General features: G+C 37.7%; 46 protein-coding genes, 2 tRNA genes, 1 riboswitch and 1 other annotated feature (1 of these 50 cut by a window edge). Of the genes, 21 read left to right on the top strand and 27 right to left on the bottom strand.

Features of this window, described 5'->3' with window-relative positions; translation table 11 throughout:
* The 4 genes from F1560_RS17145 to F1560_RS17130 form a co-directional block, all read right to left on the bottom strand.
* The coding region (locus tag F1560_RS17145) for a nucleoside hydrolase (RefSeq protein WP_187773759.1) at nucleotides 1-447 on the bottom strand (447 nt) is incomplete at its 3' end.
* Between the two features lie 243 nt (nucleotides 448-690).
* A riboswitch (purine riboswitch) is annotated at nucleotides 691-792 on the bottom strand.
* A gap of 421 nt (nucleotides 793-1,213) precedes the next feature.
* On the bottom strand, nucleotides 1,214-1,408 hold the full coding sequence (locus F1560_RS17140) for a DUF951 domain-containing protein (protein ID WP_149475870.1): 195 nt from the start codon (nucleotides 1,406-1,408) through the stop codon (nucleotides 1,214-1,216).
* A gap of 38 nt (nucleotides 1,409-1,446) precedes the next feature.
* A complete protein-coding gene (locus F1560_RS17135) occupies nucleotides 1,447-2,346 on the bottom strand; it encodes a mechanosensitive ion channel family protein (RefSeq protein ID WP_149475869.1) in 900 nt (299 codons plus the stop codon).
* A gap of 25 nt (nucleotides 2,347-2,371) precedes the next feature.
* The gene (locus F1560_RS17130; RefSeq protein WP_149475868.1) at nucleotides 2,372-3,394 is read right to left on the bottom strand and encodes a YkvI family membrane protein; all 1,023 of its coding nucleotides are present in this window, start codon (nucleotides 3,392-3,394) and stop codon (nucleotides 2,372-2,374) included.
* Between the two features lie 89 nt (nucleotides 3,395-3,483).
* Between F1560_RS17130 and yyaC the strand changes: the two genes are divergently transcribed.
* Nucleotides 3,484-4,107 carry a spore protease YyaC gene (gene yyaC / locus F1560_RS17125; protein ID WP_149475867.1) on the top strand — a complete coding sequence of 208 codons (624 nt, stop codon included), beginning with the start codon at nucleotides 3,484-3,486 and terminating at the stop codon, nucleotides 4,105-4,107.
* Nucleotides 4,108-4,273: 166 nt separating this feature from the next.
* Here the strand turns inward: yyaC and F1560_RS17120 are convergent, their stop codons facing one another.
* The 14 genes from F1560_RS17120 to rpmH form a co-directional block, all read right to left on the bottom strand.
* Nucleotides 4,274-4,978: a DUF554 domain-containing protein gene (locus F1560_RS17120; RefSeq protein WP_149475866.1), complete on the bottom strand. Its 705-nt coding sequence runs from the start codon at nucleotides 4,976-4,978 to the stop codon at nucleotides 4,274-4,276.
* Nucleotides 4,979-5,098: 120 nt separating this feature from the next.
* Nucleotides 5,099-5,491, bottom strand: coding sequence for an SRPBCC domain-containing protein (locus F1560_RS17115; protein ID WP_149475865.1), 393 nt, complete (start codon nucleotides 5,489-5,491; stop codon nucleotides 5,099-5,101).
* Nucleotides 5,492-5,780: 289 nt separating this feature from the next.
* Complete coding sequence (locus F1560_RS17110) at nucleotides 5,781-6,620, bottom strand: ParB/RepB/Spo0J family partition protein (RefSeq protein ID WP_149475864.1); 840 nt, start codon at nucleotides 6,618-6,620, stop codon at nucleotides 5,781-5,783.
* A complete protein-coding gene (locus tag F1560_RS17105) occupies nucleotides 6,601-7,374 on the bottom strand; it encodes a ParA family protein (protein WP_095314007.1) in 774 nt (257 codons plus the stop codon). Before F1560_RS17105 ends, F1560_RS17110 begins: the two co-directional genes overlap by 20 nt.
* Nucleotides 7,375-7,558: 184 nt before the next feature.
* A complete protein-coding gene (noc, locus tag F1560_RS17100) occupies nucleotides 7,559-8,416 on the bottom strand; it encodes a nucleoid occlusion protein (protein ID WP_149475863.1) in 858 nt (285 codons plus the stop codon).
* Between the two features lie 313 nt (nucleotides 8,417-8,729).
* Nucleotides 8,730-9,446, bottom strand: coding sequence for a 16S rRNA (guanine(527)-N(7))-methyltransferase RsmG (rsmG, locus tag F1560_RS17095; RefSeq protein ID WP_149475862.1), 717 nt, complete (start codon nucleotides 9,444-9,446; stop codon nucleotides 8,730-8,732).
* Nucleotides 9,447-9,522: 76 nt separating this feature from the next.
* Nucleotides 9,523-11,409, bottom strand: a complete 1,887-nt coding sequence (gene mnmG / locus F1560_RS17090; RefSeq protein WP_149475861.1) for a tRNA uridine-5-carboxymethylaminomethyl(34) synthesis enzyme MnmG — start codon at nucleotides 11,407-11,409, stop codon at nucleotides 9,523-9,525.
* 322 nt (nucleotides 11,410-11,731) lie between these two features.
* Nucleotides 11,732-13,108 carry a tRNA uridine-5-carboxymethylaminomethyl(34) synthesis GTPase MnmE gene (mnmE, locus tag F1560_RS17085; protein ID WP_149475860.1) on the bottom strand — a complete coding sequence of 459 codons (1,377 nt, stop codon included), beginning with the start codon at nucleotides 13,106-13,108 and terminating at the stop codon, nucleotides 11,732-11,734.
* A 271-nt stretch (nucleotides 13,109-13,379) separates the two neighbouring features.
* Complete coding sequence (locus tag F1560_RS17080) at nucleotides 13,380-14,012, bottom strand: hypothetical protein (protein ID WP_149475859.1); 633 nt, start codon at nucleotides 14,010-14,012, stop codon at nucleotides 13,380-13,382.
* Between the two features lie 29 nt (nucleotides 14,013-14,041).
* Complete coding sequence (locus tag F1560_RS17075; RefSeq protein ID WP_149475858.1) at nucleotides 14,042-14,911, bottom strand: DUF7587 domain-containing protein; 870 nt, start codon at nucleotides 14,909-14,911, stop codon at nucleotides 14,042-14,044.
* Nucleotides 14,912-15,238: 327 nt separating this feature from the next.
* The gene (jag, locus tag F1560_RS17070) at nucleotides 15,239-15,853 is read right to left on the bottom strand and encodes an RNA-binding cell elongation regulator Jag/EloR (RefSeq protein WP_149475857.1); all 615 of its coding nucleotides are present in this window, start codon (nucleotides 15,851-15,853) and stop codon (nucleotides 15,239-15,241) included.
* Nucleotides 15,854-15,867: 14 nt separating this feature from the next.
* The gene (gene yidC / locus F1560_RS17065; RefSeq protein WP_149475856.1) at nucleotides 15,868-16,626 is read right to left on the bottom strand and encodes a membrane protein insertase YidC; all 759 of its coding nucleotides are present in this window, start codon (nucleotides 16,624-16,626) and stop codon (nucleotides 15,868-15,870) included.
* 90 nt (nucleotides 16,627-16,716) lie between these two features.
* Nucleotides 16,717-17,058, bottom strand: coding sequence for a ribonuclease P protein component (gene rnpA, locus F1560_RS17060; protein ID WP_149475855.1), 342 nt, complete (start codon nucleotides 17,056-17,058; stop codon nucleotides 16,717-16,719).
* 132 nt (nucleotides 17,059-17,190) lie between these two features.
* Nucleotides 17,191-17,325, bottom strand: a complete 135-nt coding sequence (rpmH, locus tag F1560_RS17055; RefSeq protein ID WP_149475854.1) for a 50S ribosomal protein L34 — start codon at nucleotides 17,323-17,325, stop codon at nucleotides 17,191-17,193.
* Nucleotides 17,326-17,998: 673 nt separating this feature from the next.
* On the opposite strand from rpmH, the gene dnaA reads away from it, so the two are divergent.
* The 8 genes from dnaA to F1560_RS17015 all read left to right on the top strand — a co-directional run bounded on the left by dnaA (nucleotide 17,999) and on the right by F1560_RS17015 (nucleotide 29,124).
* Nucleotides 17,999-19,342 carry a chromosomal replication initiator protein DnaA gene (dnaA, locus tag F1560_RS17050; protein WP_149475853.1) on the top strand — a complete coding sequence of 448 codons (1,344 nt, stop codon included), beginning with the start codon at nucleotides 17,999-18,001 and terminating at the stop codon, nucleotides 19,340-19,342.
* A 210-nt stretch (nucleotides 19,343-19,552) separates the two neighbouring features.
* Nucleotides 19,553-20,689, top strand: a complete 1,137-nt coding sequence (dnaN, locus tag F1560_RS17045; protein WP_149475852.1) for a DNA polymerase III subunit beta — start codon at nucleotides 19,553-19,555, stop codon at nucleotides 20,687-20,689.
* 460 nt (nucleotides 20,690-21,149) lie between these two features.
* Nucleotides 21,150-21,365, top strand: coding sequence for a S4 domain-containing protein YaaA (yaaA, locus tag F1560_RS17040; protein ID WP_149475851.1), 216 nt, complete (start codon nucleotides 21,150-21,152; stop codon nucleotides 21,363-21,365).
* 116 nt (nucleotides 21,366-21,481) lie between these two features.
* A complete protein-coding gene (gene recF / locus F1560_RS17035; RefSeq protein WP_149475850.1) occupies nucleotides 21,482-22,594 on the top strand; it encodes a DNA replication/repair protein RecF in 1,113 nt (370 codons plus the stop codon).
* Nucleotides 22,595-22,620: 26 nt separating this feature from the next.
* Nucleotides 22,621-22,902 (top strand): extracellular matrix regulator RemB, encoded by a 282-nt coding sequence (remB, locus tag F1560_RS17030; protein WP_149475849.1) that lies wholly within the window; start codon nucleotides 22,621-22,623, stop codon nucleotides 22,900-22,902.
* 203 nt (nucleotides 22,903-23,105) lie between these two features.
* Nucleotides 23,106-25,031: a DNA topoisomerase (ATP-hydrolyzing) subunit B gene (gyrB, locus tag F1560_RS17025; RefSeq protein ID WP_149475848.1), complete on the top strand. Its 1,926-nt coding sequence runs from the start codon at nucleotides 23,106-23,108 to the stop codon at nucleotides 25,029-25,031.
* Nucleotides 25,032-25,281: 250 nt separating this feature from the next.
* A complete protein-coding gene (gene gyrA, locus F1560_RS17020; protein ID WP_149475847.1) occupies nucleotides 25,282-27,807 on the top strand; it encodes a DNA gyrase subunit A in 2,526 nt (841 codons plus the stop codon).
* Between the two features lie 171 nt (nucleotides 27,808-27,978).
* Complete coding sequence (locus F1560_RS17015; protein WP_245347774.1) at nucleotides 27,979-29,124, top strand: HD-GYP domain-containing protein; 1,146 nt, start codon at nucleotides 27,979-27,981, stop codon at nucleotides 29,122-29,124.
* Nucleotides 29,125-29,163: 39 nt separating this feature from the next.
* Here F1560_RS17015 and F1560_RS17010 read toward each other — a convergent pair whose 3' ends face one another.
* The gene (locus tag F1560_RS17010) at nucleotides 29,164-30,120 is read right to left on the bottom strand and encodes a YaaC family protein (RefSeq protein ID WP_149475846.1); all 957 of its coding nucleotides are present in this window, start codon (nucleotides 30,118-30,120) and stop codon (nucleotides 29,164-29,166) included.
* A 310-nt stretch (nucleotides 30,121-30,430) separates the two neighbouring features.
* Here F1560_RS17010 and guaB point away from each other — a divergent pair, with 310 nt between their 5' ends.
* The 4 genes from guaB (at nucleotide 30,431) to F1560_RS16990 (ending at nucleotide 35,470) form a co-directional block, all read left to right on the top strand.
* On the top strand, nucleotides 30,431-31,903 hold the full coding sequence (gene guaB / locus F1560_RS17005) for an IMP dehydrogenase (protein WP_149475845.1): 1,473 nt from the start codon (nucleotides 30,431-30,433) through the stop codon (nucleotides 31,901-31,903).
* A 151-nt stretch (nucleotides 31,904-32,054) separates the two neighbouring features.
* A complete protein-coding gene (locus tag F1560_RS17000; protein WP_245347773.1) occupies nucleotides 32,055-33,392 on the top strand; it encodes a serine hydrolase in 1,338 nt (445 codons plus the stop codon).
* A gap of 222 nt (nucleotides 33,393-33,614) precedes the next feature.
* Nucleotides 33,615-33,839 (top strand) — a binding site (T-box leader).
* Nucleotides 33,840-33,899: 60 nt separating this feature from the next.
* Nucleotides 33,900-35,174 (top strand): serine--tRNA ligase, encoded by a 1,275-nt coding sequence (gene serS / locus F1560_RS16995; RefSeq protein ID WP_149475844.1) that lies wholly within the window; start codon nucleotides 33,900-33,902, stop codon nucleotides 35,172-35,174.
* Nucleotides 35,175-35,377: 203 nt separating this feature from the next.
* Nucleotides 35,378-35,470: transfer RNA gene (locus tag F1560_RS16990), tRNA-Ser, on the top strand.
* Between the two features lie 65 nt (nucleotides 35,471-35,535).
* Here F1560_RS16990 and F1560_RS16985 read toward each other — a convergent pair.
* On the bottom strand, nucleotides 35,536-36,270 hold the full coding sequence (locus F1560_RS16985) for a GTP pyrophosphokinase (protein ID WP_149475843.1): 735 nt from the start codon (nucleotides 36,268-36,270) through the stop codon (nucleotides 35,536-35,538).
* 362 nt (nucleotides 36,271-36,632) lie between these two features.
* Between F1560_RS16985 and proC the strand changes: the two genes are divergently transcribed.
* Together proC and F1560_RS16975 are read left to right on the top strand one after the other, a co-directional pair.
* The gene (proC, locus tag F1560_RS16980) at nucleotides 36,633-37,445 is read left to right on the top strand and encodes a pyrroline-5-carboxylate reductase (RefSeq protein ID WP_149475842.1); all 813 of its coding nucleotides are present in this window, start codon (nucleotides 36,633-36,635) and stop codon (nucleotides 37,443-37,445) included.
* A 14-nt stretch (nucleotides 37,446-37,459) separates the two neighbouring features.
* The gene (locus tag F1560_RS16975; protein WP_149475841.1) at nucleotides 37,460-37,744 is read left to right on the top strand and encodes a TIGR04104 family putative zinc finger protein; all 285 of its coding nucleotides are present in this window, start codon (nucleotides 37,460-37,462) and stop codon (nucleotides 37,742-37,744) included.
* Between the two features lie 45 nt (nucleotides 37,745-37,789).
* Here F1560_RS16975 and F1560_RS16970 read toward each other — a convergent pair whose 3' ends face one another.
* From F1560_RS16970 to F1560_RS16955, 4 genes are all read right to left on the bottom strand, one after another.
* Nucleotides 37,790-38,653 carry an IS3 family transposase gene (locus F1560_RS16970; RefSeq protein ID WP_149475840.1) on the bottom strand — a complete coding sequence of 288 codons (864 nt, stop codon included), beginning with the start codon at nucleotides 38,651-38,653 and terminating at the stop codon, nucleotides 37,790-37,792.
* Nucleotides 38,617-39,180: a helix-turn-helix domain-containing protein gene (locus F1560_RS16965; protein ID WP_149475839.1), complete on the bottom strand. Its 564-nt coding sequence runs from the start codon at nucleotides 39,178-39,180 to the stop codon at nucleotides 38,617-38,619. Before F1560_RS16965 ends, F1560_RS16970 begins: the two co-directional genes overlap by 37 nt.
* 73 nt (nucleotides 39,181-39,253) lie before the next feature.
* Nucleotides 39,254-39,937 (bottom strand): deoxynucleoside kinase, encoded by a 684-nt coding sequence (locus F1560_RS16960; RefSeq protein ID WP_149475838.1) that lies wholly within the window; start codon nucleotides 39,935-39,937, stop codon nucleotides 39,254-39,256.
* Nucleotides 39,937-40,593, bottom strand: a complete 657-nt coding sequence (locus tag F1560_RS16955; RefSeq protein WP_149475837.1) for a deoxynucleoside kinase — start codon at nucleotides 40,591-40,593, stop codon at nucleotides 39,937-39,939. Before F1560_RS16955 ends, F1560_RS16960 begins: the two co-directional genes overlap by 1 nt.
* Before the next feature lie 146 nt (nucleotides 40,594-40,739).
* On the opposite strand from F1560_RS16955, the gene F1560_RS16950 reads away from it, so the two are divergent.
* The 4 genes from F1560_RS16950 (at nucleotide 40,740) to F1560_RS16935 (ending at nucleotide 44,736) form a co-directional block, all read left to right on the top strand.
* Nucleotides 40,740-40,815, top strand: a tRNA-Arg gene (locus F1560_RS16950).
* Between the two features lie 108 nt (nucleotides 40,816-40,923).
* Nucleotides 40,924-42,150, top strand: coding sequence for a dicarboxylate/amino acid:cation symporter (locus tag F1560_RS16945; protein ID WP_149475836.1), 1,227 nt, complete (start codon nucleotides 40,924-40,926; stop codon nucleotides 42,148-42,150).
* Nucleotides 42,151-42,395: 245 nt separating this feature from the next.
* On the top strand, nucleotides 42,396-44,108 hold the full coding sequence (gene acsA / locus F1560_RS16940; protein WP_149475835.1) for an acetate--CoA ligase: 1,713 nt from the start codon (nucleotides 42,396-42,398) through the stop codon (nucleotides 44,106-44,108).
* 97 nt (nucleotides 44,109-44,205) lie between these two features.
* The gene (locus F1560_RS16935) at nucleotides 44,206-44,736 is read left to right on the top strand and encodes a hypothetical protein (RefSeq protein WP_149475834.1); all 531 of its coding nucleotides are present in this window, start codon (nucleotides 44,206-44,208) and stop codon (nucleotides 44,734-44,736) included.
* An 86-nt stretch (nucleotides 44,737-44,822) separates the two neighbouring features.
* On the opposite strand, the gene hmpA is transcribed toward F1560_RS16935, so the two are convergent.
* Nucleotides 44,823-46,052 carry an NO-inducible flavohemoprotein gene (gene hmpA, locus F1560_RS16930; protein WP_149475833.1) on the bottom strand — a complete coding sequence of 410 codons (1,230 nt, stop codon included), beginning with the start codon at nucleotides 46,050-46,052 and terminating at the stop codon, nucleotides 44,823-44,825.
* A gap of 140 nt (nucleotides 46,053-46,192) precedes the next feature.
* Here hmpA and F1560_RS16925 point away from each other — a divergent pair, with 140 nt between their 5' ends.
* Together F1560_RS16925 and F1560_RS16920 are read left to right on the top strand one after the other, a co-directional pair.
* Nucleotides 46,193-46,630: an Rrf2 family transcriptional regulator gene (locus F1560_RS16925; RefSeq protein ID WP_149475832.1), complete on the top strand. Its 438-nt coding sequence runs from the start codon at nucleotides 46,193-46,195 to the stop codon at nucleotides 46,628-46,630.
* A gap of 66 nt (nucleotides 46,631-46,696) precedes the next feature.
* Complete coding sequence (locus F1560_RS16920) at nucleotides 46,697-47,212, top strand: type 1 glutamine amidotransferase domain-containing protein (RefSeq protein WP_149475831.1); 516 nt, start codon at nucleotides 46,697-46,699, stop codon at nucleotides 47,210-47,212.
* Between the two features lie 75 nt (nucleotides 47,213-47,287).
* Here F1560_RS16920 and F1560_RS16915 read toward each other — a convergent pair whose 3' ends face one another.
* Entirely contained in the window at nucleotides 47,288-48,577 is a 1,290-nt protein-coding gene (locus tag F1560_RS16915) for a glycoside hydrolase family 18 protein (RefSeq protein WP_149475830.1), read from the bottom strand.
* Nucleotides 48,578-48,641: 64 nt separating this feature from the next.
* A protein-coding gene (locus F1560_RS16910; RefSeq protein WP_149475829.1) for a cysteine hydrolase family protein crosses the window boundary here: on the bottom strand, nucleotides 48,642-49,107 show its 3' portion. 68 nt of this gene lie beyond the right edge of the window; 466 of the gene's 534 nt are visible here — the last part of the coding sequence; the start codon falls outside the window, past its right edge — the gene reads right to left on this strand; its stop codon occupies nucleotides 48,642-48,644.

Here is a 49,107-nt window from a genome sequence, read left to right as displayed (position 1 = left end):
AAGTCGTTCAATTTTCTCTTCTATTTCAGGATCTTCATCTAATGCACGGGCAAGATCGGTAAGCGGCCCTGTAAATAATAAGGTTGTTTTTTCTTCAGTTGCACGAATCGTCTCTATTAAATGAAGATGTGCAGGCTTGTCCGCCACTGGTGTTACAACTTTTCCAGACTCATTTAAAATTGGTAGTGCATCTACATAAAAAGCGTGCATTCGCCAATCTTTTGGAAAAGGGTTTTTTGCGCGTGAATTTGACTCAGCTACGTCAAGGCCGCCGCTTCCAAAGCGATCAATAATTTTTCGGCTCGCAAACATTGCTGGTTCTAAATAACAATCTGCTGGAATGACTGAAACACCTGTAAGTTCAACAGTGTCCATTTTTAGTAATAAAAATAGCGAAACAAGATCATCAACTCCGCCATCATGATTAAAGTAAATTTTCTTTTTCATTATTTTCTCGATCCCTTCATGATAGATTTTTATAATTTGCTTGGGATTCACCCAAATATTTTCTTGCTGGAACACTCGAATAATATCGCACTTTGTTTCACACTAAAAGCCACCAAAGTTTTCCTAACGTGCCATCTCTCATGATAGCTTATAGACATTTTATAAATATAAAAAATGCTCCGATAGCTACCGGAGCATTGACTAGGGCATGTGTAAATACAAAAGGAAGAATTGATCATTTCTTCCTTTTAACACTTGCCTCGTAGTCAAGCCCTTTACGGCGGCTTGGTAGAAACTTTTGGGCCATATCCCCAATATTATACGACATTATTCTACATTTAATTTGCATTTACAATAATAATATTAATTTATAGTTCCGTCAATTAAATCACGAACATTTCATATTAATTTATAGGATATCATCCGTCTTTTAAAGCGTTTACACTATTATTCTTTTAGATTTCGTAATACTATCTGGATATTCAATCGTAAAACCCAATTTCTCTAAAAAATAATTTGACTCTTTTCAACCACTAAATTCTAATGAGGGTAATTCACCATTTTGACAGGAGTGGTCTTTTACTTATTCATTATTTTATACTTTCTTATCTTTAAAAAGAAGCTTCTCATAAGTTCAATGAACTTATGAGAAGCCTCAATTAAAATCCTCAATGTTAGCATTTCACTTTCATCTTACTAACAAACCTTATAGATCAAGGGGGTCGGTTAGAAATTACATCATGCCGCCCATATATCCACCAAGCCCTTAATTCTCCGCTCTCTCCAACACCCTTTTCAACTTCTTAACAAATTCTCTCCTCGGAATCATGACACTATGATCACAGCCAAGGCATTTAATCCGGATATCCATCCCCATACGAATAATTTTCCAACGATTCTCTCCGCATGGATGGGGTTTCTTCATCTCTACTACATCATTCAAGTTAAATTCTTTCTCCATTTTTGGATCTCCTTTTTTACATCCATTATATCCAAATTTTAATGGCTTTGCCCTCTATTTTCACGTTTTAAGGCTTCTTTTTCTTCCTTTGAATATAAAACAACACGCGGTGATGGAAGTTCAATGCCAGATTTATATAATTTATCTTGAAGCTCCTTCCGAATATTCCGCTCGCCTGCCCACTGAAAACCAGGTAATGTATCGGCAATAACCCGGATAACAAAATGGGAGACCTCTAAATTTTGTACCCCAATAATTTCTGGTGTTCCAACAAGGAAATCATATTTCTCCGGTAAGGTTACTGCAACTTCTTCTATAATCTTTTCAACATCAGCCACATCGCTTTCATATGGAATATTAATATCTACAATCGATAAACCATTATGAACCGAATAATTGACCACCTGTGTTAAATTTCCATTCGGAATGATATTCATTTCCCCCGTCCAGCTCAATACCTTCGTTGTCCGCAGACCAATTTCCTCTACCGTACCCTCTATACCAGCAACAGCCACATAGTCACCAACAGAAAATTGATCTTCAAAAATAATGAAGAAGCCTGAAATAATATCTCGCACAAGGTTCTGTGCACCGAAACCAATTGCTAAACCAAGAACACCGGCACCGGCAAGCAATGGACCAATATCAATATCAAACACACCTAAAATCATAACAATGGCCATAAAGTATACAACATATGCAACAACATTTTTTATTAGCTTCTTTAACGTGTTTTCTCGTCTTTCCGATATACGAATCGGTCCTGTTTGACGATTGACAAATAATTTGTCTACTAGTTTTCTCGTTACTTTAACGATGATCAATGCTAATAAAACAATTAATATTATCTGCAGTGCAGAAGATAACAAAATCCTCCATAGATCTGGACCTGTTATATATTCCCATGCATTTGTTACTTGATCGTTAATTTCTTCCATGTTAAAACCTCCAACTCCAAGCATTCTATCTAACCTTCTCCATTCGTTTCCATATTGGATATAATAATAGTCTTGTCAGTATATACAAATTGAGAATTCCATATAGTGGATAAATCACACGTATTAAAGTAGAGAAACCAAAGGTAGTTAGTGGGATCATAATGACTAATGTAACCATTACAATAAGGAATAACGGCTTTTGAAAATACTGCTGGAGTCGTGTAGCAATTCCAAGTATGCCAGCAGCTGCCGTTGTGAAAATCGCAAACCAAAGCATAACCGACATGAATATCAGTATTTCCATCGGATAATGCTTCAATATCGCAAATAAAGGAATCTCATACAACAAAATCTCTTCTGCAATTTGAATCAGACTATTATTATAAATAAAAGAAATCACACCTAATATCAAGCCGCTGCCAACACAAGCGAAAATAATCTCCCTTCTAGACCGAACCTTGTTTCCAATTGCCCCAAGCACGGCCACAAGCGGAAGTATATTCAGTGCGGTAAATGGAAAAGCAGCCATCCAATTCCGTTGTTCATGCCAGTGTGAAAACAGCGCTAGTTCCTGGTCGATTGTAAACATAATCAGAACAGCGAGCATACCAACAAGCATAATCGGTAAGATGAACTGATTCACCTGCAGTAGCCCATTCACGCCTTTTAAAAATAATAACATGAGTGCGACTACAATAATACCTATACCCCACCAGTAGGAGTAATTAAACGCCTGTCCGGTTGCACCACTTCCAGCAATCATGACAATTGTTGTTGTAAATAAGTATAATAAAATCATAACATCAAATACACCCGTTAACCTAGCACCAACTATCTCCTCTAATACAGGCAAATAGTGCGATGATTTTAATCGATAGCTAATTTCCATAATCACCACACAGCAAATCGAAAAGAAAACACTAAACAAAACAATAGCTAGACTGCTTTCATGGCCAAAAAACTGCCATAACTCTGCCCCAGATGCATAACCAGCACCAATTGTTGTTCCAATGATTAGAAACATCCATTTCAAACCAGCAAAAGCCATCTAATATTCCCCCAATATTTTAACATTCGTATGTATAGAACGGCGAAATAATCCGTATACTATACCAATATGTTTGTGGAGGATAAGCTATGTATCTTAAGAATCGATTTGAGCAACCGATTGAGAATTTCCGTATGCCCTATACGGATTCCGAACTCCCCCTATTAATGTGTGAGAAAATACTATCCTGGTTTCCAGATGCTCCTCGAGAATTTATCATCCTATGTATTGGAACAGATCGATCGACTGGAGATGCACTTGGTCCATTAACCGGAACCTTTCTTCAGGAAACAAAACCGAAGCACCTGCATGTCTATGGGACAGTACACGATCCTGTTCATGCTGTAAACATGCAAGAAGCGATTACCATTGTGAAAGAGAATCATCAAGACCCTTATATTATTGCAATAGATGCTTGTCTCGGAAGGAATTCATCGATTGGTCATATCATTACGGAAAAAGCCCCTTTAAAGCCAGGAGCGGCTTTAAATAAGGCTCTACCAGCTATTGGTGATATGAATATTACGGGGGTCGTTAATATTAGTGGATTTATGGAGCATTCTATTTTACAAAATACGAGATTATCTGTTGTTATTGATATGGCAAAACAAATAACGGATATTTTAGGCAAAATCGATCAGCGGCTTACGTATAATTATTCGCCTGCCGTTGTTATTTCAAAAAAACATCCGATAAAGAAATGGACAGTCTAATTTTTTGAAGATGGTATAGCTCATTATTTTTTAGTTACAATGTTTAAGTCCGAGCTAGCGAGGGGCATCCTCCAAACGATTTTTACAGTATAAACTAAACTACTGGCAACGGAAGTATAGATGGGATCCGCCGCCAGTAGTAAATAATCTATGTATGCATTAATCTCTAAAAGAGCGAGTAAATATAATAAATAACTCCTACCGTCAAAATCGCTGGTAATAAATTACCGATGCGAATTTTTGTGATTTTTAATAAGTTTAAACCAATAGCTACGATTAGTAAGCCGCCAACAGCTGTAACTTCTACAATCAATCCATTTAAAAATTCTTCAGGTAACCATCTCTCAATTTGTGTTGCCACTAGCGCAAGCGCACCCTGGTAGAAGAGAACTGGAATGACGGACAATATCACTCCAAACCCTAATGTCGTTGTCAATACAAGCGCAGTAAAACCATCGATTACACCCTTCGTGATAAGAATCCCATGGTCTCCTCGAATTCCGCTATCCAATGCACCAATGATCGCCATTGCTCCAATACAGAATATTAATGTCGCTGTAATAAAGCCTTGTGCAATACTTGTATCACTATCTTTATTCGTAAATTTACTACCAATCCAAAACCCGAGTCGATTTAATCCCTCTTCCAAATGAATAAATTCACCAATAATTGCACCAGAAAGTAAACTTAATAGGACTATAATAATTTGATCGCCTGCAAACGCCATTTGCAAGCCTATCAATACAACAGCAAGTCCAATACCATGCATAACCGTTTCTTTATATCGTTCCGGTATCTTCGTAAAAAACAATCCAAGGATACAGCCTATAAGTATGAGTGCTCCATTCACTAATGTACCAAATAAAACCATCTCTTTTTCTTCACCATCTTCTATATGTTATGCAACTCAACTTTTATACTAATAAAATAGCTTCCGTTCAAAAAGTGAGCCCGTTTTAAATTCTTTCAGACTAGATAATTTACTTGTTATTCAACAATTTGGTATTTCCTTTCCTTCAACAAGAGCTTTCAAATTCTCTAGTGATGCATCATAGCCTCCTAAATTTGTTGTAACTCTTATTCCATTGCTCTCCTTTACTAGAACAAACGATATAACTGTTTTTTGTGAGTCAAGCTGAAAGGAAAACTCTTGATATGGAATGACTTTCTTAATTGTTAATGTCATAGGAAGCTTATCAGTTAGATTATTATGAGCATTTGGCATTAATGTAAAAAATATTTTTTCTCCAACATTCAAATTTGGTATTTTCCAAGGTGATCCCGGTGCATACCACTGTAGAAGTTTTTTCTCATCCGTAATGGCGTTCCAAATGTTTTCTTTATCCCCATAAATAATAACTGAGCTTTTACCCGTATTATTCATTATTCAGCTCTCCCTCCACTTAATTATCTTTATTACTCGTTCGATTGTTAAATAACATGAATTACGTTTTCATACCACTTTATTGTCAAATATAAATTAAAAAAATCACCAAAAGTCAACCGGTTCAGCATATCTCCAGCCTTACCTATTAAGCTTATTTCTTTAATCTCACGCTATGAAAGTTGATTTTATAAAAAGGAACATAAATGTTTCACGTGGAACATTTCTATTACCTCTCCTAAAATAAAACGAAAGACTGACGTACATACGGTCAGTCTTTCTAAGTGCCCTATTTATTTAAATATTCAATGAGTCGATTTAAATCATCATCCGTATAAAATTCGATTTCGATCTTCCCTTTACGTTTCCCTTTTTGAATATTAACCGCTGTACCTAATCGTTCCCTCAATACCGTCTCTTGCTCTTCTAGAAAAACATCTTTTTTTGGTCTTTCTTTTTTCGCTGGCTGTTTTTCATTCAACTGGATAATTAATTTCTCAACCTGACGAACATTCAGTTTTTCATGACGAATTTTATTCACCAATGGAAATAATTTATCCTTGTCTTTTAAGCCTAAGAGCGCGCGTCCATGCCCCATCGATAACTCACCATTATTAATATAGGCAACAACCTGTTCTGGTAAGGAAAGCAAACGAACCATATTCGCAATATGTGGACGACTCTTTCCTAATCTCCTTGACAGCTCTTCTTGTGTAATTTTTAACTCTGTCATCAAGTTCGCATAGGCATGCGCTTCTTCAATTGGCGTAAGATCTTCACGCTGTAAGTTCTCTAACAGCGCAATCTCCATCATTTTTTCATCCGTTAGCTCTTTGACAATGACTGGGATTGTTTTTAAACCAGCTTCTTTAGCAGCTCGAAAACGTCTTTCACCTACAACAATTTCATAGCCTTTAATACTTTTGCGTGCAACCAAAGGTTGAATAATACCATACTCCAAGATAGACTCTTTCATTTCCTCGATTGCATCCGCGTGAAATGTTTTTCTCGGTTGATAAGGATTTGGTCTACATTCTGTGATAGCAATCTCTTCTATTGAACCAGCTTCTTCTTGCTCGTTTTCATTCAGAAACAAAGCATTAAGTCCTTTACCCAACCCTTTCGCCATTTGCCATCACTTCCCTCGCTAATTCAAGATAAACCTCTGCACCTCGGGATTTTGGATCGTAGCTGATAATTGGCATTCCATGACTTGGCGCCTCTCCTAATCGTACATTCCTCGGTATAATTGTTTTATAGACTTTATCTTGAAAGTATTTTTTAACCTCTTCAATTACTTGAATACCTAAATTCGTTCTTGCATCAAGCATCGTTAGTAATACACCCTCAATCATCAACTGTTTGTTCAAATGTTTTTGAACAAGACGAATCGTGTTAAGCAATTGACTAAGACCTTCCAACGCATAATATTCACATTGTACTGGTATCATAACAGAATCGGATGCAGTCAGTGCATTAATGGTTAACAATCCCAAAGAAGGTGGGCAATCTATAATGATATAATCATAGTTTTCTTTTAAACTTTCAAGTGCCCTTTTCAGACGAATTTCCCTTGAGATAATGGGTACTAATTCAATTTCTGCACCAGCCAATTGAATGGTTGCAGGTATTATATCTAAGTTGCTTATATTTGTCGAAACGATTACCTCTTCTGCAGGCAAATCCTCAACAAGCACATTGTATACACAATTACTAGCGTCTGCTTTATTAACTCCTACCCCACTTGTTGCATTTCCTTGTGGATCTGTATCAACAAGTAAAACTTTATTTCCTAATGAAGCAAGACAAGCACTAAGGTTTACGGACGAAGTTGTCTTTCCAACGCCACCTTTTTGATTTGCGATGGCCAATATTTTTCCCATGTTGACACCTACCTAACTATATACATACTATATTATCACTAAATGAATAGAAGCGACTATCTTTTTTACTTTTTTTTAGAAATTGTAATAAAAGCTAGTAATTTCTCAAGTTAAAATACGCTGATTATGCAAAATACCCATCTTTTTGACAAAGATGGGCTAGGAATAAATAGTATAAGAAGTATTATTTCTTTTTAGGTATTTTAATTGTAATTTGATAGTAATCGTCCAACTCTTTTTCATCGGATTCCACTTCTACTCCGGTATCTGACACCATGTTTAAGGACTGACGAATAGTATTCATTGCTATACGGATATCCTTATTGATTCCTTTTAGTTTCGGACGTTTCTTTGGTTGCTCTTTCGGTTCATTCATTTTAGCAATTCGTTCTTCCGTTTGTTTCACATTCAAATCGTTATCAATAATGACCTGTAAAAGTAGCAACTGCTGTTCAGGTTCCTTGAGCTTAATTAACGCTCGTGCATGTCTTTCTGTTATTGTTTTATTTAATAATGCCATTTGTACTTCCTCTGGAAGCTTTAAAAGTCTCAGCTTATTTGCTATGGTCGATTGATTTTTACCTAAACGCTGCGCCAATGCCTCTTGTGTCAATGAATGTAGCTCTATCAGCTTCGCATATGCTAATGCTTCTTCAATAACCGTTAATTCTTCCCGTTGCAAGTTTTCAATTAGTGCAACAGAGGCTGTCTCTGCATCAGACATATCCCGAATGATGACAGATACCTTCTCCCAGCCAAGGGATTGAACGGCTCTCCACCTTCGCTCACCAGCAATCAGCTCGAAATTATCCTCATCTAGCTTTCTAACTACAATTGGCTGAATCATTCCATGGGTATGAATGGTTTGAGCCAATTCTTTTATCTTTTCTTCATTAAAAATGGTTCTTGGTTGAAAACGGTTCGGTTGAATTCGATCTACTGGAAGCTGAATCACTTCATCCGGATTGAACTCCTCCGTCTCCTCTAATTCAGGGTTTCCTTTATCCCCTAAACCAAATATCCGATTAAAAGGATGTACCACTTACCTGACACCACCTTCATAATTTAACAAAATAAAATCATTTTCTATCTATGTATAAAAATTGTTTCACGTGAAACAATTGAATGTCTAATCTAAAATAAGTATAGCATAAAAAGGATTCAATAAGAAAAAACGCGCCAGCATTCTGCTGCTGAGCGAAATATAATTACCTTATTATATTACATTTATTTTACCACATTTGTCCCCAAAAAAGTAATGAATCTTTCGTGAAAACGATTCGTTCGTTAAATATAAAATGAAATTCGTTTAGTAGATGTTATCTCTACTAAACGAATTTAGAAGTAAAATGCATTTATTCAATTGGTTCTTTGTTTGGAAGACCAGCTTTTCTAGGATATTTTTTTGGTGTCTTTCGTTTTTTACGAATCACAACAATGGATCGTTCACTTTCCTCTTGTGGTAATGCAAAGGTATGAACAGCTTCTACTTCTCCACCGAGTAGCTCAATTGCCTTCTCCCCAACTTGCAGCTCTTCCTTCGCTTGAGCACCTTTCATCGCAATGAAAGCTCCTGACTTTTTCACTAATGGTAAACATAACTCACTTAGTACAGACATTCTTGCAACTGCTCTTGCAGTTACGATATCAAAATATTCTCGAAATGAACTGTTCTTGCCGAAATTCTCCGCTCGATCATGGTAAAATGCTACGTTCGTTATATTTAACTCTGCTGCCAAATGATTTAAAAATCCAATTCGCTTTTGCAGGGAGTCAACGATCGTTACTTTTAAATGTGGAAAACAGATTTTTAGTGGAATACTAGGAAACCCAGCACCCGCTCCGACATCACAAATATGTAATTCTTTACTTAAATCATAGTGAAATGCAGCTGTAATACAGTCATAGAAATGTTTTAAATAGACTTCTTCTTTATCCGTAATCGCAGTTAAATTTATTTTTTCATTCCATTCTACTAATGTTCGAAAATAAATTGAAAATTGCTCGCACTGTTCATCATTTAATACAATTCCTTGTTCACGCAATGCAGCTACAAATTGTTCTGGATTCATTGATCAAATAGCTCCTTCTGTGTAATGGAAGAATAGCGACGTACATCATTCATACGTCGCTATCTCCTACATAAACTTAGTTTGCAATTCGTGCAATATTTCCCTGTTGAATATATACAAGCAAGATGGATATATCAGCGGGATTAACGCCAGAGATCCGAGACGCTTGACCTACAGATAGTGGACGAACTTTTTTCAGCTTTTCTACTGCTTCTGTTGCCAATCCATGAATAGCATCATAGTCAATATCATCTGGAATCTTCTTGTCTTCCATTTTCAGCATTCGCTCTACTTGCTCATTTGCTTTTTTAATATAGCCTTCATACTTCACTTGAATTGCTACCTGTTCACGCATTTCAGGACTCAATTCCGTATTCGCTTCTATCATTTGTTCAATATGATCATAGCTTAGCTCTGGACGCTTCAGCAAATCATAGGCTTTTACTGGTTCCTTTAATAGTGTAGCTCCAGCACTTTCCATAATCGCATTTACTGCTTCCGTTGGCTTAATTGTAAGTTTTTTAAGTCGTTTTTTCTCCAGTTCTACGAAACTTTTCTTCTGTTGGAAATTAGCGTAACGTTCTTCAGAGATTAACCCTAGCTCATACCCGATATCTGTCAAACGTAAATCAGCATTATCATGACGAAGCAATAAGCGATATTCCGCACGTGACGTTAATAAGCGATACGGCTCATTCGTACCTTTTGTAACTAAGTCATCAATAAGAACACCGATATATGCTTGAGAACGATCTAAAATAACTGGCTCTTTACCGAGTACTTTCGCTGCCGCGTTAATACCAGCCATAATCCCCTGCCCTGCAGCTTCTTCATAGCCAGATGTACCATTAATTTGTCCTGCCGTATACAATCCTGGAATTTTCTTTGTTTCCAATGTTGGCCAAAGCTGGGTAGGTACGACAGCATCGTATTCAATCGCATAGCCAGCACGCATAATGACGGCATTTTCAAGACCTGGTACTGTTTTTAACATCTCTTCCTGAACAGATTCAGGTAATGAAGTAGATAAACCTTGCACATAAACCTCTTCCGTATCTCTTCCTTCTGGTTCTAAGAAGATTTGATGACGCGGTTTATCATTAAAACGAACAATTTTATCCTCAATTGACGGGCAGTAACGTGCACCTGTTCCACGTTTTGCACCGGAATACATCGCGGAGAAACCTAAATTATCATTAATCACTTTGTGCGTGAATTCATTTGTATACGTTAACCAGCATGGAAGCTGATCGGTAATTTGCTCTGTTGTTTCATAGGAGAATGACTGTGGATTATCATCTCCAGGTTGAATTTCCGTTTTAGAATAATCAACCGTATGGCTACTTACACGTGGAGGTGTACCTGTTTTGAATCGTGTTAATTCAAAACCAAGTTCCTCTAAGTTCTCAGAAAGCTTCACGGAAACGCGTTGGTTGTTTGGACCACTTTCATATTCCAAATGACCCATCAATACTTTACCACGCATAAAGGTTCCTGTCGTAACAATGACAGATTCTGCAGTATACGTTGCCTTTGATTCCGTGACAACGCCCTTACATACACCATCCTCAACAATTAAAGAATCTACCATTCCTTGACGAACAGTCAAATTCTTTTCATTTTCAATAAGTCTTTTCATTTCGCGCATATAAATTGGCTTATCAGCTTGCGCACGTAATGCTTGCACAGCTGGGCCTTTTCCGGTATTTAACATCCGCATTTGGATGTAGCTTTTATCAATCACTTTCCCCATGATCCCACCTAGAGCATCAATTTCACGTACAACAATCCCTTTGGCAGGTCCACCAATTGATGGATTACATGGCATAAAAGCGATCATATCGATATTCAATGTTAGCATTAACGTTTTGGCACCCATTCTTGCTGCAGCAAAGCCAGCTTCGACTCCAGCATGACCAGCGCCAATAACGATAACATCATAATGACCAGCATTGTATGACATCACATTCATCCTTTCTTCATCGTTAACTTATTTTTAATTCTTTATACTTCCAATGCGTATTCAAAAAGGAGGATAAAAAGGACCAAGAAGTTCGAGACGGCGTAGCTTTGAGTAGCGGAACGTATGCAATTGATACGTGAGCAGACGTTCTTGCACGCAGGAAAAGTGCTTTTCTTTTCCAAGGAACGCAAAAGCAAGCCAACGAGCTTCCACAGGATGTGGTGACTTCGACGTTCGACACAGGACGTGTCGGTACTTAGTCGAAGGTCTCCTGTTCTCGACGTGTCATTTTTACCGGACTTTTTGAACAACCTCTTCCAATCTATTTTCCTAAACAGAACTGCGAGAATAACTGATCAATTAAACTGTCACTCGCAGTATCTCCAATAATTTCACCTAAAAACTCCCATGTTCTAGTAACATCAATTTGTACGATATCCATTGGCATCCCGAGGTCAATACCTTCCATCGCATCTTCTAAAGCAAGACTCGCCTGCTTTAATAATTGGATATGCCTTGCATTCGAAACATAGGTTAAATCACCTGTCTCAATTTCTCCTGCAAAAAATGTATCGGCAATAGCTTGTTCCAATTCGTCTATCCCTTCTTCTTCGATTAAAGAAGTCGTAACTAGCGGTCTATCTCCTACCAGCTCTTTTACACGATCCATATCCAGTTTCTGTTCCAGATCTGTTTTATTTATAATGACGATATATTCAAGTCCACTTACTGCTTCAAAGAGCTTGAAATCCTCATCTGTTAAGACATCATTATTATTTAGCACAAATAAAATCAAATCGGATTCCTTCAAGACCTGTCTGGAACGCTCGACACCAATTCGTTCCACAATATCTTCTGTTTCACGAATCCCAGCTGTATCAACCAATCGAAGCGGAACACCGCGTACATTGACATATTCCTCAATTATATCACGAGTTGTACCTGGAACGTCTGTAACAATTGCTTTATTTTCCTGTACAAGTGTATTCATTAATGACGATTTGCCGACATTTGGTCTACCAATAATTGCTGTAGCAAGACCTTCACGTAAAATCTTCCCTTGTTTAGCGACACTTAATAAGTCATCAATTTTTGCATGGACTTCCTTTGTTTTCGTACGCATCATTTCATGTGACATTTCTTCCACATCATCATACTCAGGATAGTCAATATTTACTTCTACATGTGCAACTGTCTCAATCAATTCCTGACGCAGCTTTCCGATCAAACCAGATAAACGACCATCCATCTGTTTTAATGCAACAGACATGGCGCGGTCTGTTTTTGCTCGAATCAAATCCATAACAGCCTCAGCCTGTGACAGGTCAATTCTTCCATTTAAAAATGCACGTTTTGTAAACTCACCAGGCTCTGCCAAACGTGCACCAATGCTTAAGATAAGTTCCAGCACTCGGTTCACAGCGACCATACCACCATGACAATTGATTTCGACAACATCTTCACGGGTAAATGTTTTCGGTGCGCGCATCACAGAAACCATTACTTCTTCAGCAATCTCATTTGTCTTTGGATCAACAAGCTTTCCATAATGAATCGTATGAGAATCTACCTCGTTTAAGTTTTTCCCTTTAAAAATCCGTGCTGTCATTGAAACTGCCTCAGGACCGCTCAATCTTACAATAGCTATTGCACCCTCACCAATCGGGGTCGATATCGCAGTAATTGTATCTGTCTCCATCACGATCACCTCCAACATTTTTTAAAAGCTTTATCTATATTAATGGACATTAATTTAAATTCACGTCACTAACAAAATAGAATAACATAATTCAGCTAAAAAATAAACTTATCCACAATTATTTTTTAAAGCAAGTTTGCATAAAAAGAGCGATAGATTATCCACATGTGAATAACCTATCGCTAAAATTCGATTTTTTTAAAGCTAAATTAGCTTATAAATAATAAATTTCTTCCAAAATGCAGTCTTCCATAAATAGTGCATCATTACATTACCCAGCTATCAATTCAAATACCCTTTCGTAGGCATCATAAATTTTATCTGCCTCTTCTTCTTGATGAAACTCCTCTTGATACGTATAAACAAACAAATCCATTTCATAAAAATTAATTAAAATAGTTATGAATGCTTTCGGTAGTGTCTCCCACGAATGAACCTCATCCATGATCGATTCTAACGCTTCATATATTTTTTCAAATTGTTGGTCGTCGAATCCCTTACCACTACGCAGTTTTTCAAAAAAATGCCCATCTTCATTTATATACGCAAACAACTTAGTAAAAAGTTGGTTTTTTTCAAGTTGTGCTTCCTCTATTCCTTCTAAGCACTCTTCGATTAATCGTTTTATGTTTTTGGCCGCCTTTAGAATGCGCTCTGATTCTTCACCGGAATAGTTTAGCGAAAAGTTGTATAGTTCACCATAAAGCTCAACCATAATTGTAGCTACTTCTTTTGGTATACTACTTACTTCTTTCCATTCCTTTTCAAATAAAGTAAGCATTTCGACTACCTTTTCATACGCTTTTTCGTTAAATCCATCTCCTGTTCGAAGGTCCACAAGTAAATTTAACTCTGATTGCTCCAAAACAGCTATGAGCTTATTTATTTCTATATTGTCTGCCACAATTTCACACTCCCCTAAAATAATCTATCTTACTCTTGTAATTCAGATGGCCGACCTAATAGCTTAATTGCTGCAGCTGGAATTTCATATTCCACTAATAATTCCCGTGATGCGTTAGCGTATCTTCTAACTTTCTCCCACGGTTCACCTTTCGAGTTTACAAGATACTTTTCCTGTATTTTTGGATTTGTTAAATCATAATACGTATTTGTTACCTTACTTAAATCAATTTTTACGATACGAAGATCATGGGTGCTGCCTTTATCCATAATATTCGATGTCGCGTTTTTCAACGCTACCTCTAAACTTTTCGTTGTTGAAATATACTTTGATCCTTTGAAATTTTTCTTCCCACCATTATTAACATGCCCAGCAATTGTAATATGCTCACGTTCAGGAGCTTTTGCAAAGATTCCTTTCGTCGGATCCTCGTCTTCTCGTAAAACTCGATAAACACTATTACCAGTTGTATCTTCACTAATATCAATTTCGTCTATCGTATCTTTTGCTTGATCCAGCGTATCATTGACGTCGTCTATTTCATCCGTCGAATCATCGTTTCCAGTAAACAGACCGATTGCATTGTCTACTGTTGTAATTAATTCACTTATATAACTAACAATGGCACCAAATACTTCTTTAATACTCTCTAAGGCTGTATCGATGTTTTCCCCTACATCATCAAACCATTCCGTAACGCTGTCCCAAAAAGTCTCCTCAATATCTGTGCCGGTCGTTGTGACAGTACTTGCTATGTAGGTAGTCTCTACATTTTCACCGGAATAAATAGGAAAACTAAGTTCTCCAGCTTTTATCGAGGTAGGCTGGAAAAATGGAAAGAAACATATGGATATAAACATAAGAAGGGCAATGATCCCCGACAAATGATACTTTTTCACTTTTGTTACCTCCTTAAAATTATCCCTTTGCCTATACAATAAGGAAATAGCTACTTTTACTTGCTCGTACATTCAATCTGCTTTTTAAGCATGGAAAAGTTGTTTACGATTACTCACTTAGAATATTGAATTTTCAGATTTTAGTTGTTGATATCTACTTCATAATAATTTCCAAATGCTGATGATCAAGAGATTTATGTTTTCTACATACTAAAAATACCACAGTGACCGACACTGTGGTATAGCCAAAAAGAGCTAGTTTTTAGGTAGTTATATTTATGCAGAAAACCCCCTAGAGAGACTCCCTAGGGGGTTTTTCAACTATTGTTATGGCTTAATGACGATATGCCGATGTGGTTCGACTCCATCCGAATAGGTGGATACATCATTTTTTCCTTGTAATGCACTATGAATGATCTTCCGTTCAAATGCCGGCATTGGCTCAAGTGCTACTTTTTTATTGATACGCTTCGCTTTATCCGCCATTTTATGCGCCAAGGATTCAAGCGTTTCTTTTCTTCTACCACGATATCCTTCTGCGTCTAATACGACAGTGTAATACGCCTTTTTATCCTTATTAATTGCTAGGTGCAATAAATATTGTAATGCGTTTAAGGTTTGTCCACGCTTCCCGATTAAAATTGCGATGTTTTCACCATCGATTTCATAGGTCACCTGGTTCCCCTCTACAGTGGTCTTCACTTCAACAGAAAGATTCATATTTCTTGTTATTTCTTTAATTAATTTCTCTACTTCTTTTATTGGGTTTTTAACAAGCGTTACTTTAACAACGGCACGTTTTGATCCAAATATGCCAAGTACACCCTTTTTCCCTTCGTCGATTACATCAATCTCTACTTGGTCCTTCGTGGTGTTTAACTGCTCTAATGCTGATTGGACCGCTCCTTCAACTGTTTGTCCACTAGCAGTTATTTCTCTCACTATTTTCTCCTCCATTACTTATTCGTCATCATCGGTTTGTTAATGAGAAGTGTTTGAACAACCATAAAGATGTTACCTGTTACCCAGTACAATGCTAACGCTGCTGGGAAGAAAAATGCCATAACACCAATCATAATTGGCATTACATAAAGCATAACCTGCATTTGCATTGCCATCTGCGGATTACCTTTCATCGATGTATTTGTCGACATCATCAGTTTTTGCTGTAAGAATGTAAATGCTGCAGTTAATATTGGCAAAATATAATCTGGTGAACCGAGTTCAAACCATAGGAAGTTATGGGTACTAACCTCGGAAGTACGCATAATCGCATGATACATTGCAATCAGGATTGGCATTTGTACAAAAATCGGCAAACATCCAGCAAGTGGGTTTACACCGTTTTTCTGGAATAATTCCATCGTTTCCTTCTGTAACTTCTGCTGTGTATTCGCATCTTTTGAGCTATATTTCTTTTGTAATTCTTGAAGCTTCGGCTGAATTTCTTGCATTGATTTTGAGCTTTTTAATTGTTTAATACTCAAAGGCAAAATCAATAAACGGATAAATACAGTTACGATAACAATCGATAATCCGTAACCTTCATTAAAGATTTCAGCTATTTTAATAATTACCCATGATAATGGGTAAACGAAAATCGTATTCCAAATTCCTTCACTTTCGGCCGTAACCGGTTCATTAATCTCCGTACAACCAGAAAGTATTGCTAGTAAACCTACGAAGGTTATCAGCAATAAAATCTTTTTACGCAATTTATTTCCTCCTTCATATGACCCTCATCACGCTCTACCTGTTATTTTATCCTAATTACATATAAGATTCTATCTTAAAATAATTTTTTCCTATTTATTTAAAAGCTTTTCCTTATAGAGTAAATGCGTCAAGCTTTTTTTAATTTCCTCATACCCCATATCCTTGGTTGGGTTTCTAGCTATAATAACGATATCATAATGGTCTTGGATGGTATCCCCGAGATCCTGGAAGGCTTGTCTTAAGAAACGTTTAATTCTATTTCGTGTCACAGCATTCCCAATTTTTTTTCCAACAGAAAGACCAATGCGAAAATGCTCCTGATCTATCTTCTTTACATAATAGATAACAAGCTGTCTGTTAGCAAAGGATTTTCCATTTTTAAATATGGACTGAAATTCTTCATTTTTTTTTATACGAAACGCTTTCTTCATCATTATCACCTTTATTTATACTCAAACACATCGCTTGCAATAAATTATGTATAAAAAAAGCAGTATGAACCACTGCTTTTCTTCTCATTCTTCCGCTAAAAAGCAGAAAAAGACCACTGACTTTTCAGTGGCCTATGCAGATAATACTTTTCTTCCTTTACGACGACGACGAGCTAAAATATTACGTCCATTTTTAGTACTCATACGCGTACGAAAGCCATGTACTTTTTTGCGTTTACGATTATTTGGTTGAAACGTTCTTTTCATTTATCTTGCACCTCCCCAAGGGATCCCTTTTTAATATCTAAATTTTAATAATAACTAATCCAATAGACAGTCCTTGATATTATACGAAACACATGCCTCATCTGTCAACTTAGATTTAAAAATTCTTTATCCACAGAGCCCGTTTATAATTATTTTGGTACTTTTTTATATCCACAACATCTATTTACAAGTTAAGCACAAAATATGGTAGTGTGGATAGTTATTATGCACAAGGTCTAGAATATGTGGATAACTACCCGAAAACCATTGCTTTATTCACTTTTATTTGATATCATATTTATGTTTTAACCTGTGGAAATCGAAAACAGCAATAATACTTATTCACAATCTGTGGATAATATGTGGATAGTTGTTCACAGTACACCGTATAACGTTATCCACAGAATCGGGGATAACGTTTATAAGTTTCTTTCTTCTTTATTTATCCTATGATTGACTATCCACAAGTAACTTTATATAAAACTTGGCAAAAAGAAGGTTTTCTAATTCGCTTTCTGCCAAAATAGATTCCATATACTTAAATAATTTCTATTCGTATATGTCAAAATATGTTTTACAAGCATATATATGATATGCCTTTCCATCTTATTCAAGATTGAGAGAGGCTTTTTCTGTCATGTGTAAACCAATTTGGAAAGGAGTGAGATTGATTTTGGAAAACATCGAAGAATTATGGGTTGCTACGCTAGAAAAAATTGAAGAAAAAATTAGCAAACCCAGCTTTGATACGTGGCTAAAAAATACAAAGGCTGAAGCTATCGAAAAAAGTACATTAATTATATCTGCACCAAATGAATTTGCTAGAGATTGGCTAGAAACACAGTATACAGAACTTATATCCGATATCCTTGGTGAAGTCACTGGTACAAAATTAAATACAAAATTTATTATTCCTACTTCTAATGCGGAAGTAGAAGACACCAAACAAGTGACAAACCAAAAAAACAATTCGCATACAAATGATATGCCAAAATCCATGTTAAATTCGAAATATACGTTTGATACATTCGTAATCGGTGCTGGAAATCGCTTCGCTCATGCTGCATCTTTAGCCGTAGCAGAGGCACCTGCCAAAGCATATAACCCGCTCTTTATTTATGGTGGTGTTGGGCTTGGTAAGACGCACCTTATGCACGCGATTGGACACTATGTTCGTGAGCATAATCCGAAAGCAAAAGTTGTCTATTTAACATCTGAAAAATTTACAAATGAATTTATCAATGCCATTATGGACAACAAATCCAATAGCTTCCGCAATAAATATCGAAATATCGATGTTCTATTAATTGATGATATTCAATTTATTGCTGGAAAAGAATCGACACAAGAAGAATTTTTCCATACGTTTAATGCGCTGCATGAAGAAAGTAAACAAATTATTATCTCAAGTGACCGTCCACCAAAAGAAATCCCAACATTGGAGGATCGCTTACGGTCACGCTTTGAATGGGGATTAATTACCGATATTACGCCACCAGATTTAGAAACGAGAATTGCAATTTTAACGAAAAAGGCAAAGGCTGAAGGGCTTGATATTCCAAACGAGGTCATGCTTTACATTGCGAATCAAATCAATACAAATATCCGCGAATTAGAAGGAGCGCTTATCCGCGTTGTTGCTTACTCCTCACTCGTTAATCAAGATATTGATGCCTCTCTTGCAGCAGATGCATTAAAGGATATTATTCCAAGCAGCAAGCCTAAAGTAATAACCATTCAAGGCATTCAGGAAATTGTAGCAGAACGCTATAATATTCGTCTCGAAGATTTTGCAGCAAAGAAACGTACGAAATCCATTGCCTTCCCTAGACAAATTGCAATGTATCTTTCCAGAGAACTTACCGATTTCTCTTTACCGAAGATAGGAGAAGAATTTGGGGGGCGTGATCATACCACCGTCATTCATGCACACGAGAAAATCTCGAAACTACTCGAAGAAGATTCCGATTTAAATCGTGATATCGAGGATATAAAAGAAACATTAAAAACAATTTAATAGCCTTTTTAATGTTTTTGACTAGCTGTCCACATGTGGATACTGTTTATAAGTGTGCAAACATATGAACAAGTTGTACACATGTGGAAAACCATATTGTTTTAAGGGGAAATCCACTTATCCACATAATCACAGCGCCTATTACTGTTATTACTGTTTTTTATAAATAAAATATATATATAAGAACTTCCAAATTAGGAGGATATTTTCATGAAATTTATTATCAAACGTGATCGATTAATTGCAGGTATACAAGATGTTATGAAAGCAATCTCATCGAGAACCGTTATTCCAATTCTTACTGGAATGAAAATTGAAGCAAAACAACACGGAATTACACTAACAGGAAGTGATTCCGATATTTCCATTGAATCTTATATTCCTGCTGAGGAAGATGATATGGTCTATGTAGAACAAATTGAGGAAGGATCCATTGTTTTACAAGCAAAATATTTTCCAGATATTATTCGTAAATTACCAGAGAATACAGTGGAAATTGAAGTTGATTCGAATCTGAAAGTAACCATTCGCTCTGGAAAAGCTGAATTTAACTTAAATGCTCAAGATGCGGAAGAATATCCACATTTACCTAAATTACAAACAGATGATAGCTTTGAAATGCCAATTGATCTGTTGAAAAGCATGATTAAGCAAACCGTTTTCGCAGTATCCACAATGGAAACTCGACCAATTTTGACAGGGGTTAATTTAAAATTAGTTGACAAAATTCTAGCTTTTACTGCAACAGACAGTCACCGTTTAGCAAAAAGGGAAATTCCAGTAGCCGATGCGAACATCGAATTTCAACAAATAGTTGTACCAGGGAAAAGCTTAAATGAATTATATAAAATTCTAGATGACACAGAAGAAACGGTTGAAATTAGTGTGACGAACAACCAAATTCTTTTCCGGACCAAGCATTTAAATTTCCTATCTCGCTTACTTGATGGAAATTATCCAGAAACATCTCGACTAATTCCAGAACAAAGTAAAACGAAAATACAAGTCAAAACAAAAGAATTACTCAATACAATTGACCGTGCCTCTCTTCTTGCAAAAGAAGAACGTAATAATGTCGTTCGACTGTTTACACCGAATGATTCAATCATAGAAATTTCTAGTAATTCACCTGAAGTTGGTAATGTTGTAGAGGAAATTGGAATCCAAGCAATGGAAGGTGAAGAGTTGAAAATATCATTCAGCTCGAAATATATGATTGATGCGTTAAAAGCAATTGAATACGATGAAGTAATCATTGAATTCACAGGTGCCATGCGACCATTTGTCATTCATCCACTGAACGAAGATTCGATATTACAATTAATTTTACCGGTTCGAACGTTTTAAAAAGAAACACATATCGTCTAACCAACGAAGAAAAGCTCTTATTAGGGCTTTTTTTCGTTAATAAGCAAAATATAAGCCCTTTTACGCGTTTTTATTACATTTGGAGGTCATACCTTTCCTTTCATCCAAAACTTTAGTAAAATAGGTATATAAGGCAAATAAAAGGATGTTTACAGATGTGGAATCGAAATTTAATTTATTTCTTTTTTAACATCGTATTTTTATCAAGCATTAACGGGCTGTCATATCCCCACCTCTAAGTCTGAGGAAATCAAAAAACGTGAAGGTTGGTAATAAACAGCCCGTAAATTCCTGATTCTGCACAAGGGCCTGCGGGTCTCCCTTGTGGTGCTAACATTCCATGGGGCAGAAGGGAACCCCCACGGAATAAAGTTTCGCTTTACCACATCATCTATAAAGATGTGCTTGTTAAAAAAATAAGAAAAATTTGGTGATGAACATGCATGAACAAATTAAAATAAATACAGAATACATTACTTTAGGCCAATTTATTAAGTTGATTAATATTTTGGAATCCGGTGGAATGGTTAAAGCTTTTTTAGCGGATGTAGGTGTATTGGTAAATGGAGAAATGGAACATCGACGTGGGAGAAAACTTTATCCAAAGGATGTAGTCGAAATTAAAGATGTTGGATCCTTTATGGTCGTTAACTGATTGCAACCAACACGCTTCCTGACGAGGTTGATTAGAATGGAATTTTATTGGTCATTCATGCACGTGACATGTGAAATTTTTACCAATGAAATAAAGGAAAAAGAGGATTAATTTGCATGCACATTGAACAGCTTCAATTAACAAATTACCGTAATTATGAAAAATTGGATATTTCTTTTGATGATAAGGTAAATGTCATTATTGGTGAAAATGCGCAAGGAAAAACGAACCTGATGGAAGCAATCTATTTATTGGCATTTACCAAATCACACCGAACCCCACGTGAGAAAGAGCTTATCGGGTGGGATAAAGAATATGCTAAAATAGAAGGTAGAATAACGAAACGTAATCATTCCATTCCCCTTGAAATCATTATTTCTTCCAAAGGAAAAAAAGCTAAATTAAATCGGCTCGAGCAAAAACGCTTAAGTGATTACATAGGGGCAATGAATGTTGTGATGTTTGCCCCAGAGGATTTAACGCTTGTTAAGGGGCCGCCCCAAACGCGCAGACGTTTCATTGATATGGAGCTCGGCCAAATTCAGCCGAGATACATTTATCATTTAGGACAGTATCAAAAAATACTGAAACAGCGCAATCATTTATTAAAACAAATGCAGAGAAACCGTACTACTGATTTTACAATGCTAGAGGTATTATCCGAGCAAATGATTGAACATGCCTCCACATTATTAGAAAGACGGTTTGTTTTCATGGATTTGTTACGCAAATGGGCAAAGCCAATTCATCATGGAATTAGCAGAGAGCTTGAAAACCTTGAAATCCGCTATAGTGCTACAATAGAAGTATCAGAAGACGCAGATATGGAAAAAATAGGTACTATCTATCGTGACAAATTTAAAGAGGTACAGGAAAAAGAGGTAGAACGCGGTACAACGTTAATTGGACCGCATCGAGATGACTTGATTTTTTATGTGAATGGAAAGGATGTTCAGACCTATGGTTCCCAGGGGCAGCAACGGACAACTGCACTATCCATTAAACTAGCTGAAATTGAACTCATTTACGGAGAAATCGGAGAGTATCCAATCCTGCTTTTGGATGATGTATTAAGTGAACTGGACGATTTTAGACAATCCCATTTGTTAAATACCATTCAAGGGCGTGTTCAGACCTTTGTTTCAACAACAAGTGTGGATGGAATTCATCATGATACATTAAAACAAGCAGAGCTGTTTCGTGTAATAGACGGAAGTGTGGACAACTAATCTGAATGTAGAAGTGGAGTGGTACCGTGTTTATTCATATTGGGGACAGCAACGTGATTCAATCGGAGGATATCGTTGCTATTATTGATTACAATTTGGTGTCATCCTCCACGATTATGGATGAGATGATGGCTACAGCACATCAAAAGAAACAGATAATTGGCCCGAAAAAAAATGCTAAATCAGTCATGATTACGAAGAATACAATTTATTACAGTTCATTATCGGTTACTACGTTAAAGAAAAGATCGAGCATGATTCGGGCAATAAATAAATTAGACGATTATTCGGATGAGATCGTTCCATAAGCACAAAAGCGGGAGTCTCCGTGAGCGTGACTAATCTTCTGGTAAAGCAAGTATCGCTAGACGCTGCTCCGGTATCAAATTATCCGCAGCATTCAAATTGAATAGTTTCCTAAGTAACAACCAACAGTGTACCTAAATTCACTGCTAATTATAGATGATTTTTACCGTATTACGCGTAGTTCAATAGAAATGAGTGTGAGAAAATGTCAATGGAAGACAAAATAACAGAAAACCAAGCATATGATGCTGACCAAATACAGGTGCTAGAAGGTTTAGAGGCCGTACGTAAACGACCTGGAATGTACATCGGATCTACGAGTGAGAAAGGTTTGCACCATCTTGTATGGGAGATTGTTGATAATAGTATTGATGAAGCACTAGCTGGATATTGTGATCATATTCAGGTCATCGTTGAAAAGGATAATAGTATTACTGTAAAAGATAACGGGCGTGGAATTCCAGTTGCTATTCAGAAAAAAACAGGAAGACCAGCATTAGAAGTTATTATGACAGTTTTACATGCCGGTGGTAAATTTGGTGGCGGAGGCTATAAAGTTTCCGGTGGATTACATGGTGTAGGTGCTTCTGTTGTGAACGCTCTATCTAAAGGTTTAGAGGTACATGTTCATCGTGATAATAAAATCCACTTTTTAGGCTTTGAAAAAGGTGTTCCAATTGGGGAAATTGAAGTAGTTGGCGAAACCGATATTACTGGTACAGTTACGCACTTTACACCAGACCCAGAAATTTTCACTGAAACGACTGAATATAACATGGAAACATTAGAACAACGTCTCCGTGAATTGGCATTTTTAAATAAAGGTTTAACGATAACGGTTGAAGACAAGCGAACAGATAGTGAGCCGAAATCTTATTTCTACGAAGGTGGAATAAGCTCTTACGTTGAATTTATTAATAAAAATAAAGAGGTACTTCACGAACCCTTCTATGCAGAAGGAGAAGAAGAAGGAATTGCTATCGAGGTTTCCATTCAATACAACGATGGGTTTGCGAGCAGTTTATATTCCTTTGCGAATAATATTCATACGTATGAAGGTGGGACGCATGAAGTTGGGTTCCGTAGTGGTTTGACCCGTGTGATTAATGATTATGCAAGGAAAAGTAATCTCATCAAGGAAAATGACACAAACCTTTCTGGAGATGATGTCCGTGAAGGGATGACAGCAATTGTTTCTGTGAAACATCCAGACCCTCAATTTGAAGGGCAGACGAAGACAAAGCTAGGAAATAGTGAAGTACGTGCTATTACAGATTCTTTATTCAGTGAGTCATTCTCAAAATTCTTATATGAAAACCCGACAATTGCCAAGATAATCGTCGATAAGGGATTAATGGCTTCACGTGCACGTTTAGCCGCAAAAAAGGCACGTGAATTAACACGAAGAAAAGGTGCTTTGGACGTTTCTAGTTTACCTGGAAAACTAGCAGATTGTTCGTCTAGGGATGCATCAATCAGTGAGCTCTATATCGTTGAGGGAGATTCTGCCGGTGGTTCAGCAAAATCCGGTAGGGATCGTCATTTTCAAGCTATTCTTCCATTACGTGGTAAGATTTTGAATGTCGAGAAAGCTCGACTTGACCGTATTTTATCCAATAATGAAGTACGTGCCATGATTACTGCCCTTGGTACTGGTATCTCCGAAGATTTCGATATTACGAAAGCAAGGTACCATAAAGTAGTCATTATGACAGATGCAGATGTTGACGGTGCACATATACGAACATTATTATTAACGTTTTTCTATCGTTATATGCGTCCATTAATTGAACATGGATATATTTATATTGCACAGCCTCCACTTTATCAGGTAAAGCAAGGGAAAGCACTATACTATGCTTACGATGAGAGAGAATTAGATCGCATTTTACAAGAAATACCGAAAGCACCAAAACCAGGTATTCAGCGGTATAAAGGTCTTGGTGAGATGAATGCAGAGCAATTATGGGATACAACAATGGATCCAGAAAATCGTACACTGCTGCAAGTTGAATTATCTGATGCAATTGACGCAGACCAAGTTTTCGACATGCTTATGGGAGACAAAGTCGAACCAAGAAGAGTCTTTATCGAAGAAAACGCCCAATACGTTAAAAACTTGGATATTTAGAGAAAAAATTGAAGCAAGCTAGCCCATGCGCAGATAGACATGAAAAGCGAAGGCGACTGTTTAGAAACGGAGGCATAAGTAAGGCACCGAAAAGCACATGTTTTTTGTGCTTGAAGTGTGAATTGCTTATGACCGGAGTTTCTAGGAGCCATAGCTAGACATGAAAAGCGAAGGCGATGAATAGATAAAGTAGAGCAATTTTCGAAGGTGATCACTATTTGGTTAAATAGTGATAGGAGGTAAAGAAGGAATGGCAGAGGAAAAGCGTCCAAACGTACAAGAAATAAATATTAGTAAGGAAATGCGTACATCTTTTCTTGACTATGCAATGAGTGTAATTGTATCACGTGCATTACCAGATGTACGGGATGGAATGAAGCCGGTGCACAGGCGGATTTTGTATGCGATGAATGACTTAGGAATGCATTCTGATAAAGCGCATAAGAAATCAGCACGTATTGTTGGTGAAGTTATCGGTAAGTATCATCCTCACGGAGACTCAGCAGTTTATGAAACAATGGTTCGGATGGCACAGGATTTCAGCTATCGTTACATGCTTGTAGATGGTCATGGAAACTTTGGATCCGTCGATGGAGATTCTGCAGCAGCAATGCGTTATACCGAAGCGAGAATGTCAAAAATCTCGATGGAGTTATTGCGTGATATCAATAAAGATACAATCGATTATCAGGATAACTATGATGGATCTGAACGGGAGCCTGTTGTATTCCCAGCTCGTTTCCCTAGTCTGATTGTCAATGGAACCTCAGGGATTGCGGTCGGAATGGCAACCAATATTCCACCACATAATTTGGGAGAAACGATTGATGCTGTACTAGCAGTGAGTAAAAATCCAGAAATTACGGTAGACGAATTGATGGAAGATTATATCCATGGTCCTGATTTTCCTACTGCAGGTCTAATACTTGGCCGAAGTGGGATTCGCAGAGCCTATGAAACTGGAAAAGGTTCGGTTACAATTCGTGCGAAAGTGAATATCGAAGAAAAGTCAAACGGAAAAGAAACAATCATTGTAACGGAATTACCTTATCAGGTTAATAAAGCAAGACTGATCGAGAAAATTGCAGAACTCGTTCGTGATAAGCGAGTTGAAGGAATTACGGATTTGCGCGATGAATCTGATCGTAATGGGATGCGTGTTGTCATGGAACTGCGTCGTGATGCGAACGCCAATGTTGTCTTAAACAACTTGTATAAACATACGTCACTACAGACAACATTTGGAATTAATATGCTTGCATTAGTAGACGGCCAACCGAAAGTATTAACCATTAAACAATGTTTAGAACATTATTTAGAGCATCAAAAGGTAATTATAAAACGTCGTACTGCTTTTGAATTAAGAAAAGCAGAAGCACGTGCACATATTTTAGAAGGATTACGTATCGCTTTAGACCATTTAGACGAAGTGATTTCCTTAATCCGAAACTCGAAAACAGCAGAAATTGCAAGAGTTGGTCTAATGGAACGTTTCAAGCTATCCGAAAAGCAAGCTCAAGCTATTCTTGATATGCGTTTGCAACGTTTAACAGGTTTAGAGCGTGAGAAAATTGAAGAAGAATACAAGGAATTGCAAAAACTGATTGCTGAGTTAAAAGCAATTTTAGCGGATGAAGAAAGAGTACTTGAAATTATTCGCGAAGAGCTTACTGAAATTAAGGAACGTTTTAATGACGATCGTCGTACAGAGATTGTTGCTGGTGGAGCTGGTTTCTTTGAGGATGAAGACTTAATTCCAGTTGAGAATATCGTTATCACGCTCACACATCAAGGGTATATCAAACGTTTACCTGCATCCACCTACCGTACACAGAGACGTGGTGGCCGTGGAATCCAAGGAATGGGAACAAATGAGGATGACTTTGTAGAACATCTTGTATCGACATCGACTCATGATACGGTACTTTTCTTTACGAATAAAGGAAAAGTATATCGAGCAAAAGGTTATGAGATTCCTGAGTTTAATCGGACAGCAAAAGGAATTCCAATTATCAACCTACTTCAGGTTGAAAAAGGAGAATGGGTTAATGCCGTTATTTCTGTAAGTAGTTATGAAGAGGATGCATTCCTATTCTTTACGACAAAATACGGGATTGCCAAGCGTACTTCTCTGGCTAAATTTGCGAATATCCGTAAAGGAGGGTTAATTGCAGTTGGACTACGTGAGGAAGATGAGCTAATCTCCGTTCGATTAACCGATGGCAATAAAGATATGATGATTGCAACGAAAAATGGTTATCTCATCCGATTCGAAGAGACACAAATTCGAGAAATGGGACGAACTGCAGCAGGTGTTAAAGGTATTTCATTACGAGGTGATGATGAAGTCGTATCCATGGAGATTATTGAACCTGATTCAAAAATTCTCCATGTTACAAGTAAAGGGTTTGGTAAACAAACACCAGAAGCGGAATATCGTCAAATTAACCGCGGAGGTAAAGGTGTTTTCACATGTAAGCTCGATGAGAAGACTGGCCATGTTGTAGCTGTAAAAGACGTGACTGGTGAAGAGGATCTCATGTTGATTACCATAGCTGGTGTATTGATTCGAATTCCAGTAGCAGAGATTTCAACAACTGGACGTAGTACAAAAGGTGTCCACTTGATTCGTTTACAGGATGGAGAAGAAGTAGCAACCGTTGCAAAGGTAGATCAGGAAGAAGAGGAAACAACTGAAGAAACTGAAGAAGTAGAAGCTGTACAAGACACAGCTCCAGAAAAAGAGAATACAGAGACAGATACGAACGAAGAATAATTTGGTAACTTGTCCATAGATGACTCAGAAAGAAATACTTTTCCTGAGTCATCTTCTTTTCCACGCATTAATGAACTGTATGTTTTTACCTTTAAAACTGGGGAACCAAAACATATAAATATGGGTTCTGATCAACTAACATTCCGTGGGGAAGAAGGGAATCCTAACGGAATGAAATTTCAATTTATTCAAAAAATGGGGGAAGATGATATGCGAATAGAGCCTTCACAATTAATTCCAGGCTGCATATTACTTAAGGAAGTGAGGGGCAAGACCAATCGAACGATCATCCCGGAAAACACCGCATTAACAGAGGAACACATTACCATTCTAGAAAAATTCCTTATTGAATCGGTAGATGTATCATCGACACTTGCTAATGGTGAAGCCTTTCAAGTAAAACCTGTTCAGACAAAGAAAAAGCAACAGGTGAAGAAGCAGAGTCCGTTTGATAATCAAAAGACGGTTCCATTCATGGAGCATTATATAAACGTGTCTGCTGCATATAAGGAGCAGTTTCAAAAATGGCAAAATGGCATGCCAATTGATATTTCAACTGTTCGTAAATTTATAATGCCATTATTGGAACGTACAGAAACAATGGATGCCGAAAAAATATACAGGCTTCATAAGTATAGTACGCAGGAAGATTATATGTATTTCCATAGTGTTGCAGTTTCACTTCTTTCCGCATTTATCGGAAGAAAAATGGGTCTTTCTAAAGGAGAATGGCTGCAGAGTGGAATAGCTGGATTACTTAGTAATTGTGGAATGGTACGGGGTGATCCGACTGTTCTGACAAAAAAGGATACATTAACAGCAAACGAATGGCAAGCTATCAAAAATCATCCTACGGCTTCGTATCGAATGATTGAGCATCTACCAACAATTACATCAGGAGTAAAATTAGGCGTTTTACAGCATCATGAACGTTTGGATGGAAGTGGCTACCCTCTTGGTATTACGAATGAAAAAATCCATTTATTTGCTAAAATTATTGCAGTGAGTGATACATATCATGCCATAACGAGTAATCGCATATATGCAGAGAAACAAAGTCTATTGCAAGCAATAGAAGTGATTCAAAAGGATAGATATATGAAATTCGATGCACAGGTAGTAAGCGTATTAATCGACAATTTCGTTCACTTTTCGATTGGATCAAAAGTAATCCTCTCTAATGGAAAACAGGGGGAAATTGTTTTTATGGAAGCAACGAAACCGACAAAGCCAATGATTCGAATCACAGCGGATGACTCGATTATTTCATTGGAGCAAATGCCTGAACTGTATATCGAAGAAGTGTTAGGGAGCTAGCGACAAGCTAAGCTCCCTCTCTGTATAAGTATAGCTAGGTTAATGAAAATCACGCTCCACTTTCATTGCTAGCAGCTCTTCTCCAATTCGTTCTGGAATTTTTTGTGCAGTAATTTGTAAGAAATGATGGATCAAGGGATAATCCATATCCGCCTTGGATACGAATAAATCGCCCCACCATTCGGACTCATAGCGACAGAGCATACTAAGGTTGAAAAGCAGCAAATAATGAATCATTACTTCCGAAATAGGAAAAAATGAATCTCGATGTGCTGGAAAATAGAGCTTGCCATTATCCATATGTTTGAAAAAAGGCCCGTTTGAGCAATTTACGGGATGTTCAAGCTGTATATCAAGCGTTAATTTTCCAGATTGGATTTTCTTTATGGTTGGAAGATAGTTCTGTATGCGTGCGATAAACGCCGTTTCCGTTAGATGATAGTTATCTAACAGTTCGATTGGGAATTGTAGTTGAGCTGAGTTTGCTGAACCAACTGCAGTTAGTTTCTCCTGCTTTTGTAAAGCAAAAAAATCACTCATTTCAGGTAGTAAGCCAAATAACGTTTCCATACGAATTTTTTCAAAAGGGATTCTTTTTATGGAATACAAATGCTCCGAGAAATAAGGGAACATTCCGTGCTGTTGTACTTTTACTTCATCGTCAGTAAATGTATAGAATTTTTTCTTGCGTTTCCTTGCAGTTACGCCGTGAGCGAGTAGTGAGGTTGACTCGGGATAATCCGGTCGTTTTGTTAGGATGTATGCTTTTAATAAATGCACCATTCCGTAAAAATATAAAACAGGCTGGACAAGCTCATCGGTCTTTTTTCCATTTTCATAAAAACGCCGACTGTGATCAAGCAAATACATGAATGTGCTGCAATTTTGGTAGCTTTTTGCTTCTGCATTATCCATCTCTGAATAGCATTGGTATAGGAAACTTTGGGCATTTTGTTGTGCGTTTAAATACGTATAGAATTCGTCAATTTTTATCATAACCCGGACCTCTTAACTATTATAAAATTTTGAATCGATTTATTTTTTGTTTCTAATCGAACTTTGTTGAAAAACCAAGCGTATTAGAGTAATGTATATAAAAATAGATATTCGTATATATGTGTTCAAAAGTGGATAAAAAGGACTGAGGTCGGCTAAGTTCGCAACTTCCTTTTGCGGGCGCTGACACTAGCACGTCCTATGCGTCGAAATTCGATGGGTCATTTTTACCGAACTTTTTGAACAACCTCTATATAGTTTGAACGATAGATAGATGCACCATACATAACTTCACAAGGAGGAATTAAAAATGAGAGAAGATAAGTTTGCAAAAGAGGGCTTAACATTTGATGATGTATTATTAATTCCAGGTGAATCAGAGGTTTTGCCTAATGCCGTCGATCTTAGTACACAGCTTACATCGAATTTGAAGTTAAAATCTCCATTTATTAGTGCTGGTATGGATACTGTTACTGAAGCAGAAATGGCGATTGCAATGGCACGTCAAGGAGGATTTGGTGTCATTCATAAAAATATGTCTATGGAGGAACAGGCAGAGCAGGTAGATCGTGTTAAGCGATCTGAAAGTGGTGTTATTACCAACCCATTCTTCCTTACTCCCGAGCATCAAGTATATGATGCAGAGCATCTAATGGGGAAATTCCGAATTTCTGGTGTGCCAATTGTGAACAATATTGAAGAGCAGAAGCTTGTAGGAATTTTGACGAACCGTGACTTACGCTTTATTCAAGATTATTCCATTGCTATTTCGGAAGTAATGACAAGTGAGAATTTAGTTACTTCTCCAGTAGGGACAACCTTAGAAGAAGCTGAAAAACTTCTCCAACAATATAAAATAGAAAAGCTGCCACTTGTTGATGAAAACAATATTTTAAAAGGTTTAATCACTATTAAAGACATCGAAAAGGTAATTGAGTTCCCGAATTCTGCAAAGGATGCACAAGGTCGTTTACTTGTCGCTGCAGCAGTTGGTGTAACAGGAGACGCGATGCTACGAATTGAAAAGCTTGTAGCAGCAGGTGTTGATGCAATTGTGATTGATACGGCTCACGGGCATTCAAAAGGCGTACTAGACCAATTAAAAAAGGTACGTGCTGCATTCCCTAACTTAGACATCATTGCAGGTAATGTTGCTACTGCTGAAGGAACAAAGGCATTAATTGAAGCAGGCGCATCTGTTGTAAAAGTTGGAATTGGACCTGGATCAATTTGTACGACTCGAGTTGTAGCAGGTGTTGGTGTACCACAAATTACAGCAGTACATGATTGTGCAGTAGCTGCAGCTGAATATGGTGTTCCAGTCATCGCTGATGGTGGAATAAAATATTCTGGTGATATTGTGAAAGCATTGGCTGCTGGAGCACATGCAGTTATGATTGGTAGTATGTTTGCAGGAACAACGGAAAGTCCTGGAGAAACAGAAATTTATCAAGGTAGAAAATATAAAGTATACCGTGGAATGGGATCGGTTGGAGCGATGAAAGCTGGCTCGAAAGATCGTTATTTCCAAAGCGATTCAGAGAATAAAAAGCTTGTTCCAGAAGGTATTGAAGGACGAGTTGCTTATAAAGGTGCACTTGCAGATACGTTCCATCAGTTAATAGGTGGCTTACGATCTGGAATGGGATATTGCGGAACAGGAACAATTGATGCGTTGCGCAATGATGCACAGTTTATACGCATAACAGGCGCTGGACTGCGTGAGAGCCATCCACATGATGTACAAATTACAAAAGAAGCGCCCAATTATTCGGTTAATTAAAGCTCTATCATTATATGAATAAAAAAATAGATGCTGGGTCCTCCTGCATCTATTTTTTTATATTTTTATGTGGTAAAATAACAGGTAGCTTATTCGTAAGAGAGAATGGCGAAATTAAAAAGATATACCGCAGGGTTGGAGGTACAGAAAGTTGAAACACAGCATGAAGAAGATTTTCCCATTGGTACTTGCGATGCTTGTACTAATACAACTATTTATAACAGAGCCACTTACTGCACATGCTGCAAAGTCATTGGATTTAGGTGCTGAATCGGCGATTCTTGTCGATGCAGAAACAGGGAAGGTTTTATACGCAAAAAATCCTGATGTTGCGCTACCACCAGCAAGTATGACGAAAATGATGACAGAATACCTTGTATGGGAAGCTGTCGAAAATGGTCAAATTACTTGGGATACAACAACTCAGATTAGTGATTATGCTTATAGTATTTCTGCAAATACATCGTTTTCAGGTGTTGGATTGAAACAACAGCAGGAATATACAGTTGAAGAATTATATGAAGCAATGGCGATTAATTCAGATAACGCGACAACGATTGCTTTAGCAGAACTGATTTCTGGTTCAGAGGGCGAATTTGTTCAACTAATGAATCAAAAAGCGGAAGAGTTAGGTTTATCCGAATTTGAATTTGTTAATGCTTCAGGGTTAGATAATGAAGATTTAGGAGATAATCATCCAGAAGGAACAGATCCACATGGGACAAACCTATTATCAGCACGATCTGCTGCGCAGCTTGCTTATCACCTTGTGAATGATTATCCAGAAGCATTGGATATTTCCAAAATTCCAGAAACTGATTTTGATGGACAAACTATCCGAAACTGGAACTACATGCTTCCACATGAAGGGGATAATCTAGGACAGTTTTTCTATGAAGGTGTAGATGGGTTAAAAACCGGATTTACAGAATTAGCTGGACATAGCTTTACAGGTACTGCAATTAGAGACGGTAATCGTTTAATTACAGTTGTTATGAGAACAAGTAGCGATACAGAGCGCTTCGTAGAAACTGCTAAATTATTGGATCATGGTTATTCAAAATTCCAAATAGAGGAGCTTTTCCCTGCTGGTTATCAGTCTGAGGATCAAGCAACAATTCCTGTAGCAAAAGGAAAACAAGATGACGTGAACGTATCATTAAGTGAAGCAATACGTATTCCAATTCAAGCAGATGAAGCAGAATTGTACCATCTTGAATACCATATTGATGAGGATAAGTTAAATGAAAACGGGGAATTAATAGCACCAATTGAAGCAGGAGAAGTAGTCGGAACAGCAGAGCTTGTTTATGATGGTGATGTTGATTACGGTTATATTTTTGACGATGCAACGAGCCAAATTGACCTTGTAACAGATGAAGCAGTAGAAAAATCAAACTGGTTCATGCTTACACTTGGAGCCATTGGTGACTTCTTTGCAAACCTATTTACATCCGCTTTTGATTGGATTAAAGGACTTTTTAGTTAAATCCATTCTGTAGACTTATCACATAGCACGTGTCCAGAGAGGCTGAAGTTATGCCCATGGAAAGCATCTGTCTGCAGTGATCCCGGACGGTAGGGACTGCTCAGACTTCGTTAACATAAGTTCGAAACAACTACAAAATGAATTTTTGAGAAAAACTTGCATTTTGAATTAAAATTGCTTATGATAGCAATAATTATAATGACAATCAATTAAAAGAACCTATAAAATGTGTTGATAGGAAGTAGTAATAGCATGTCTTCCTTAAGAGAGCCGATGGTTGGTGAGAATCGGTGTTAGAATGCTGTGAATCCATCCTTGAACAGGTTTACGGAAAGGATCTTAATCCGAAGTAAGTAAACCCGGCGAAGAGCCGTTATGAACGATGAGCCGGAAGATTGTATCTTCAACAAGGGTGGCAACGCGGGAAAATATACTCTCGTCCCTATTTTTAGGGACGGGAGTTTTTTGATTTTTAATTTAACATAATCGATTGAAGGAGGAATATTCATGTTAGACATGAAGTATTTAAGAAATAATTTCCAAGAAGTTCAAAAAAGACTTGCCCACCGTGGAGAGGATTTATCTGATTTAGATAAATTCGGTGCTTTAGATGAAAGACGTCGCGGACTGATTGCAGAAACCGAGGCTTTAAAGGCAAAGCGGAATGAGGCAACCAAGCAAATTTCTGTCTTAAAAAAAGAGAAAAAGGATGCGGAGCCTGCGATTAAAGAGATGCGCGAGCTAGGAGATCAAATTGCCGCACTTGATAAAGAACTAAAGAGCATAGAGGAAGAATTACAGCATATTATGCTGTCTATCCCAAATATCCCACATGAATCCGTCCCTGTTGGTGAGGACGAGGATGATAATGTCGAAGCACGTGGGTGGGGCACAGCTCCAGCTTTTGATTTTGCAGTTCAAGCCCATTGGGATATTGCGACGAATCTCGACATTATTGACTTTGAACGCGCTGCTAAGGTAACAGGAAGCCGTTTCGTTTTCTATAAAGGCCTTGGTGCAAGGTTAGAGCGTGCATTATTAAACTTCATGATGGATTTACATGCAGATGAGCATGGCTATGTCGAAATGCTGCCACCACAAATCGTGAATCGTGCAAGTATGACAGGAACTGGTCAGCTTCCAAAGTTTGAGGAGGATGCATTTAAACTAGAGGATTGGGATTATTTCATGATTCCTACTGCAGAAGTGCCGGTAACGAATTATCATCGCGATGAGATTTTAACTGCCTCCGACCTTCCGAAGAAATATGTAGCATTTAGCACGAATTTCCGCTCTGAAGCGGGCTCTGCTGGCCGAGATACACGTGGATTAATTCGTCAGCATCAATTTAATAAAGTTGAGCTTGTTAATTTTGTGAAGCCAGAAGAATCTTATGCGGCTTTAGAAACATTGACAGGGAATGCTGAGAAAGTGTTGCAGCTGTTAAACTTACCATATCGTGTAATGAGCATGTGTACAGGTGATCTAGGATTTACTGCAGCTAAAAAGTACGATATTGAGGTGTGGATTCCAAGCCAAGAGACGTACCGTGAGATTTCTTCTTGCTCTAACTTTGAAGACTTCCAAGCACGTCGGGCTGGTATTCGTTTCCGTAGAGAAGCAAATGGTAAACCAGAATATGTCCATACATTAAATGGTTCAGGACTTGCGATTGGACGTACTGTAGCTGCTATCTTAGAGAACTACCAGCAAGCAGATGGGTCTGTTGTCATTCCTGAGGTATTACGTCCGTATATGGGTGGAAAAGAAGTAATGAAGTAATGTACTTGCGCGGAGGCTATTCATGTCTCCGTGCTATCTTATTTGTTAGCATGGAATGGCCTAAAAAAATTTGACATTCATTTTTGAGCATGATATATTATTTCTTGGCAAATAATCAAGCATAAACCTTTTTTAGTTGCATAAGTGCAACTAAAGCATTCACCTAAAAGCTTTTGTAGAACGTTAAGTTTTCTAATCATTACGGAGGTATACCCAAGTCCGGCTGAAGGGATCGGTCTTGAAAACCGACAGGCGGGTCAAACCGCGCGGGGGTTCGAATCCCTCTACCTCCTCCATTTTAAATAGACCGCATAATATTTGAGATAAAGAAAACCGCTGTTTTACAGCGGTTTTTATGATGCTATTTTTTCCTTTCCAGAAAGGAATTTAAGAAGTTTAATGGAAGGTGCACCTTCTCCTCATTTAATTGTAAAAAATGAATATCCTCATTTTCGGCTGTTTGTTGACTCTTAACATTGTTCACGTCATTATTCAGTTTTTCCATTTTTAAATCTAGTTGATTCGCTATATTCGCAGTGTCTGTTAATTCATCGATTAAATGCTGTGGAACATTGCCATTATATTTATAGTAAATTTTATGCTCTAAGCTTGCCCAAAAGTCCATAGCAACAGAACGGATTTGAATTTCGACAAAGACCTGTTCTGTACGATCTGACATAAATACAGGAATCGACAAAATTAGATGCAGACTTTTATACCCATTCGGTTTTGGGTCTTTTATATAGTCTTTAACTTCGATAACGGTAATATCCTCTTGGTGTTGGATCATTTCACTTATTTTATAAATATCGGAAATAAAGGAACATACGATACGGATACCTACGATGTCTTTCACATTTTCTCGGATTGAATCCATCGACATATCTAAGTTTTTACGATACACTTTTTTTAGAATACTTTCGGGAGATTTTATCCGTGATTTGATATGTTCAATTGGATTATACGAATGGATATATTGAAATTCCTCTTTAAGGATATTCAATTTTGTATTCATCTCATCTAGACCAAATTTATAGGTTATCATAAAACGTGTTAACTCGTTACGTACTTGTTTGAGTTGTTGTAATTGGTTCATGTTTGGTTTCCTTTCAACATTAAAGATAACCTTATTATATCAAATACACGTTCATTCTGATAATTTCTTGACAAAACAACGATAACAGCTTATAGTCATAGCAATTACATGATTTGAGACGAAGAATAGGCTAGTAATACAACGACTGTCGGCTAGAGAAAGGGATTCATAGGCTGGAAAATCCCTGCGAAACAGCTTGTATGAACCTACCTAAGAGTCGTTAGCGATAAACTAACCGCAGGAAACTGTGTTATCAATTTAGAGGTGGGCAATATTGCCAAATTAGGTGGTACCGCGGAGCTGATTCCGTCCTTTACGAAGGATGAAGAATCAGTTTTTTTAATTTTTAGGAGGCTATTATCATGGACAAAAGAATTGCATTTTTAGGAGCGGGATCCCTTGCAGAGGCGATTTTAGCTGGTATTATTAAAGCAGAAGTTGTAGCAAGGGAAAATATCTATGTAACCAATAAAAGTAATCAAGAACGGCTAACATATATTGAAAATCGCTATCAGGTTCAATGTATGTCTGATAAGGAAGCGGTCTTTAGGAATGCTGATATTATTATTTTGGCTAGCAAGCCAAAAGATGCAGTGGAATCGATTACGTCGATAAAACCTTTTTTGAATGAGAAGCAATTGATTATTTCGACCATTGCTGGGTTATCCACTGAAAAAATGGAGCAATTTCTAGGTATGCAGATTCCAGTTGTACGTACAATGCCAAATACATCAGCTCTCATTGGTCATTCTGCGACAGCACTTTCTGCAGGGAAGTATGTTGAAGCGGAGCATCTCTTGCAAACGGATCAATTATTTCAAACAGTTGGTATAACGAAGCTTGTCGATGAAAAGGATATGCATGCCATTACAGCTGTATCTGGGAGTGGGCCTGCCTTTATTTATTATTTTGTAGAAGCGATGGAAAAGGCTGCGATTGATTTGGGAGTAGATCAACAGACTGCAAAGGATCTCATTACTCAAACTGTCATTGGCGCTGGAAATATGCTAAAGCAATCTGGTGAAACACCAGCAGTGCTACGGAAAAACATTACAAGTCCAGGTGGGACAACGGAGGCCGGAATTGCTGATTTAGATCGTCACAACTTTGAGGAAATGATTATTTCATGCATTAAACATGCGCGTGATCGGTCGATTGACTTAGGTGGAAAGTAAAGGGAGTGAAATGGATGGAGACACCAACATGTGGATATTGTAAGAAACAATGGAGCTATTTGACAACATTAAGGAATCTGTTTCGAATTAAGATGAGTTGTCCACATTGTGGAAAAGAAAATTATTACGATTCAACGAGAAGTAATAGTTTCCTAACCTTAATGATCGCGCCAGTATTAATTATCCTCGGTGCATTTTTAAATCTTCCCTTGGGATGGCTGATCGGAATCTCACTTATCCTCATTCTGATTCACTTTTTGCTTTACCCGTTCCGTACGAAGGTAAGAAAAGCAGACTAAAAAAGGATGCGCCATGGTAGTGACCCCTAAAAGTTAGAGTTTTCATTATGCAGCTGTTTGGCCGGTTTGAGTTCGGTATCGCACTGGACTTAAACCAGCCAATTTCGTTTTAATTCGTTCGTTATTGTAGTAATAAATATATTTCTCTATCTTTCGTTTCAGTTCATGATAAGACATTAATGCTTCACCGTGATACATTTCTTGTTTCATAATCCCAAAGAAATTCTCCATCGCCGCGTTATCTGCACATGTGGCTTTTCTAGACATGCTTTGAAAGATTCTGTTTTTATTCAACGTTTTGACCCACTTTATATGTTGGTAATGCCAGCCTTGATCAGAATGAATGGTTGTACGATATTTGGCCTTACTCTTGATTATTTCTATTGCTTGGTTAAGTGGCTTGACCGCAAAATCTAATGTTGGTTTATTTGAGATACCATAAGAGATTACCTCACCATTATATAAATATAGTATTGGACTTAAATAAAGTTTCTTATTTCCAGTACACTTGAATTCTGTGATGTCGGTGACTAACTTTTGTAGACGAATAGGCGTATTAAACCGTCGGTTTAAACGATTTTCCGCTACCTTCCCAACCGTTCCTTTATAAGACTTGTATCGAGACTTTCGTGTAAACTTAATACATTTCAAGCCCAATTCTTTCATAATCCGTTGTACTTTTTTATGATTGATTTTATAGCCCTTGCCTCTTAATTCTAAATGGATCCGACGGTATCCATATTTACCTTCATGCTTCTTAAACAATTCATGAATGAGTTCTTTCCACTCTTTATTCGTATCTTCTTTCTTCAATTGTTTAACTTGATAATGATAAGTTGCCTCTGGTATACCTACAACTCGGAGTACATCTTTTAATCTGAATCCTTCTTCCTTGAGTTCGAGTGCCAACGCTGCTTGTGCTTTTCGAGGTAGGCCTCTGGATTTTCCTGAAAAGCTTTTAACTTTTTTAAATAGGCATTTTCCAACCGAAGAAGTTCAATCTCACGCTCTAATTGTTCCTCGCGATTCATTGCTTTCTCTTGTTTTACTGACTTTGCTTTTCTTTTTCCAGACATAGGGGGCCGTCCTTTCGGTTTTTCTTTGAGGCCTTCTATCCCTTCAGTAAGAAAAATCTTGTTCCAGTTCGCAATAAGAGTAGAATTATTCATCTGAAATTCTATTGCGGTATCTTGGTAAGAAGCGCCCGTTTGTTTCATAAAGTTTAGTACATTTAACTTAAATTGAACAGAATAAACCTTTTTACAACGCTTTTTACGTAACCCCTCTTCACCCAATGCTTTATATGACTTTACCCATCTTTCAATAGGAGCCTTACTTGGAATATCATATTTTCTAGCTAATAAAGTGTAACCAAGAGGACCTTCCATATATTCCTTAACAATCATTAATTTAAATTGCTCACTATATTTTGCCATGCAAAAACACCCCAAAACTTAGATTTCTTACTCTAACTTTTGGGGTGCAGCACCCATTCGGGTATCCTTTTTATTATCTCGCTAATTCTCTTCGTGTATATCGTCGTGAATGCTGTAATGATCGTCCAACCTTTTCTAAAATCTGTTCAATTGGATTCTCATCCTGCATTAAATCATAGTCCGAAATGTTAATACGTAATATTGGACATGCGTTAAAATTGTCGATCCAAGTCGTATAGCGATTATACATTTCCTCCCAATAGCTAATTGGCGTACTCTTTTCCATATCTCGACCGCGTTCTTGGATTCTGCTTACAATCTCGTCAAAGGAGCCTTCCAAGTAGATGAGTAGATCCGGGTGCGGGAAATATGGTGTCATCACCATTGCATCAAATAGATTGGTATAGGTTTCATAATCTGTCGGTGACATGGTACCTTTATCAAAATGCATTTTTGCAAAAATGCCTGTATCCTCATAAATGGAACGATCCTGCACAAAGCCGCCACCATATTCGAAGATTTTCTTTTGTTCCTTAAAACGCTCTGCAAGGAAATAAACCTGTAGATGGAAGCTCCATCGTTCAAAGTCATCATAAAACTTTTCTAGATATGGATTTGTGTCCACCTTTTCGAAAGATGTTTTAAAGTCTAATGCTTGTGCTAATGCTTTCGTCATGGTTGATTTACCAACTCCAACCGTTCCTGCGATTGTAATCACACTATCGTTTGGAATGTGGTACTTTTCTCTTAAATTCATCACTGGTTCCCCTTCATTTTAATTCCACCCGCAACTGCTAGATGTTTCGTTACTGTTTCGATAATACAATCTAAATCCTGTTGATACTGAATAAAATCAGTCGTATCGCCATTTATCCGGATAACGGGAATATTAGGATGTAATCGTTCAAAAGCATTCATATAGTCCTCGTAATCATTTCTTAGCTGTTCGAGGTAAGAAGCCTTTATATTCTGCTCAATATCTCTACCACGCTTGTGGATTCGTTCCAAAATCGTATCTAGACTAGCATTTAAATAGATGAGCATATTAGGAGCGGGCATATCTTCTGTTAAAATTTGGTAAATTTGCTCGTACTTCTCCAATTTACCTTCTTGTAATGTACGCCTTGCAAAAATCATGTTTTTGGATATATGATAATCAGCTATTACAGCTTTATTTTCTTTCAGATATTTTTTATCGATATCTTCCAATTGCTTGAATCGATTGCATAAAAAAAACATCTCAGTTTGGAAACTCCACTCTTCAATATCATCATAAAACTTGCCAAGAAATGGGTTTTCCTCGACAATTTCTTTTAATAAATGATAATTAAAATGACTGGATAGCTTCTTCGCGAGCGATGTTTTACCAATACCAATCGGTCCTTCAATTGCAATGAAAGGCACTTCTGCCATTATTATTTCCTCCAATCATTGCTTCATGAAACAGATATCATTTATTTTATCACAGAATAGGACTATCTTCCATGTGAAATATATGTCGCTTTCCAATTCGACAAAAATTTTGTATAATGTACCTTATCTTGTCCTAAAAATTTCTAGGCTCCGTAGCTCAGGGGATAGAGCATCGGTTTCCTAAACCGTGTGTCGCAGGTTCGAATCCTGCCGGGGCCGCCACTCCCAAGCATAGCATTTCAAAGCAATTTCACTTCTGCATTCTGCCCAATTGAACAAGTACAGCATAAAGTCAGTTAAATTAAATTTAAAACAGAGAGGACAAATTATATGAGTCTAACAAAAAAGATTATGATTGCCCTCATATTAGGGGTATTTGCCGGTATTATTTTAACCTTTGTTCCTGATAAGGCGTTTTCATTACTAGATACGTATCTACTAGACCCTGTTGGTCAAATTTTTATTAATTTAATTATGATGCTTGTTGTTCCACTTGTATTTGTTTCCATTACATTAGGGACAGCAGGGCTAGGTGAGCCTGCAAAATTAGGGAAAATCGGTGCGTATACGGTTAGCTTTTTCCTAATTACAACGGCATTCGCACTAGTAATTGGTCTTGGACTCGGATATATTCTCCAACCCGGAAAAGAGGGTGTATTCAATATAGATCAATCTTATGAAGCAGCTGAAGCACCACCAATTATGGAAACGATTATTAATATCATTCCAGAAAATCCAGTCGCATCAATGGCTACTGGTGATATGCTGCAAATTATAGCATTTGCTATTTTTATAGGAGTTGCTTTAGGTTTCCTAGGAGAAAAAACAGCAGGGATTCATCGTTTATTTGAACAAGCAAATGAAATTTTAAATTGGTTAGTTATGCTAATTATGAAAGCTGCACCATATGGAGCATTCGCACTTATTGCCTCTGCGATTGGTGATGCAGGAATAGATGCAATTGGTTCCATGGCGATGTATATGGTTACGGTTGTGCTTGGTTTAATCGTTCATGGAGCGATTGTATATAGTCTAGCAATTTGGTGGCTTGGTAAAGCAAACCCGCTCAAGTTTTATAAAGGATTCTTCCCAGCAATGTCCGTTGCTTTTAGTACATCGAGCTCGAACGCAACATTACCGATTTCGATGAAAACTGCCCAAGAAAATCTCGGTATTAAGAAAGAGATTAGTAGCTTTGTCCAACCATTAGGTGCGACCATTAATATGGACGGAACAGCGATTATGCAAGCTGTTGCTACGGTGTTTATTTCTCAAGTATATGCACTGCCATTAAGTGCTACAGACTTGCTTCTAGTTGTTCTAACAGCAACATTAGCTAGTATTGGAACAGCCGGTGTACCTGGTGTAGGCTTGATCATGCTGGCAATGGTATTAGGACAAGTAGGCTTACCTGTAGAAGGGATTGCATTGATTATTGGTATTGACCGTATCCTTGATATGTTACGTACCTCTTTAAATATTACAGGCGATGCAGCATGTGCTTATATTATTTCTGAAAAGGAAAAGCGTGACGAAGAAAAGGCTGCGAAGGCTTAAACAAAATTATTCATTTTATCAAACACGTTGGTTGCTATGGCGCGCATCCAACGTGTTTTTTTAATAAATCTACTCTTTGGATTTCAATTTAATTAATATTCCGAATAATACTAATTGGAGTTAATTACTTTAAAATCGTCACAAAATGTTCTAAACTAGAAATAGTTACCGAATGTTTTAATTATTTTCAATTAATTATTTGATGAAAATAATGAAATCGATTACAAAGAAGATGAGGTGATTGGATGGATATGCAAGTAATACCAGCAAGAAGTGAAGATTATAATTTAAAAGATTACCAAAAAACAAGAGAAAACTTCAAATGGGATGATGTAAACAAGCACTTTACCTGGAACGAGACTGGTAAGGTAAATATCGCATACGAAGCATTGGATCGCCATGCAGAGAATCCTGCTAAAAAAGATAAAGTAGCTTTATTATATTCTGCTCCTGGTCGTGAGGAGCGGCTGACGTTTGCTGATTTGAGTAAACAGAGTAACAGGTTTGCAAATGTATTAAAGAAGCATGATGTAAACAAAGGAGATCGTGTTTTCCTCTTTATGCCAAGAAGTCCTGAATTTTATGCGGCCTTCTTTGGGATATTAAAAACGGGTGCAATTGCAGGACCTTTATTCGAAGCGTTTATGGAGCAAGCTGTCCGAGATCGCTTGCAGGATAGTGAAGCAAAAGTACTTATAACGACACCAGCACTAATTGAGCGGGTTCCACAAGATGAATTACCAAAATTAGAGACGATTATTCTTGTTGGTGAATCAGGGGTCGCTCATACTTATATTGATTATCATCGTGAAATGGCCGGGGCTTCAGACGAATTTGATATTGAATGGGTTAATTTAGAAGATGGCATGCTGCTTCACTATACATCGGGATCTACTGGGAAGCCTAAGGGCGTTTACCATGTGCATAACGCCATGATTCAGCATTATGCAACAGGGGAATGGGTTCTCGATTTGAAAGAAGACGATGTATACTGGTGTACGGCTGACCCAGGTTGGGTAACGGGGACAAGTTATGGTATCTTTGCGCCTTTGCTGCATGGTGTTACGAACGTTATTCGTGGCGGTCGTTTTACTCCAGATGACTGGTATGAAACATTGGAGAAAAACGAGGTAACCGTATGGTATACTGCTCCAACAGCATTACGGATGCTTGTTAGTCACGGAGAGGGTGCACTAAGGAAATACAACCTTACCTCATTACGTCATATTATGAGTGTTGGAGAGCCATTGAATCCAGAGGTTGTTACATGGGGATTGAAAGCGTTCAATCTACGCATCCATGATACATGGTGGATGACAGAAACAGGTGCACAGCTCATCGTAAACCTGCCTACGTTAGAAATTCGTCCAGGTTCAATGGGGAAACCGATTCCTGGTATTGAGGCATCGATTGTTGATCATGAAGGAAATGAACTTCCGCCAAATCAAATGGGTAATTTAGCAATTAAAGAGGGCTGGCCTGCGATGATGCGGCAAATTTGGAATAACCCAGGAAAATATGAAAGCTATTTTATTAATGGCTGGTATGTCTCTGGAGATAGTGCATACCGTGATGAAGATGGTTACTTTTGGTTCCAAGGGCGCCTAGATGATGTCATTAATACATCTGGTGAGCGTGTTGGTCCATTTGAGGTAGAGAGTAAGTTAATTGAACACCCAGCTGTTGCTGAAGCTGGTGTCATTGGAAAACCACATCCAGAACGTGGGGAAATCATAAAGGCATTTATTTCCTTGAATGAGGGCTATGAAAAATCGGATGAACTGTTAGAGGAAATCCGCCAATTTGTTAAAACGGGTCTCAGTGCACATGCTGCACCAAGGGAAATCGAGATTCGCGACAGCATTCCGAAAACAAGAAGTGGTAAAATTATGCGTCGCCTGTTGAAGTCCTGGGAGCTTGGTCTACCAACTGGGGATACATCAACATTAGAAGAGTAAGTTCATATAACTTTGGTTGATTGCTTTCTAGTAGCAACGACCAAAGTTTTTCCTTATGCTGTAAGTTACAGTTAATTTATAGAGGAGCGTTTATACGATGAACGACAGGTATGTATCTGATGACCCCATCCACTTTTATCCAGAAACGACGATTTACATGATTCCGGGAGATGTACTTTATTCCCATAAGACTGCATTATCTTCCATTGTCGTAGGACATGCTGGGATTATTGGCGAGGACTTTCGAATTTATCATGTAAATAGGTGGCCGAGCTATGGGCATGGAGATAGTATGCCGATTTATTTAAGCAGGCATAAAAAGGGCGAGAAGCTGACGATATTACGACATCCAAATAAGGAAGAAGCAAAAAATGCAGCAAGATGGGCAAAGCGGCATAAGGAGCAGATAAATGCTTATCAGTATACGAGGAATCTTCGAGATATCCAACAAAACTATTGCTCCAAATTTGTCTGGCAAGCTTTTTACTTTGGAAATGACGGGAAGGTCGATCTTGCAACAACAATGATAAACCGATCCACAAATCTTAGAAGGTATATTATGCCAGCGCAAATTTATCGAGGGCTACAACGAATTGGAGCATTCGATAATGTGCTTTATCGTGATTAAGTTTTTTTGTAAAAGAAGTAACTGCTTTGCTGCTTAACAAGGGAGAAAAAAGACAGCCTAGCTTGGCTGCCTTTATCAAATGCTATTTATTTCGTAATATCATCGGACGGTCCAAAGATTTCAAAGTGGATATCCGTGTCATTCACTTGATATGCTTTCAAGTGTTGATACATCGCACGCATAAAGCCTTTCGGTCCACAGAAATAAAATGCAGCATCGTTTGTTGGCAGAATGGAAGCTAACCATTCATCATCAATTCTACCTGCTTTATCAAACGAATCACCTTCGCTAGGGCTGTCATACACGGTATAGCTTTTCACATGGTTATTTTGCCCAGCGATTTCTTCGACACGATCTTTCATTGAATGGAATTTACTTGATTGTGCAGCGTGGATATAAATAATCTCACGTTCAGGTTGTTCTTTAATTGCTGTTTCAAGCATACTGATCATAGGTGTTAATCCAACACCACCACTAATTAGGGCGAGTGGTCTAGTGTCTTCCACATCTAAAAAGAAGTCCCCAGCTGGTGCACTGATTGGTAGGATGTCTCCTTCATTAACATGTTCATGTAGGAAACTAGATACAACTCCTTTTGGCTGATCTAAAGCAGCATCTTCGCGTTTTACACTAATTCGATAAAAGTCCCCACCTGGAGCAGCAGATAAACTATATTGACGTAAATGGTTATACGCTTCTCCGTCAATGACAGCCTTCACGGTAATATACTGTCCAGCTCGATAGGAAGGAAATGCCTCTCCATCTTCTGGCTGTAAATAGAATGATGTAATAACATCACTCTCTACCTCTTTTTTAATGACTTTAAAGTTACGATAGTCTACCCATCCACCAGGCGTTTCTTTTACCTCGTCATACATTTCAGCTTCAACAGAAATAAATACATCTGCGATCACACCATATGCTTTTGCCCAAGCATCTATAATCTCATCTGTTGCTGCATCTCCTAACACATCTTTAATTGCTAATAATAAATTCTCACCAACAATTGGATAATGCTCTGGCTTAATATTTAAGCTGCGGTGTTTTTGGGCAATTTGCTTTACAACGGGTACGATAGCTTCTAAGTTGTCGATATGGACAGCAGCTGCGTAAACCGTATTCGCGAGCGCTTTCGGTTGATCGCCTTTTCGTTGATTCGTTTGGTTAAAAATATGCTTTAATTCTGGGTGATTTTCAAACATCATTTGATAAAATCGTTTAGTTATTGCAGTTCCATGTTCCTCTAAAACTGGTACAGTAGCTTTTATAATGTCTCTAGTTTTTTGATCTAATCCAGTAGCTGTTTCTGTTGTCATATCAAAGCACTCCTTACCGTTTTTTTAAAACCTGTATTTATAATACATGTTTAATTATAGATGTTTTATTTGCACTGTATCAATAGTGAAAAACGATTTTGTGTTACAATATTGTGAAGAGGTTAACGAGGTGATTCATCATGCAATTAAAAAAGTATACCGATTACGCATTGCGCGTTTTAATTTATACAGGAACGAAACCGAATGATGAGCTTGCTAGTATTAAAGAAATCTCAGAGGTTTTCAACATCTCGCAGCATCATTTAGGGAAGATTGTCTTTGAATTGAATAAAATGGGCTTACTGGAAACGATTAGAGGAAGAAATGGTGGGATTCGTCTGGCAAAGCCAGCAGCTGAGATTAACGTAGGGTTACTTGTCCGTAGTCTCGAAAGTGATTTTAACTTACTGGAATGCTTTGATAAGGGAACAAACCATTGTGTGATTACCCCAGCATGTACATTAAAACACGCACTGAATAAAGCCTTGCATGCTTTTTTTAAAGTGCTTGATGAATATACGGTTCAGGATTTAATTTCGAATGAAGAGGAATTACGAGCTTTAATGGGCATGCATTGATGATGTTTTAATTCCTGTTAAATGGGAAGACTCTTTATGAATCAAATCATAAGGAGCGGATAAACAATGGGTAAAAAAATAGCAACAGTTATCACAAATATGTTTGAAGATGTCGAATATACAAGCCCAGCAGAGGCCTTTAAAGAAGCAGGACATGAAGTTATTACGATTGAAAAGGAAAAAGGCAATGAAGTAACAGGGAAAAATAAGGAGACTACGCTGACGGTTGACCATGGTATTGATGATGTCAATCCAGCTGATTTCGATGCATTATTTATTCCTGGTGGCTTTTCTCCGGATATTCTACGGGCGGATGATCGCTTTGTAAAATTTGCGAAGCATTTTATGGATGCGAAAAAGCCTGTATTTGCAATTTGCCACGGACCACAGCTGTTAATTACAGCCAAAACGTTAGAGGGTCGTGATGCAACAGGCTATAAATCGATTCAAGTTGATATGGAGTATGCAGGTGCTAAGGTTGTTGATAAAGAAGTTGTTGTTTGTCAAAACCAGCTTGTAACAAGCAGACAACCAGATGACCTGCCAGCATTTAATCGGGAATCCGTGAATCTATTGAAATAAGAACAAGAAGAAGACCGCCTCCGAATAATGGAGGCGGTCTTTGTATAGGTTTTACCGAAGTGTAGATTCGATTACCTATTCTAGTTTTGTTATTGTAAATTGGTCATCCAGTAAAAGCCAATTTTGTGGAAAGGCTAAGCCGAGCTTCCAATAGGCGATTCCTAATAGGTCGAGTTCTCGAATCATGTCGAATTTTGCCTGAATCGATCTTGCATCTTCGAACCATACTTCATGCTCATTTCCATCTGCATCTGTATAGGTGAAAAATGGTGCCTGTGCTACTGGATCAAATTGAATTGGGACATTATGTTCCCTGGCAATTGCAATGGCTTGCTGTGGGCTTACGGCACGTGCGGCTGCTCCTCCCTCAACAAACGGTAATGTCCAATCGTATCCATATAAGTTTTGACCTAATAAAATTTTATCCGCGGGAATAACCGTTAGGGCGTAATCAACGACATTTCGAACTTGGTTAATTGGTGAAACAGCCATAGGAGGACCGTAGCTATAGCCCCATTCATAGGTCATTAATACAACGAAATCGACTATTTCACCATGGGCAGCGTAATCATGTGCTTCATACCATTGCCCCACTTGCTCATCGCTTGTTTTCGGTGCAAGAGCGGTGGATAGCAGTAAGCCTTCTTGGGAAAATCTCTCCTTTGCTTTACGCAGAAAAGCATTATATGCTTCTCGATCGTCAGATGGTAGAAATTCAAAGTCAAAGTGGATATCGGTAAAGCCTTCCGCCTGTGCCGTATTGACGATGGTATCCAATAGCGTATTTTGAACTGCTTGAACGGTTAGAATGATATGACCGAGCTCGTCGCTAAATCCGGGACCTTCTAGATTTGTCACAACCATCGCCATCGCAGTATCTGCGTTTGCAGCAATTTCCCTGAGATTTCCGATTGGGGGCGCAGTCAAAGAACCATCTCGATTCACCCGGTAGCTAAATAACGCAAGGTAAGTTAAATAAGGAGAATTTTTTGCGGCAGCATTTTCCAAGGTTTCTGAAACAGTATCCCCAAATGGTTCAATATAGGCATATGATGTAATTTCACGTTTAGCTGCGGGTGGAATATAAAGTCGCAACCCAACTGGAAGTGTCATCTCAGGTGAAATATTATTAATTGCTGCTAATTCTTGATAGCTCATCCCAAACCGATTCGCAATGGAATAGAGACTATCTCCTGATTGGACAAAGTAAAACTGACCAATGATTGGAATGACGAGTGCTTGCCCGATGACGAGCTCATCAGGAGCATCTAATTCATTGGCATTCGTAATGGCGACAGCAGTTGTATTGTATGTATTAGCGATAGACGCTAATGTATCTCCTTCTGTTACAACATGAATTTGCAAAAATACTTCCTCCTTCAAAACAGTTTCTCATTTCAACTTATGTGAAGGAGGTCAGCTATATGACTTAAACTGGATCAATATTCGCTTTCATAACAGAACGTATTAAATATAATGCATAGTCATTGTTCTCTTTTGTTTCTGAAGCCATGCAGTTTGCTGGGACATGCATTCCGAGTTGATACATATACGCATCTTTGGCAGTAAAAAGTATACAAATGTCACCAGCTATCCCCGCCATTATAAGATGACTTCTATTCAAATCTGTAAGTAAGGATTGAAGAGGTGTCTGGAAAAAGGCAGAGTGCTGTGGTTTAATCAGGAAGTAATCATCATCTTCTGGAGCGAGTGCTTCGATGATTTCCTTACTCCGATCATTTTTACAGTTAGCAATAATTTTATGGAAATCCGCTTGCCATAATCCGTAATGATCATTAACATAAATAGTTGGAAGATCGTGCTCTTTAGCAAATTTCTTTAACTTGATGAGGTTAGGCAAAATTGCTTTTGTATTTCGGTATAAATCGTCACCG

The organism is Oceanobacillus polygoni, from assembly GCF_008304605.1.
GTDB classification, from domain to species: domain Bacteria; phylum Bacillota; class Bacilli; order Bacillales; family Amphibacillaceae; genus Oceanobacillus; species Oceanobacillus polygoni.
Note: the sequence above shows the minus strand (reverse complement) of the source record. Positions and strands in the feature narration are given on the sequence as shown.

Excerpts from the sequence above, each read along its gene's own strand:
- F1560_RS17010 (WP_149475846.1), bottom strand. The coding sequence starts at position 30,120 with ATGATAAAAATTGACGAATTCTATACGTATTTAAACGCACAACAAAAT.
- F1560_RS17135 (WP_149475869.1), bottom strand. The coding sequence starts at position 2,346 with ATGGAAGAAATTAACGATCAAGTAACAAATGCATGGGAATATATAACA.
- dnaN (WP_149475852.1), top strand. The coding sequence starts at position 19,553 with ATGAAATTTATTATCAAACGTGATCGATTAATTGCAGGTATACAAGAT.
- F1560_RS17140 (WP_149475870.1), bottom strand. The coding sequence starts at position 1,408 with ATGGAGAAAGAATTTAACTTGAATGATGTAGTAGAGATGAAGAAACCC.
- mnmE (WP_149475860.1), bottom strand. The coding sequence starts at position 13,108 with ATGGAGACAGATACAATTACTGCGATATCGACCCCGATTGGTGAGGGT.
- F1560_RS16985 (WP_149475843.1), bottom strand. The coding sequence starts at position 36,270 with ATGAACCAATTACAACAACTCAAACAAGTACGTAACGAGTTAACACGT.
- serS (WP_149475844.1), top strand. The coding sequence starts at position 33,900 with ATGTTAGACATGAAGTATTTAAGAAATAATTTCCAAGAAGTTCAAAAA.
- F1560_RS17130 (WP_149475868.1), bottom strand. The coding sequence starts at position 3,394 with ATGGCTTTTGCTGGTTTGAAATGGATGTTTCTAATCATTGGAACAACA.
- F1560_RS16935 (WP_149475834.1), top strand. The coding sequence starts at position 44,206 with ATGAACGACAGGTATGTATCTGATGACCCCATCCACTTTTATCCAGAA.
- F1560_RS16920 (WP_149475831.1), top strand. The coding sequence starts at position 46,697 with ATGGGTAAAAAAATAGCAACAGTTATCACAAATATGTTTGAAGATGTC.
- F1560_RS16925 (WP_149475832.1), top strand. The coding sequence starts at position 46,193 with ATGCAATTAAAAAAGTATACCGATTACGCATTGCGCGTTTTAATTTAT.
- F1560_RS17115 (WP_149475865.1), bottom strand. The coding sequence starts at position 5,491 with ATGAATAATACGGGTAAAAGCTCAGTTATTATTTATGGGGATAAAGAA.
- rpmH (WP_149475854.1), bottom strand. The coding sequence starts at position 17,325 with ATGAAAAGAACGTTTCAACCAAATAATCGTAAACGCAAAAAAGTACAT.
- F1560_RS16965 (WP_149475839.1), bottom strand. The coding sequence starts at position 39,180 with ATGGCAAAATATAGTGAGCAATTTAAATTAATGATTGTTAAGGAATAT.
- F1560_RS17015 (WP_245347774.1), top strand. The coding sequence starts at position 27,979 with ATGAAATTTCAATTTATTCAAAAAATGGGGGAAGATGATATGCGAATA.
- F1560_RS17120 (WP_149475866.1), bottom strand. The coding sequence starts at position 4,978 with ATGGTTTTATTTGGTACATTAGTGAATGGAGCACTCATACTTATAGGC.
- rnpA (WP_149475855.1), bottom strand. The coding sequence starts at position 17,058 with ATGAAGAAAGCGTTTCGTATAAAAAAAAATGAAGAATTTCAGTCCATA.
- rsmG (WP_149475862.1), bottom strand. The coding sequence starts at position 9,446 with ATGAATCCAGAACAATTTGTAGCTGCATTGCGTGAACAAGGAATTGTA.
- F1560_RS17105 (WP_095314007.1), bottom strand. The coding sequence starts at position 7,374 with ATGGGAAAAATATTGGCCATCGCAAATCAAAAAGGTGGCGTTGGAAAG.
- F1560_RS16975 (WP_149475841.1), top strand. The coding sequence starts at position 37,460 with ATGGAGACACCAACATGTGGATATTGTAAGAAACAATGGAGCTATTTG.
- acsA (WP_149475835.1), top strand. The coding sequence starts at position 42,396 with ATGGATATGCAAGTAATACCAGCAAGAAGTGAAGATTATAATTTAAAA.
- gyrA (WP_149475847.1), top strand. The coding sequence starts at position 25,282 with ATGGCAGAGGAAAAGCGTCCAAACGTACAAGAAATAAATATTAGTAAG.
- recF (WP_149475850.1), top strand. The coding sequence starts at position 21,482 with ATGCACATTGAACAGCTTCAATTAACAAATTACCGTAATTATGAAAAA.
- proC (WP_149475842.1), top strand. The coding sequence starts at position 36,633 with ATGGACAAAAGAATTGCATTTTTAGGAGCGGGATCCCTTGCAGAGGCG.
- guaB (WP_149475845.1), top strand. The coding sequence starts at position 30,431 with ATGAGAGAAGATAAGTTTGCAAAAGAGGGCTTAACATTTGATGATGTA.
- F1560_RS17110 (WP_149475864.1), bottom strand. The coding sequence starts at position 6,620 with ATGGCGAAAGGGTTGGGTAAAGGACTTAATGCTTTGTTTCTGAATGAA.
- mnmG (WP_149475861.1), bottom strand. The coding sequence starts at position 11,409 with ATGTCATACAATGCTGGTCATTATGATGTTATCGTTATTGGCGCTGGT.
- F1560_RS16955 (WP_149475837.1), bottom strand. The coding sequence starts at position 40,593 with ATGGCAGAAGTGCCTTTCATTGCAATTGAAGGACCGATTGGTATTGGT.
- F1560_RS16945 (WP_149475836.1), top strand. The coding sequence starts at position 40,924 with ATGAGTCTAACAAAAAAGATTATGATTGCCCTCATATTAGGGGTATTT.
- F1560_RS16960 (WP_149475838.1), bottom strand. The coding sequence starts at position 39,937 with ATGAATTTAAGAGAAAAGTACCACATTCCAAACGATAGTGTGATTACA.
- yyaC (WP_149475867.1), top strand. The coding sequence starts at position 3,484 with ATGTATCTTAAGAATCGATTTGAGCAACCGATTGAGAATTTCCGTATG.
- hmpA (WP_149475833.1), bottom strand. The coding sequence starts at position 46,052 with ATGACAACAGAAACAGCTACTGGATTAGATCAAAAAACTAGAGACATT.
- gyrB (WP_149475848.1), top strand. The coding sequence starts at position 23,106 with ATGTCAATGGAAGACAAAATAACAGAAAACCAAGCATATGATGCTGAC.
- yaaA (WP_149475851.1), top strand. The coding sequence starts at position 21,150 with ATGCATGAACAAATTAAAATAAATACAGAATACATTACTTTAGGCCAA.